Genomic DNA, 57,671 nt, shown 5'->3' with positions numbered 1-57,671 from the left:
CAATGGGTGCGCGTGGTCGGCGGCTTCACCGAGCATCAGTTCGCCGAGAAGCGCCTGCCGACGCTCGACGAGATCAACGCCGCGGCACCGGACACCCCGGTCTTCATCCTCCACCTCTATGATCGCGCTTTGCTCAACGCCGCGGCACTGCGGGCGGTGGGCTATGACAGGAACACGCCGAACCCGGCGGGCGGCGAGATCCTGCGCGACGCGCAGGGCAACCCCACCGGCCTTCTGCTTGCCCAGCCCAACGCGACGATCCTCTACGCCACGCTCGCCAAGGGGCCGAAGCTTCCGCCCGAATACCAACTCAACTCGACCAAGCACTTCATGCGCGAGCTCAATTCGCTCGGCGTCACCAGCGTGATCGACGCGGGCGGCGGGTCGCAGAATTATCCCGATGATTACGAAATCGTCGAGAAGCTCCACAAGGACGGCGAGCTGACGCTGCGCATCGCCTACAACCTGTTCACCCAGAAGCCGAAGGAAGAGCTGAAGGACTTTGCCACCTGGTCGACCCAGATCAAGCCCGGCGACGGCGACGACAGCTATCGCCACAATGGCGCGGGCGAGATGCTGGTCTATTCGGCGGCGGACTTCGAGGATTTCCGCGTCGCCCGGCCGGACATGCCGCCGCAGATGGAAGGCGATCTCGAACCCGTCATCCGCCTGCTCGCCGAGCGCCGCTGGCCATGGCGGATGCACGCCACCTATGACCAGACGATCAGCCGCGCCCTCGATGTGTTCGAGAAGGTCAATCGCGACATCCCATTGAAGGGCCTCAACTGGTTCTTCGACCATGCCGAGACGATCAGCGAGCGCAATATCGATCGGATCGCGGCACTGGGTGGCGGCATCGCCGTGCAGCACCGCATGGCCTTCCAGGGCGAGTATTTCGTCGAGCGCTACGGTGCCAAGGCGGCCGAGGCAACGCCGCCGATCCGCCGCATGCTCGATGCCGGCGTGCCGGTGGGGGCGGGGACCGACGCCACCCGTGTCGCCAGCTACAATCCCTGGGTGTCGCTGAGCTGGCTGGTAACCTCGAAGACCGTCGGTGGCATGACGCTCTATCCGGTGCGCAACCGGCTCGACCGCGAGACCGCGCTGCGCCTGTGGACCGAGCGGAACACCTGGTTCTCGAACGAGGTGGGCAAGAAGGGGCAGATCAAGGCCGGCCAGCTCGCCGACCTGGCGCTGCTCTCGGACGACTATTTCCACGTCGCCGAAGACGAGATCGCCCATCTCCGCTCGGTGCTCACCGTGCTCGGCGGCAAGGTGGTTTACGGCGAGGGCGACTTCGCGCCGCTCGGCCCCAAGGCACCCAAGGCGATGCCCGACTGGTCGCCGGTCGCGACCTTTGGCGGCCATTATCGCCGCGACGAGACCAGCAAGAAGCTCGCCGCCGCCTGTGCCTGCCATTCGGCCTGCACCGTCCACGGCCATGACCATGCCGCCGCGCTCGGCGCCAAGGTGCCCGCCGCCGACGTCCAGAGCTTCTGGGGCGCGCTCGGTTGCGGATGCTGGGCGGTCTGATCGTTCCAGAATGTCGAACGGTTCGAATGATTTTATTCGGATCGTTCGGCGTCCGGGGGCGACTTAAACCCCTCGGCAGAGGCAGTGCACCTTCCCATCGGAGTAGTTGAAATGAACCGCCACACCCTCCTGATCGCCACCGCGCTGGTCGCGCTTTCCCCGGCCGCTTCCTTCGCCCAGCAGGGGCCCAAGCCGAGCGCCGATCACGCGATCGGCCCCGAATATGACTCGACCCATGTCTATGTCGCGCCCGAGGATTTCGATCGCTTCGTCTCGAGCGTGACCGCCACCTTTGGCGGCACCGCCAGCAAGAAGGGCGTGTTCCAGGTCACCCCGACCACGAGCCAGACCAACTCGCAGCTCGTCCTCACGCCAGTCGGTATCCTCTCGGTGTTCGGCTTCGTCACCCCGGTGCCCTATCCGTTCGGGGCCGAGCGCACCGGCTATCTCGTCGACGATATCGACGCTGCGGTCACTTCCGCGGTGAGCCACGGCGCGAGCCGACTGCTCACCACCTTTCCCGATCCGATCGGCCGCGACGTCGTCGTGCAATGGCCGGGCGGCGTGAACATGCAGCTCTACTGGCACACCACCAAGCCGCATTACGCTCCGCTGGCGAGCGTGCCGGAGAACCGCGTCTACCTGACCGCGGATTCGGCCAATGCCTTCCTCAAGAGCTGGACCGGCTACGCCCATGCCAAGGTTGTCTCGGACGACAAGGCCGCGCCGGGCGTGGAGATCGGCCAGCCGGGCAAGACCTATCGCCGTGTCCGCCTGAGCTCGGGCTATGGCAAGATGACGGTGCTGGTCTCGGACGGGCAACTGCCCTGGCCCTATGGCCGCGAACTGACCGGCTATGAGGTGTCGAGCCTCACCGTGACACTCGACAAGGCCAAGGCGGCGGGCGTCGAGACTTTGGTGGCGGCGCACCGCGAAGGCGACCGCGACGCCGCGATCGTCCGCTTCCCCGGCGGCTATATCGCCGAGATCCACGCACCCGTGGCGAAGAACTGAGCGATGAACACGCCCGGCTTCGTCACCGCCATACTCGATTGGCGCCCGACCTGGTTCCTCGTCCGGCTCGCGCTGAGCGGCGCCTATCTGCTCGGCGGAGTGGTCAAGCTGACCGACTGGCACGGCGCGGTCGCCGAACAGGCGCATTTCGGCATGCAGCCGGCCGCGCTCTGGGCGGCGCTGACCATCGCGGTCGAGCTGGTCGGCCCCGCGCTGATCCTGAGCGGCCGGCTGGTCTGGCTGGGGGCCGGGATGCTGGGCGTGTTCACCTTCCTCGCCGCGATCACCGCCAATGCCTTCTGGGCGATGGCCCCGGGCAGCGCCGAGCGCTTCGGCGCGACCAATGCGTTCTTCGAGCATCTCGGCCTGATCGGCGGCTTCGTGCTGGTGGCGCTGGTGGCGGAGCGGGAGCGGCGGCGTGGGTAGGTATCTCCCAATCCTCTCCCGGAGGGAGAGGGGGACCGCCGCCGAAGGCGGTGGTGGAGAGGGAATGCCGCAGGCGATATTGCCCGTGGCAGACCCCCTCCACCAGCTTCGCTGGTCCCCCTCCCCCTACGGGGGAGGATTATTCAAATACGCCGTTGCCCTCTTCCTCCTCACCACCCCAGCCGCCGCCCAGCAGCGCGAAGCGTGGCAAGCCCCAACCCTAAGCATCACCCGCTACGACGAAGACTGGTCCGACCTCGCCGACGCCAAGAAGCGCGCGCATCACTGGACCGGCCCGCTCAAATATATCCCGCTCGGCGACGAGGCCTGGCTTTCCACCGGCATCGAGCTGCGCGCGCGCAGCGAGAATTACCGCGACAATCTCTGGGGCGGGGCGGATGCGCCCGACGATTCCTATCTCTGGCTGCGCGCTTTGCCCTATGCCGATCTCCATGTCGGCCGGGTGCGCGCCTTCGTCCAGCCGATCGCGGCCTGGGCGGTCGGCGTCGCGCCGGCGGCGGGGCCGGTCGATCAGACGCGGGTCGATCTGCTCCAGGGATTTGGCGAAGTCGATCTCGGCCCGGTGACCTTGCGCGCCGGGCGGCAGATGCTGTCGCTCGGCACCGAGCGGCTGGTCGGCACGCGCTATGGCCCCAATGTCCCGCTCGCCTTTGACGGGGCGCGGGCCGATGTGAAGCTCGGCAAGGCCAAGCTGAGCCTGCTCGCCGTCCGCCCGGTCCAGCCGCGGCCGGGGACGTTCGACGACCGGACTTCGGACAGCAAGTCGCTCTGGGGCGCCTATGGCGTGCTGCCGGGGATCGACCTCTATTATCTCGGCTATCGCAACGATCTGGCGCGCTTCGGCGGGGTGGGCGCGCGCGAGGAGCGCCACAGCTTCGGGCTGCGCGTCTTCGGCACGCGCGACAACTGGCACTGGAATGTCGAGGGCGTCGCCCAGTTCGGCCGCTTCGGGCGCGACCGGATCACTGCCTGGACGCTCGGCACCGAAGTCGGCCACAGCTTCCCCGATGCGCCGCTGGCGCCCGATGCGACGCTGCGCTTCAATATCGTCAGCGGCGACGGCAAGCCGGGCAATGGCACGCTCGGCACCTTCAACGCGCTCTTCCCCAAGGGGAAATATTTCGGCGAGCTCTCCCCGGTCGGGCCGACCAACATCGTCAGCCTCAATCCCCGGGTCAGCGCGACGCTGGCGAGGAGCGTGTCCGCCAGCCTCGCCGCCATGGCCTATTGGCGCTACAGCCGCGCCGACGGGGTCTATGACATTCCCGGCAATCTGATCCGCGCGCCGGGGGACAGCCGCGCGCGCTTCATCGGCAAGGAAGCCGAGGCGACGATCGCCTGGCAGGCGACCGCCGAGCTCGAACTCTCCGCCTCGCTTTCTGCCTTCGCCCCGGGCGCCTTCATCCGCGAGACCGGCCCGGCGAAGACGATCGGCATGGCGGGGCTGGAGGCCAATTTCCGCTTCTGACTTTCCAACTATCTCGAACGATAGGGCTGATTTTATTCGGATGTTTGCGAGATCGGACGGCGGTTAGGACCTAATTGCTCCCCGGCGAAAGCCGGGGCCCAGGGTCACAAGCGACCCGGCAGAGAAACCCTGGGCCCCGGCTTTCGCCGGGGAACAGCCAGATCAAAGAGCCAGATCAAAAAGGGAGACCCCACCATGTCCGCCGCCAAATCCTCCTCGCCGCTGCCCTGGCTGTTGCTGCTTCTCTCGGTCACTACCGGCCTTGTCGATGCGATCAGCGTGCTCGGGCTCGGCAAGGTGTTCACCGCCAACATGACCGGGAACATCGTGTTCCTCGGCTTTGCCGCCGCCGGCACTCCGGGCTTCCGCGTCGCGCCGTTCGTCGCGGCGATCGCCGCCTTCCTGTTCGGCGCGCTGATCGCCGGACGGATCGGCAAGCATCATGCGGGCCGGCCGCTCCACCATTGGCTGATCGTCGCGGCACTGGTCGAGGCGGCGTTGCTGTGGATCGCCGCGGGCGTCTCGATCGGCTTCGACATCCCCAGCCAGTCGCCCACCGCCAGCGTGTTCGCGATCATCGGGCTCACCGGCGTCGCGATGGGCTTCCGCAACGCGACGATCCGCCAGCTCAAGGTGCCCGACCTCACCACCACGGTGCTGACGCTGACGCTCACCGGCCTCGCCGCGGACTCGCACTTCGCCGGGGGCAGCAACCCCAACTGGGCGCGGCGCATCGGCGGCGTCGTCGCGATCTTCCTCGGCGCGGCGCTGGGCGCGCTGCTGGTCAACCGCTACGGGCTCACGCCGCCGCTGGTCCTTGCCGGTGCGCTGGTGCTGGTCGGCACCGCGGCCTGCGCGCTCCACCCGGCGGCACGGGAGCCGCTCGCGGGCTAGGCCCTTGCAATGTAGGATTTGGCCTGTTTCGCTGGAGCAGCCGGTCGCAGGGCCGGCTGCTCTTTCACTTTGTTGGAAAGATTGGATCCGGCGCGCGCAAGCATGTTGCGCGGTGGGCCGGACAGGCACCGCCGCTAGTGCGAACTTAGTGAACTTCCGCCGTCCCGAAGCCAGGTTTGGCGTGTACTTCCTGTCCTTTGCCGAGTCGGTTCGATGCGCGCTGTTGGAACGGTCGGCCTTAGACGTCACCCATCCCGTCCAGCTCGGCATCCCCGGCGCCGAGCTGGACGAACTGGTCGAGCAGCCACGACGCCGCCGGCCCCGGTGGCGTGTCGCGCCGCCAGATGCCCGAGAAGCGATAGGTGCCGCCGACATGGTCGGGCATCGCCAGCCGCACCAGCGTGCCCGCCACCAGGTCCGGCTCGATCATCGGCAGCGGCATGTTGCCCCAGCCGATCCCTTCGCGCAGCAGCGCGTGCTTCGCGCCCAGATCGGCGAGCCGCCAGGTCTTCGGACTCGAGACCGAGAAGTCCTGCCCCTCGGTGAAGCGCGAGCGGTCGGTCAGCACCAGCTGGGTGTATTCGCGCCCGGCGCCCGGATGGATCACCTCCATCCGGCCGAGCGGATGATCGGGCGCCGCCACCGGCACCATCGGCACCGATCCCGCGACCATGCTCTCGATCCCCTCGACACCCGAGGAGAGCGGCCCCGAGATGCCGATCACCGCTTCCTGATCGAGCACCATCGCGGTCACCGCGCCCAGCGCCTCGACATGCAGGCGCAGCTGCACCGTCGGATATTCGCGGGCAAAGGCGCGCAGCACCTTGCCCAGCCGCTCGGCCGGCAGCATCACGTCCACCGCCAGGCTGATCTCCGCCTCCAGCCCGTCGAGCAGCCCCTTCACCTTGGCGCGCAGCCCGTCCATCCCGTCCGAGATGCTCCGCGCCTCGGCAAGCAGCGCACGGCCGGCGACGGTGAGCTGCGGCTTGCGCGTGCCCTCGCGGTCGAACAGCGTGATGCCGAGCTGCGCCTCGAGATTGGCGATGCCGTAGCTGATCACCGAAACTGCCCGGTTGAGCTTGCGCCCGGCACCCGCGAAGCTGCCGGTGTCGACGATGGTCAGGAAGATGCGCAGCTGGTCGTAGGTCGGCGTGCCCGGCGTGTTCACTATTCAACTTCCTAGAACGTTTCGACGGATTTTATCCCTCTGATCTGGCAAGCGGGCAAGCCCTAAATCCAGTCTCACAAGGGGCGGCCGGCGCTGCCCCACAGGAGATACAAGATGATCGAACTTCGCCCTTATGACAGCCTCGGCGGCGCCAATCATGGCTGGCTGGACGCCAAGCATCACTTCTCGTTCGCCGGCTATCATGACCCCGCCCGCATGCACTGGGGCAATTTGCGCGTCTGGAACGACGACACGATCGCGCCGCAGACCGGCTTCCCGCCGCACCCGCACCGCGACATGGAGATCATCACCTATGTCCGCGAAGGCGCGATCACCCACCAGGACAATCTGGGCAACAAGGGCCGCACCGAAGCGGGCGACGTCCAGGTGATGAGCGCCGGCACCGGCATTCGCCACTCGGAGTACAACCTCGAGGACGTCACCACCCGAATCTTCCAGATCTGGATCGTGCCGACCCGCGACGGCGGGGCTCCCAGCTGGGGCGCCAAGCCCTTCCCCAAGGGCGATCGCTCGGGCCATTTCGTCACGTTGGCGTCGGGGTACGAGAACGACAATGACGCGCTGCCGATCCGCACCGATGCGCGGGTCATCGGCGCCACGCTCAAGGCCGGCGAGACCGCCGAATATGCGCTGGGCGCGGACCGCAAGGCCTATCTCGTCCCCGCCACCGGCGCGATCGAGATCGACGGCATCCGGGTCAATGCCCGGGACGGCGCGGCGATCAGCGACCTCGCCGTACTCAAGGTCACCGCGATCGAGGACAGCGAGATCGTGATGGTCGACGCGGCCTGAACCGGAAGCGCGGGGCGTCCCCCCCGCCGCGCGCTTTTGTCTGAAAGGGGGCTACCCGCTACCGCGACAGCGCTTCGAGCAACTCCGCCGTGCTCAGGATCGCATGGGCATAGGTTGGCCCGTTCAGCGCATGAGCGGCGTGCATCATCTCCTCGGAGAAGGCAGCCGTGGCATCGCGGACCAGGGTGACGTGATAGCCGATCTCCATGGCGTAGCGGCCGGTCGATTCGATGCAGGTATTGGCGAGCAGGCCGATCAGGATGACATGGCTGATGCCGTGCTGGCGCAGCTGCTGGTCGAGATCGGTGTTGGCGAAGCCGCTCTGCGCCCAATGCTCCTTGGCGATGACGTCGCCCGGCTGGGGAACGAAGTCCGGGTGCCAGTCGCCACCCCATTCGCCGCGGGCGAAGCTGTGGCGGTGCATGATCGCGCGCTGGGTGGGATTGGGGTGCGCCCAATCCTCGTAATCGCCCGGCTCCCAGCGGCGATGCGGGGCGTAGAAGACCCGCATGCCGGCGCCACGCACCGTGTCGGCGATCGCCTTGAGGTTGGCGATCAGGCCGTTCGCTTCGGCAATCGCCTGTACGCGCGGCCAGACCTTCCCGCCTTCGGACAGGAAGTCGTTATAGGGATCGACCAGCACCAGTCCGGTTGCGCCCCTGGGATAATCGGGAGTCATGCGATCGCTCCCTTCAGGCGGTGCGGCGCGCGAAGCGCTCGATGCTGGCGGCGAACAGAGGGGTCTCGCCCTGGTTGTGGGCGATCGACATGGGCTGGCGTTGCGCCCTGAACACCTCGAACGGGATGCCCTGCTTGTCGAGCAGCGTCAGCATCGCGTCGGTGGCGCGCGAGCGGACATGGTTGGTGAACTCGCAGCGGCCGCTGTCGATCGCCTTCACGCTGAGCTCCCAATGGACATGGATGGTCGTGCGGCCGTTCGGGGTGAACACGTCGGAGACGGATTCGAGAATCAGGTGATCCTTCTCGGCGAGCGTCTCGACATAATGCTGGACCATCAGGCTGCCGCCGATGATCTCGACATTGATCGACATGCGGGTGCCGTCGGGCGCGGTGGTGAAGCCGGCGGCGACATGGGCGGGCGAGCAGCCCTGATATTCGGCGTCGGGCAGGGTGAAGGCCCAGGTCGGCAGGTCGATCTTCTCAAACGGCGCGTTGACGATTGCGGAGAAGCTCGAGCTCACGATCTCATTGTCGGTCATGGAAGATGCTCCGGTTGGGGGTGGCCGGGGCAAGGTCGGCCCGGAGCGGCGCCGGAGCTATTGGACGATGGTCTCACGACACCATGGTGCAATGGCGACTGGCAGGCGGCTCTGGCTTGAAGGCGGCTCCCGCACCCTTGCGGGTGCTTCGAGGAGCCATGTCATGCCAAAGCAGATCCAGCTGCAGCGCCCGGCGCCCGGGCTCTGGCGCGCGACCTTCGACCATCCGCCGATCAACCTGATCGATCCCGACACGATCGGGGAACTGGCCGAGTTGATCGGCGCGCTCGAGACCGATCCCGAGGTGCGGGTGATCGTGTTCGACAGCGCGGACACCGACTTCTTCCTCGCCCATTACGACGTGCTGGCCGACAAGGCGCGGACCGCTGCGATGGCGCCAGGGCCGACGGGGATGCACCCCTGGCTCGACGTGCTGGTGCGCATCGCCCGGGCACCGGTTGCGTCCATCGCGATGATCCGGGGCCGGGCGCGAGGCGCAGGCAGCGAGTTCGCGCTGGCCTGCGACATGCGCTTCGCCAGTGCCGAGAAGGCGATCCTCGGCCAGTTCGAGATGGGCGTGGGCGTGGTGCCGGGCGGCAATCCGATGGCGCGGCTGGCCGGGTTGATGGGGCGGGGCCGCGCACTGGAAGTGGTGCTGGGCGCGGACGATTTCCCCGGGCTGCTCGCCGAACGCTATGGCTATGTGAACCGGGCACTGCCCGATGCCGAGCTGGATGCCTTCGTCGATCGCTTCGCCCGCCGGCTCGCGGGGTTCGACAAGCAGGCGATCGCTTCGGCCAAGAAGCTGGTGGACGCGGTGTCGCTGCCCGAGGACGCAGTGTTTCCGCAATCGCTCGCCGCCTATTTCGAGACGGTGCAGCGGCCGGCGGCGCGGGAGCGTTCGGCGGCGCTGGTGCGGGCGGGGCTGCAGACGCGCTCGCCGGTCGAGATGGAACTGGGGAAATATGTCGCGCTCGATCCGGGCGCATGACGGTTAGGGCCCGCTCTTCGCGAGCGGGCCCTAACCGGATCAGTCGATGCGCAGGCTCTGCTCCATCGCGTAGCATTGGTCCCAGATGAACGCGTCATAGCCGCCCAGCCGGTCGCGCCATTTCGGTTCGAGCGTGTTCATGCACTGGACGACGACACGGTCGATATAATTGTCGAATATCGCCCAGGGATTGGCCTTGTCGGCACTGTCCAGCTCTTCGCCGGGCCTGGTGGTCTTGAGCGCGGTGGCCGCGGCGGCCTTGAGGTCGTTCATGAACTCGAGCTGCTGGCGGACGTCCGCCTTGGTGCCCCAGCGCTCGACATGGCCGCCGACCAGCTTGCCGAAGTCCAGCCCATCGATCTCCTGCATGATCCGGAACAGGCCGGTGATGTCCTGCGCCAGCGCCAGGCGGCGCCAGGGCATCCAGCCGGGGAAGACGGTGTCGATCACCATCAGCACCCTGGCGCTCGGTACGTGGATCAGGATGTTGCCCGGCGAATGGCCATAGCCGGGATAGCTGAGCTGGATCGTCTTGCTGCCTGCCTTGAGCGTGTAACGGTCCTTGAAGGTGAGCGTGGGCAGCGGGCGGTTGGGATCGTGCGCCTCGACAAGCAGGCGTTTCGTCTCCTCCTGCGCGATGATCACGGGGACCTTGCCGAGCGCGAGGGTGCCGCCGATGTGATCGGCATGCGAATGGCTGTAGATCAGATGGGTGACCGGCTTGTCGGTCACCTCGCGGATCGCGGCGAGGAGGTGCGCGGCATAGGAGGGTGGCGCGTCGACCACGACTACGCCGGTTTCGTACACCACGAACATCGAGTTGTAGCCATTGTCGGTTACCATGTACGCACCGCCGCCGAGATCCTCGGTGCGGTAACCCCTGGCCGGATCGACCGGCGGGCCCTTGGCGGCGTCGAGCACGGGCAGATAGCGATCGGTGCGCACACCGATCGGGGCGAGATGGTTCATGTTCGCATAGGGCGTGCCGGGCTCGCCGGCCTGCTGGGCCCGGGCGGCGGCGAGAGGGGCGAGCGCGAGCAGCGCCGCGGTCAGGGGCAGGCGGGTCATCCGAGGATCTCCTTAGCTAGGGTACGACTGCGTTGACGGTCAGGAGCGAAGACATGCGAGCGCACGCCGGAGGACGCGCATCTCTCCGGCCGGCGATTGCGGATGTCCTGCCGATGTCCCGGATAGTGCGCGCCGCGGGCCGGGCCGGGCTATTGGACGATGGTGCCGATTGGACCTTGGTATCGGGTTTCGGGCCGGCCCGTTGATCTTCGGCGCGGCGCGATATTAGCTGCGGCTATTGGCGACCCTAAGGTGATTGTGAGACAATGCTCCGGAATGGGGAGAAAGCCGCAGGATCAGACCAGCCGCGAGACGCTGGCCCGGGAAGCCGGGCCGGTGCGCCGCTGGCTGACCGGCTATTTCCGGCGCCGCGTCCGCGACGATGACGAGGTAGAGGACCTGGTGCAGGACGTCTTCACCCGGATCGTGGCGCGCGACAGCGAGGAGTCGGTCGGCCATCTCGGCGGCTATGTCCTGCGCACCGCGGCGAGCGTGCTGGCCGACCGCGCGCGGCGCCGCGCGGTGCGGCGGAGCGACCTGCACGTGGTGCTCGATAGCGATCGCATGGGCGACGACGAACTCGATCCCGAACGCGTGCTGAGCGGCAGGGAAGACCTCCACGCCGTCACCGCGGCCTTGCTCTCGCTGCCCGAGAGGACCCGCACCGTGTTCGTGCTGCGCAGGCTCGAGGGACAGCGCCATGCCGAGATCGCCCGGCATCTCGGCATCTCGATCAGCGCAGTGGAGAAGCACATGGTCCGCGCGATGCGGCACCTGAGCGCGGAGATGGAGAAGCGCGATGGTGCATGAGGCGCTGACCCTGGCACGGCTCCAGGCCATGCCGCTGGACGAGGCCGCCGCACTGCTCGCGGTGCGCCGGGCCGAGGGGCTGACAGCGCAGGAGGAGGGGCTGCTGGCCGACTGGCTGGCGGCGGATCCGGCGCACGCCCGCGCCTTCGGACTGGCCGAGCGTGGCTGGGATGCGTTCGACGCGAGCGCCGACGACGAGATCCTCGCAGCGATGCGCGCGCATGCGCTGGCGCCCCGGCGGCGGAGCTGGCTCGGCTGGCCGCAGCTCGCGGCGGTGGCGGCTGCGATGTTCCTGCTGGTCACGGCGGGCCTGTGGTGGATGCCGTCCTTCCTGCCGGGCGGAAGCGGGCCGGCGGTGCAGGAGATAGCCTGGACGCGCTACGCGGCGCCGGACCGGCAGGTGCGCGACGTCACCCTGGCCGATGGCAGCGTGATGACGCTCGATGCGGGCAGCGTCGCCGAGGCGCGCTTCTCGGGCGATGGCCGCGCGATCCGGCTGGTGCGCGGGCGGGCGCTGTTCGAGGTCGCCCATGATCCCTCGCGCCCCTTCAGCGTGATGGCCGCCAGCCGCCGCGTGGTGGCGCTCGGCACGCGCTTCGTCGTCGATCTGGACGACGACATGCTCAAGGTGATGCTGATCCGCGGCAAGGTCGCGGTCGAGCCGATGGGCAAGGGCGATGCCGTGACGCTGATGCCAGGCCAGCGCTTCACCGAACGTGACGGCGCGGTTTCGGTCGCGATGGTGCCGGCGCCGGTGGAGACGCCAGCCTGGAGCCAGGGGCTCGTCGATCTCAACGACGTGCCCCTCGGCCAGGCGGTGGCGGAGATCAACCGCAATGCGGCCGTGCGCGTCGTCATCCGCGATCCCGCTGTCGCGGCGCTGCGGGTCTCGGGCCAGTTCCGCGCGGGTGAGCCGGAGCGCTTCGCCCGCACCGTCGCCGAGCTGCACGGGCTGCGGGTGATCCGCCGCGTCGGCGAAATCGAGCTCGCGCGAAAATAATTTTCGGATCGAGATGTGGGTTTCCGATTTCGCTGCGTCTTTGGCGGGAATTTCGGAGGGCACCCCAATGACCGCCACGCTCGCTTCGTACGACAGCTGCCGCTTCGAGCGGCCGCTCTTCCTGGGCAGCGCCGGCATCCCGCTGGCACGGGTGCGGCCGAACCCCGCCGCGCAGGACCCGCATGCGATCGCGCATATCGTGCACCACGACAGCGCTGCCGCCACGCGGCTGGCCGAGCTGTGCCGCTCCACGGGGATCGAGGCGTGCATCCATGCCAGCGTCCACGCCTTTGCCGAGGCGGCGCTGCCCGACGCGCCGGCCTGCCTGCTCATCCATGTCCGCCATTTGCCCTCGACCGAGCTCGAGTTGCTGGCCCGCCGCGTGCTGCCCGAGGCGCTGCCGCCGGTGATCGTCGCTGCCGAGCGCGCCGATGTGCGCACTGCGGTGCTGGCGATGAAGGCCGGCGCGATCGAGTTCTTCGACGTGCCGCCGCGCGACCAGGACCTGCTCGACGTGATCGCCATTGCGATCGCGATGGACCGGGCGCGGCGGCGGCTGGCGGTGGACTGCACCGCGCTGCGCGCCGCGCATGCCCGGCTCACCGAGCGCGAGCGCCAGGTGATGGCGCTCGTCACCCAGGGCCTGCTCAACAAGCAGGTCGCCGGCGAGCTGGGGATCAGCGAGATCACGGTGAAGGCGCATCGCGGCGCGGTGATGCGCAAGATGGGCGTCCGCACGCTCGCCGACCTGGTGCGGATGGCGGATGCGCTCGCCTATCTCTCCGGCGACGGCGAGGCGCTCTAGAAGTTCGCGTTGAGCCCGATCTCGACCCGGCGCCGGCGCGGATCGCCATAGGGGCTGTAATTCTGCACGTTGCCGTAGAAGGCGTTCACTGCGTCATAGGGCGGCCGGCGGTCGAAGAGGTTGACGATGCCCAGGTCGACGCTGAACGCATTTTCCTTGCCCAGCCCGGGCAGGCTGAAGCGCCGGCTGGCATAGATATCCACATACGTCTGCGCCGGTACATAGCGTGATCCCTGCAGGCGCACCGTGCCGGTGGCGCAGCATTCCAGTTTTTGCGATGGGGCGACCTGGTAGCGGCTGAAATACTGTAGGTTCGCGCCGATCAACGAGCGGCCGATCGTCCACTCCGCCCCGCCATTGGCGCGCCGGCGCAGCGGGCCGCCGCGATAGCCCACGAGATTCTCGGGCGTGTCGAACGGTTCGGTCCGCGTGTTGCGCATCTGCCAGGTGCCATTCGCATAGCCGCGCAGCGTTCCGCCCGCCAAAGGCAGGATCCAGTCGAATTTGACGTCGATCGATTCCACGTCGAGCGTGCCCGCGTTCATCACCCGGGAATCGACCATGGTGATCAGGCCGCCGGTATAGCCGAGCGCCCGGTCGGCATCGGTGAGGGGCAGCCGGGTGACGCGCTCGGGCCAGGCGTCTTCGTGTGCCAGGATGACCGATTCGTACAGCTCGACCAGGTCGCCGGTCCTGCGGATGCGCGAATAGTCGAACGACAGGCGCGGACCGCGCTCGGCGGCGGGATTGAGGACCATGCCGAGCGCCCATGTGTTGGCCCGGATCGCCTTCAGGTCGGGATTGCCCGACAACCGGGCCAGATAGTCGCCATTGTCGCTGAGGTCCCAGCGGTTGCCCCGCTTGGGATCGGCGAGGCTGTAGCGGCCTGAAGTATAGGAAAACTCGATGAGGTAATCGAGCGGCGGCGGTTGCTGTCCGTTCGCATAGCTGCCGCGCAGCATCAGCCAGGGGAAGGGAAGGACCTTCGCACCGGCAGTGAAGGCAAGCGCGCGGAACCGGGCACGCCGGCGCTCCGAATCCGGTTCGTCGGGTTCGATCGAGAAGCGGAAGCGCTGATCGTCATAGCGGGCGGCGAGTTGCAGCTCGAGGCCCTTGAGCAGCGGTATCGGCGCGTCCGCGGCGATCAGGGGGGCTTTGATTTCCCCGTGGAGCGAGCGCGTGACGCTCGTCCGGGAAGCATAGTCGGAATAGAGCGGTTCCGGGCCATAGAGGTCGGCCAAATACTCGATGCTGAATCCGGGGACGTCTTCGATCCGGTTCTGGAGGAGAAGCGTGAGAGTGGTGGGGCCGGCGGCGGTGCGCCAGACCGGGCCGGCGAGCCGCAGCGACTGTTCGCGATAGCGGCTGTGCGACCGCTGCTCCGCGGCCGAGCTGAGCGTAAGCTTGGCAAGATCGCGTTGCAGCGCGTCCCAGTCGCCAAAGGGATTGAAGCTGCTGTCGTCCACGATCCCGAGATAGGGGAAATAGCCCTTCGTCCCGCCCTTCGACCGGTAGCGGACAGCGCCGAACGTGGCTTCGGCAGTTGCACTCCAGCGGCGGGGCAGGGGCACGATCAGGCCGGCCGTGTAGCGATCGCTCGCCAGGTTGATTCGGTATCGCTGCGGCGCGGCCGGCCCCGGGAAGGTCAGCGCGATATAATTGTCGAAGGGGTTGTACGGTGAAGCCGGTGAGAACATCACCTGCCCATCGGAGGTCTGGCCGTCGAACCGCCCCTCATTGCGCAGCAGCAGCACGTCGAAATAGGCCTCTATCCCGCTGCCGAACCGATGGCGCAGGTTGAACATCGCCGAGCTGGTGGTGGGCGTGGATCCCTGATCGCTGGCGTTGCGCTCATCGGACAAGCTGAGATCGGTCTTGCCCGATGCCCGGGTGAGCGCTGCGACCATGTCCGCGCTGCTCCCCGAGAAGCCCCGGGGCAGATAGGTATGGTTGGCGATGGTGGCGCCGCCATATTCCGGCTTGAAGGTCAGGGGCTCTTCGCTGAACAGCCGGAACACGTTGATCGAATTGCTGAAAAGACGGGTGCCTGACCCTGAGAATTCCCCAGGCAGCATCGTATCGACGAACTTGCGGGCCGCCAGGGCATAGTTGCGCTGGCCCTCGAGTAGCGCCTCTTCCCAGCGATGCGCGACGTAGATGCTGACACTGGTGTCGCCATCGTCCGGCGAGAAGGCGAAACCGCCCTCCAGGTTGACTCGGCGGGCATCGCCCCGGGTGCTGATCCCGGTGGTGCCATGGAGCTCGAGGCCGTGCAGGTCCCGCCGCAGCACGACGTTGACCACACCGCCCAGCGCGCCAAAGCCGTAGATGCCGCCGGCCGTGCCGGTAAGCGTCTCGATGCGTTCGATCGCGTGGAAGGGAATGGAATTCAGGTCGGGCTGAGTGAAGCCCATCGAGCTTGCCGGAATGCCAGGCAGGCGGCGGCCATCTACCAGGATCAGCGTCTGATCGGTGCCCAGGCCGCGAAGGTCGATCTGGGAGTTGGTCCCGCCGGTCTGTCCGTAGCTGCTCGGGAACATCTGCGTGTTGGCGCTGACCCGGCTGCGAAAATATTGCTCGAGATCGTTGCGGTGCGCGTTGACGATCTGGGGACGCGTCGAGACCTGATAGGGCTGGACGTCGTTCTCGCGCCGGCGGATGTCGAGATTCTGGGTCTTGCGGCCGACCACCAGGATCTCGGGCTCGGCAAGCTCCTCGGGCGGCGCGGCTTCGGGCAGGGGGCGGCGCTCGACGACCCAGGCACCAGTGGAGGCACGGCGGTGGACGAGGTCGGTCTGGCCGAGCAGCGAGCGCAGCGCCGTGTCGATCGTCATCCGGCCCTTGAGCCGCGGTGCACGCATGCCGCGCAGCATGGCGCGATCGAACAGCAGCTCGATCCCGGTCTGGCGGGCGAGATCCTGCAGCGCGCCGTCGAGCGGGCCGCTGAGGATGTCGACCGGAAAGGCATAGCCTTCCCCGCGCGCCGGTGCGGACGCTTCGAGACCGGGCGATGTTAACGCAAACACGGATAACGTGACGGATGCCAGCATGCCCGATCCCCAAGAGCAGCGGTCTCATCCGGCACATAGTGTAGAGAAGGGGTTTTAGTCCATATCGGAGCAAATCAACATGGATCAGGCTGTCTCTGCCCGGGCGCGGGAGAGGGCGGTTGCCCACCAGTGCAGCTCGTCGAGCATCGTCGCGGCATTGGGCGCGAGATAGGGCAGCTCGGCGAGCGGCTTGCCTTGCTGCCAGGCCGCGAGGAAGTCGGCACCCTGCAGGTGCACGCCGTTGCGGGTAGGCGCCATCTGGAGCTCGACGCAGATCAGCCGCAACTGCTCCACCGCCCGCGCGCCGCCGACGCTGCCATAGCCGAGAAAGGCGGCCGGCTTCCGGTTCCATTCGGGATAGGCATAGTCGAGCGCGTTCTTGAGCACCGCGGGGATGCTCCGGTTATATTCGGCGGTGACGAAGATATAGCCGTCATACCCGGCGACCTTGCGCTGCCAGGCCTGGGCGATTTCGTCCTGCGAGGGCACCCAGGCGTTGGAGGCGGCCTCGTCGAAGAAGGGCATCGGATAGTCGCGCAGGTCGAGCAGCTCGACATTCATGTCGCCGCGCGCCGCAGCATGATCGAGGAGCCAGCGAGCCGGGATATCGGCGAAGCGGGTGGCGCGGGTGGTGCTCAGGATGATGGCGATGCGGGGCTGGGTCATCGGGCTGGCTCCTAGACGGTCAGGCGAGGGCGAAGTCGGACAGGTCGATCGAGACCATGACCGGGTCGAGAAGCGGCGCGCCGTTATCGCCGCGGCGATAGGCACGGCGGCGGGTGGGGAAGCGGAAGCCGGAAACCTCGACGAAATCCGAGACGAGGTGCGCCCCTGCGAAGCCGCCGGCGACATCGACATGATAGTCGTGGCGGGCGAGCAGGCCGTCGGGGCCGAAATAGAAGTCCTGCTGCGTACTGTGCGAGGCGATCCGCGTGGGGAAGGTGGCGCGCAGCCCGCGCCAAGTCTCGCCGCCGGCCTCGATCGGGGCGATGTCCTCGATCCCGACATCGGGTTCGGCGAGCAGGAAGGGCGTGGTGAGATAGGTCCACAGCGCATAGCCGTTGAAATAGGCGCGGTGGAGCGGGTCCCAGGGCGTGTCGATCGCATGGCCGGCAAAGGCGGCGCGGGGATCGGTGCGCTCGGCAACCACCCGGTCGCTGCTGTCGCAGATCGCGATCCGGTCGGGGCGGAACACGCTGCGCCAGTCCGGGGCGCCGAAGGGGGCGAGGGTCGCCCATTCATGGTCGAGCGTCACGGTGATCCGGCGCGGATCGCTGTCCTGGACCAGCCCCTTCATCCCCCAGAAGGCGCCACCGGTGACGATCGTGGCGGACAGGGTCTGATAGCGGCGCCAGCGCTCGAGGCCGCCATGCGCGGCAAGGGCTTCGGTGAGGAGACTATGCATCGATCGGGTTCCTGGGGGCGGCGGAAAGCGTTCCGGCGCACCCCCGATCTGCAGCTCGACCCCGCCGGATTCCATTGGACCATGGTATTGGCGACACCATCGGACAATGGCGGGTGAACCGACCCCGCCGATATCCGGAGGACCTTCCACAGATGAGGTCTTCCCATGGAGCATGAGCAGAAAGTCGCCATCGTCACCGGCGCGTCGCAGGGCATCGGGGCGGGGCTGGTCGCCGCCTTTCTGGCGCGCGGCTACCGGGTCGTCGCCACCTCGCGCACGATCCGGCCCTCCGACGATCCCGCGCTGCTGAGCGTGGCGGGCGACATCGGCGATCCGGAGACCGGGCCGCGCGTGGTCGCCGAGGCGCTGGCGCGGTTCGGGCGGGTGGACACGCTGGTCAACAATGCCGGCATCTTCGTCGCGAAGCCGTTCATCGACTATACGCCGGAAGACTATGCCCGGGTGGTCGCGACCAACCTGACCGGCTTCCACTTCACTACCCAGGCGGCGGTCGCGGCGATGGCGAAGCGGGGCGGCGGGCATGTCGTCAGCATCACCACCAGCCTGGTTCGCGCGCCGAGCTCCAGGGTGCCCTCGGTGCTCGCTTCGCTGAGCAAGGGCGGGATCGACGCGGCGACGCGCAGCCTGGCGATCGAATATGCCAAGCGCGGCATCCGGGTGAACGCGGTCTCGCCGGGCGTGATCCGCACCCCGATGCACGCGCCGGAGACGCACGACGCGCTCGCCGCGCTGCATCCGGTCGGGCGGATGGGCGACATCGCCGACATCATCGGCGCGGTGCTCTATCTGGAGGATGCCGGCTTCGTCACCGGCGAAACCCTCCATGTCGATGGCGGCCAGGCGGCCGGGGCCTGAGGGGGAGTAGCGCGATGCCGATCGTGACCGTGCAACTTACCCGCGAAGGCTCCACGCCGGACACGGACCGCCTGACGCCCAAGGAGAAGGCGGCCATCCACAAGGGGATGAGCCAGGTGCTGCTCGACGTGCTGGGCAAGCCGCTCGAATGGACCTGGGTGGTGATCGAGGAAGTCGATGTCGAGAATTGGGGCTGGGGCGGGCTGCCCGTGCTCGAATATCGCGCGAAACTGGCAGGGAAGGGCTAGGGCGCGGGCATGACTCCGCCCTTCCGCCCGGCCGGCACCGCCTATCGCTTCGCCACGGTGGCGGGGCTGCGGCTCTTCTACCGCGAGGCCGGGCCGCCGGACGCGCCGGTGATCCTGATGCTTCACGGCTATCCATCCTCCTCGCGGATGTGGGCGCGGCTGATCCCGCTGCTTGCCGACCGCTACCGGCTGATCGCGCCCGACTATCCAGGCTTCGGGCACAGCGACGCGCCGTCGCCCGACGCGTTCGCCTATACCTTCGACCGGCTCGCCGAGCTGGTCGAGGGGCTGGCCGATGCGCTGGGAATCAGGCGCTACGCGCTGCTCCAGCAGGATTATGGCGGGCCGATCGGCATGCGGCTGGCGCTGCGGCGGCCAGAACGGGTGCGCGCGATCCTCATCCAGAACGCCGTGGCGCATGACGAGGGGCTCGGGCCGCTCTGGGAATCCCGCCGGGCCTATTGGCGCGATCGGGTGGCGCATGAGGAAGTGGTGATCGGCGCCTTCACCTCGCTCGAGGGCGCGCGGCAGCGGCATCTCGGCACCAGCCCGTCGCCCGAGCGCTATGATCCCGACAGCTGGACCGATGAGGCGGCGTTCCTCGCCCGGCCGGGGCAGCGGCGGACCCAGGCGGGCCTGTTCTACGATTATCGCACCAATGTCGCGTCCTACCCGGCATGGCAGGCCTGGCTGCGTGCGCACCGGCCGCCGCTGCTCGTGCTGTGGGGACGCTATGACCCGTCCTTCGCGGTTGCAGGTGCCTATGCCTATCTGCGCGACGTGCCCGATGCGGAGGTGCATATCCTCGACGCGGGCCATTTCGCGCTCGACGAGAAGCTCGAAGACTGCGCGGTGCTGATCCGCGAATTCCTGGCACGGAGGCTGAGATGATCCGCACGCGACCCCTGTTCACGCTCGAGGTGGCGGTGGACGGACTCCATCTCGCCGGTGGCCCGCCGGGCGCCGAGCGGCGGATCGGCGATCTGCCCTCGGGGCGCTTCGCCGGCGATCGGCTATCCGGGGTGGTGCTGCCGGGCGGGACCGACTGGCAGACCCTGCGCGGCGATGGCGCGGTGCTGCTCGATGCGCGGGTGGTGCTGCAGACCGACGACGATGCGCTGATCGCGATGACCTATGCCGGCATCCGCCACGGCCCGGCCGAAGTGCTCGCTGCGATCGCGCGGGGCGAGGAAGTCGATCCGGACTCCTATTATTTCCGCATCACCGCCAGCTTCGCGACCTCGGCACCACGCTACGAATGGCTGAACCGCGTTATCGCCGTGGGAACCGGCCATCGCCGCGCGGCCGGGCCGGTCTATGAGGTGTTCGAAATCGTCTAGGCCTTCTCCCTCTCCCCATCCGGAGAGGGCGGGAGCGCCTCTGGGGATCGGCGCTCCCGCAGCTTCCGGTGCTGGGCTCAGCGGAGAGGCCGGAAGCTTTCGCGCAGTTCCTCGGTAAAGGCCTTGGGCTGTTCCCAGGCGGCGAAATGCCCGCCCTTGGGCATGCGCTTGTAGTGGATCAGCTTGGGATAGGCGCGCTCGGTCCAGCTCTTCGGGGCCGTGTAGATCTCGTCCGGGAAGGCGCTCACTGCGGTCGGCAGCGGCACGTGCTTGGGCGCGAAGAAGGCGAGCTTGCTCTCCCAATAGAGCCGCGCCGAGGAGACCGCGGTGTTGGTCAGCCAGTAGAGCGTGACGTTGTCGAGGATGTCGTCGCGGGTGAGGCCCTCGGTCGCGCCGTCGAACACACGGGCGATCAGGTCATAGCTGCGCGCGTCATGGTCGAGCATCCAGGCGGCGAGGCCGACGGGCGAGTCCTCGATAGCGTAGAGCGTCTGCGGGCGGTTGCCCATCTCCTGGGCATAGGCGAGGCCGTGCTTGTAGAAGAAGTCGAGCTGGTCCCAGGCGTAGGTCTCGTCGGCCGACAGGTTGGCGGGCTTGTTGCCGGAAGCGAGCGCGGCGGCGATCTCGTCGGGAATGGTCGCTGGCATGTTGGTGTGGATGCCGAGCAGACCCGGCGGGGTGAGCAGTGCCAGCTGCTCGGTCACCGCATTGCCCCAGTCGCCGCCCTGCGCGACGTAGCGGGTATAGCCGAGGCGCTGCATCAGCACTGCCCAGGCCTTGGCGATGCGGATCGGATCCCAGCCGAGCACGGTCGGCTTACCCGAGAAGCCATGGCCGGGGAGTGAGGGGATCACCACGTCGAACGCGTCCGCTGCGGTGCCGCCGAACGCGGTGGGATCGGTGAGTGGGCCGATGATCTTCATCTGCTCGATGATCGAGCCCGGCCAGCCATGGGTGACGATCACTGGCAGCGCGTTCGGGTGCTTCGACTTCACGTGGATGAAGTGGATGTCGACCCCGTCGATGCGCGTGACGAACTGGGGCAGCTTGTCGAGCCGCGCCTCGAGCTTGCGCCAGTCGTGGCTGGTCGCCCAGTAGCGCGCGAGCTTCTCGATCGTCGCGAGCTGCACGCCCTGCGTGGTATCGGTCACGACTTCCTTGCTCGGCCATCTGGTCGCCAGGACCCGGCGCCGGAGATCGGCCAATTCCTCGTCCTTCGCCCGGTAATGGAAGGGACGGATGCTGGCGTCGTCGTCCGAGCCGGCCGGGGCGACGGTGCCGATCAGCGCGGCGCCGGCGAGGGTCGCGGCAGAGACGCTGGATGCGGCCCTGGCAGTGGAAAGCGTCGCAGTCGCGACCGGGGCGGGGACCTGGGCGGCATGCGCGGCGAGCGGCATCACTGCGCCAGCGGCGCCTACCGCGGCGGAAGTGAGCAGAAACTGGCGGCGGCCGAGCGAGGAACGGGATTCAGGCATGATCATGCTCCACTGGTTGCTGGAGCCTGTCAGGGATCCCCGCACAGCCTCCCGAAATGTCAGGGTGCGGACAGGAAGAAGGAGAGTGCCCGCGGCCGGGACTATGGGTCCGCAGGCGTAGGCGCGGCTATTGCACCATGGTCTCCCATATACCTTGGTATCGCGCCGCCCGCGCGCCTAGCCGATTGCCCGCGTGCTGGACCGGATGACGAGTTCGTGGGGCAGGGTAATCTGGCTCACCAGACTTTCGCCGCCGCGCAAAATGTTCACGAGCAGCTCGACTGCCTGGTGTCCGATGCGCCCCTTGGGCTGGGCGATGGTGGTGAGGCCGGGCTGGAAGAAGCGGGCGAGCGGCAGGTCGTCGAAGCCGACCACCGAAATATCGTCCGGGCAGCTGAGGCCTGCCTGGCGGATTGCGCTGATCGCGCCCATCGCCATTTCGTCGCTGAAGCAGAACAGCCCGGTCACCCCCTGTGCGATCAGATCCGGGACATGGCCGGCAGCGGACTGGGCGGAATAATCGCCGACGCGGACCTGCAGCCGGTCGCGAAGGCCATGGCGCGCGGCCGCCTGCATCGCGCCGGCGAGACGGTCGCGGCTGATCGGGCTGACATGCGGGCCGGTGACGAGGCCGATGTCGCGGTGCCTGAGCCTGACGAGATGCTCGAGCGCGTCGCAGCCGGCGGCGGCATTGTCGATGTGCACGCTCGGCACGCCGATGTCGGGGCTGTACTCGCAGCCATTGACCACCGGGGCGCGGGCGCCCTGCTTCGAGATCATGGGACGCAGATTGTCCGGCAGGCGATGCCCGAGGAACACTAGCCCATCGACCTCGCGGCTGGAGAGCATGTCGGCATACTGGTCCTCGATCGAAGGATCGTGCCGCGTGTCGCCGACGACGACCGCATATCCGGCATCGCGCGCCGCTTCCTCGGCGCCGCGTATCACGCTGGCGAAGAAGGGATTGGAGATGTCCGGGACCGTCACGAGAATCTTGGCGGCGCGGAGCGTTCGGAGCGTCCTCGCCGCGACGTTCGGCTTGTAGCCCAGCGAATCGACCACCGCGAGCACGCGCAGGCGAGTCACCTCGGCAACGCGGTCGGGATGGGTCAGCACGCGCGAGACGGTGGCCGTGGAGACGCCCGCCATCGCGGCGACCTGGATGATGGTCGGCATTGACATCGATGTAACTCGTTACACCGTCATGTCGAGCGATGTAATCCTTTACATCGGCTTTTGACCTGCGTAGCCTGAGTCCCGGCAAGCAGGAAAACTGCAGCGGAAAAGGGAGAGGGGCTTCATGGCCACTTTGGGCAAGGATGCGCTCGCGGCATCGCAGCGTCCGGTATCGGGAATGCTCATGGGGCGCCTCAGCGCGCTCATGTTCATGCAGTTCTTCGTCTGGGGGGCGTGGAACGTCACGCTCGGCCTGGTCATGCAGACCGTCGGCATCGGCAGCCTGATCGCAAACGCATTCTCGGTCGGCCCGATCGCCTCGATCGCGGGATCCTTCCTGCTCGGTATGGCGGCGACCCGCTATCTGAGCCCCAAGGCGCTGATGGTGATCCTGCACCTGGTCGGCGGCGCGATCCTGCTGGTCATGCCTGCGCTGGTGACGCCGGAGAACGGCACCACCTTCGTCTGGGTGCTGCTCGGCTACATGATCCTCTACATGCCGACCGTAGGCCTGGCGAACACGATCGCGCTGAAGAGCTTCGGCGAGCGCACCGACCGATTCCCTTTCGTCCGCGCCTTCGGTACGCTTGGCTGGATCGTCGCGGGCCTGATCATTGGATGGGTCGGCCTGTCGGCGAGCCCGGAGATATTCCGCGTCGCGGCGGTCGTCTCGATCGCGCTCGGCCTCTACAGCCTGACTTTGCCCAATGTCGCGCCGGACGCGCCACGCGACGAGAGCCTGGTCCGCCAGGTGCTGTGCGTCGAGGCGTTCGGCCTGATGCGGCAGCGCTCCTATCTGATCTTCATCCTGGCCGCGACGCTGATCTCGGTCCCGCTGGCGATGTACTATGCCTATGCCTCGGCCTATCTCGGCGTGGCGGGCATCGAGAATGTCAGCGGCACCATGGCGATCGGGCAGATGTCCGAGCTGCTGTTCATGTTCTCCATGCCCTGGCTGTACCGCCGCTTCGGGGTGAAGCCGCTGCTGCTCGTCGGCATGATCGCCTGGGCGCTGCGCTATGCGCTGTTCGCGATCGGCGACGGCGGGAGTTCGCTCTGGGCGATCTATCTCGGCGTGGCGCTGCACGGCGTGTGCTACGACTTCTTCTTCGTCGCCGGCGCGATCTATACCGGCACCATCGCCTCGCCCAAGGGCGTCAACGCCCAGGCGCAGGGCATGCTGACCCTGTTCACCTATGGCGTCGGCATGCTGCTCGGCTCGCAGATCGGCGGGCTGCTCTACGCGCAGCTGCCCCAGGCCTCGACCATCGCCGACTGGCACCAGATGTGGTGGTACCCGGCGATCGCGGCCGCGGTCATCGCGATCCTGTTCCAGCTTCTCTTCCGCGACGACAGCCGGACGGAGGCCGCGGCATGAAGGCGATGAAGGGACCCGCGATCTTCCTCGCCCAGTTCCTGGGCGACACCGCGCCGTTCGACACGCTCGACGGGCTGGGGAAATGGGCGGGCGAGCTCGGCTATGTCGGCGTGCAGATCCCCTGCGATCCGCGGCTGATCGACCTGAAGCTCGCAGCCGAGAGCAAGGCCTATTGCGACGACCTGCGCGGCAGGCTCGCCAAGTTCGGCGTCGAGCCGACCGAGCTCTCGACCCATCTGCAAGGCCAGCTCGTCGCGGTGCATCCGGCCTATGACCAGCTGTTCGACGGCTTCGCCCCGGCCGAGCTGCACGGCAAGCCGGCCGAGCGCCAGGCCTGGGCGGTGGAGCAGGTCAAGCTCGCGGCCAAGGCGAGCGCCAATCTCGGGCTGAACGCCCATGCGACCTTCTCGGGCGCGCTCGCCTGGCCCTATGTCTATCCCTGGCCACAGCGGCCGGCGGGGCTGGTCGAGGAAGCCTTTGCCGAGCTGGCGCGCCGCTGGATCCCGATCCTCGACGTGTTCGAGGAGGCAGGCGTTGACTGCGCCTATGAGATCCATCCGGGCGAAGACATCCATGACGGCGCGACCTGGGAACGGTTCCTGGAAGCCGTCGGCAACCATCCGCGTGCGCGCATCCTGTTCGACCCGTCGCACTATGTGCTGCAGCAGCTCGACTATCTCGACTTCATCGACCGCTATCACGACCGGATTTCGTGCTTCCACGTCAAGGATGCCGAGTTCAACCCGACCGGGCGGACGGGCGTCTATGGCGGCTATGAGAGCTGGGTGAACCGTGCCGGCCGCTTCCGCTCGCTGGGCGACGGCCAGGTCGATTTCGTCGGCATCTTCAGCAAGATGGCGCAATATGGCTATGGCGGCTGGGCGGTGCTCGAATGGGAGTGCGCGCTCAAGCGGTCCGAGGACGGTGCCCGCGAAGGCGCCCCGTTCATCCACGATCACATCATCCGCGTGACAGAACGCCCCTTCGACGACTTCGCTGCGAGCGGCGTCGACCGGGCAGCGATCCGCACACTACTGGGGCTTTCGCCGCAGCAGGACTGAACTCGAACTCGTCGGTTTAGGGAATAGGCGTACCATGGTTCGACACGCGCTTCGGCTCGGCATGGTTGGCGGTGGGGAGGGTGCCTTTATCGGCGCCGTCCACCGCATGGCCGCGGCGCTGGACGGCGACTGGTGGCTGGCCGCCGGGGCGTTCAGCACCGATGCGGGCCGCAACCAGCGGACCGGCGAGGCGCTCGGGCTCGACACGCAGCGTGTCTATCCCTCGCTCGACGCGATGATCGCCGGCGAGCGGGACCTGCCCGAAAGCGAGCGCATCGATGCGCTGGCGATCGTGACGCCCAATCATCTCCACGCCCCGATGGCGATCGCGGCGCTGAATGCCGGTTTCCACGTCTTCTGCGAGAAGCCGATGGCGATGAGCGTCGCCGAGGCCGAGGCGATCGCCGAAGCGGCGCGGGTGAGCGGCAAGCATTTCGCGCTGGCCTTCACCTATAGCGGCTATCCGCTGGTCGAGGAGGCGCGGGCGCGGGTGGAGCGCGGGGACCTGGGCGCGATCCGGCTGGTTCAGGTCGAATATCTCCAGGGCTGGCTCAGCCTGCCTATCGACAAGGGCGGCAACAAGCAGGCCGAATGGCGCACCGATCCGGCGCGTGCCGGGATCGGCGGGTGCCTCGGCGATATCGGCACGCACGCCTTCCAGCTCGCCGAGCATGTCTCCGGGCTGCGGGTGGACTCGGTGTCCGCCGAACTGACCACCCATGTGCCGGGCCGCCGGCTCGACGACGATGTCAGCGCGTTGCTACGCTTCACCGGTGGTGCGCGCGGCGTGCTCAAGGCGAGCCAGGTCGCGGCCGGTGAGGAGAATGGGCTCAAGCTGCGCATCCATGGCGAGCGCGGTGGCCTCGAATGGGCGCAGATGGAGCCCAACACGCTCATCCTGCGCTGGCTCGACCGGCCGGCCGAGATCGTGCGCGCCGGCGGGCCGGGGCTTCAGGACAGCACGGCAAGGCTGCAGCGCACCCCATCGGGCCATCCCGAGGGCTATATCGAGGCCTTCGCCAACCTCTATCGTGCCTTTGCCGCGGCGATTCGCGGCGGTGGCGACCGCTGGTTCCCCGGCGTCGCGGATGGACTTCGAACCATGCGTTTCATCGAGGCCGTCGTCGCCAATGCGGCGTCGGATGCGAAATGGACAATGATTGATCCGGGAGAGAAAGAATGAAGCTTCTCGTGTGCCTGGGCGCGTTGAGTGTCGCCGCGGCGGCGCAGATACTCGCGAGCGTACCCACCGTCGCGCAAACCGCGGCCCCCGCGCCGCCGCCGGCGTTCAACGCCTGTCGCGCCTGCCATACCGTCGACAAGGGCGGCAAGAACGGCGTCGGGCCCAATCTCTACGGCGTGGTCGGGCGGACGGCGGGCACGACGCCGGGCTTCAACTATTCGCCGGCGATGAAGGCTTCGAAGCTGCGCTGGGACGAGGCGACGCTCAGCGAGTATCTCGCCGCGCCGGGGAAGAAGGTCCCCGGATCGCGGATGCCGATCGGCATGCCCGATCCGGCCAAGCGCGCCGCGATCATCGCCTATCTCAAGGCGGGAAGCGGCAAGTGACCGGCGCGGTCACGCGCAGGACGGTGCTGGCCGCGGGCGCGGCGGGTGCTGCCTCCTCGGCGATGGCGATGACCGGGAGCTCGAGCAAGCAAGGCTCGAACGCCGCGCGCTTCTCGCTTGGCTATGCGCCGCACGAGGGCAGCTTCGCCAGCCGCGGCGGCCTGTTCGAGCAGATCGCCTATGCCGCCGACCAGGGCTTCACCGCCTGGGAGGACAATGAGGCGCGCAGCCGCCCGGTGGCCGAGCAGGAGAAGATGGCCAAGGCCTTCGCCCAGCGTGGCATGAAGATGGGCGTGTTCGTCGCCAGCATGCCGAAATGGGCGCAGTCGCGGCCGCTCCTCGGTGCCAATGACGACGCCGATCGCGAGGCGTTCCTCGCCGATATCCGCACCTCGATCGACGTCGCCAAGCGGCTCAATGCCACGCGGATGACGGTGGTGACCGGCTTCCTCGACCAGAAGGTGCCGCTCGACATCCAGACCGCGCGGGTGATCGACGTGATGCGCAAGGCGGGCGACATCGTGGCGCCGCACGGGATCGCGATGGTGATGGAGCCGCTCAACACGCGGACCAACCATCCGGGCGTGTACATGCAGACGATCGCGCAGGGCTTCGCCGTGGCGCGCGGGGTGAACAGCCCGGCGGTGAAGATCCTGGCGGACCTCTATCACGAGCAGATCCAGTCCGGGAACCTGATACCGGCGCTGGAGATGTGCTGGAGCGAGGTCGGCTATATCCAGTTCGGCGACAATCCGGGCCGCAACGAGCCTGGCACCGGCGAGGTAAACTATGCCGCGATCGTCCGCTGGCTCCGCGCGCGGCGCTATGACGGCGTGATCGGCATGGAGCATGGCAATTCGGTGAAGGGCCGCGCCGGCGAGGATCGCCTGATCGCCGCCTATCGCAAGATCGATTCACAAGGAGAGGGACTATGACGCGCATGCGCATGGCGGGCTATGCTGCCGCCGGCCTGATCGCGATTACGGGGGCGCTGGCCTGCGCACAGGACGCGCAGGAGAAGCCGGGCTTCAAGGACACGCCGCAGCTGCCCGGCGGCAAATGGCTGGTCCATGACGCCGACCGGCCGGCGCCGACGGTTGCCACGCCGGCCGCTGCCCCCGGCGGCGCGCCTTCCGACGCGATGGTGCTAGCGCCCGACGCGTGGCAGGCCGAGACCGCGCCCTGGCAGGTCGCGGGCGGCGTGATGACGGTGCCGGCGCGCGCGCAGGGGGCCAAGGAGAGCAATCTCGTCTCGAAGCAGAGCTTCGGCGATGTCCAGCTCCATCTCGAGTTCCGCTCGCCCAATCCGCCCAAGGGCACCTCGCAGGATCGCGGCAACAGCGGCGTCTGGTTCATGCAGCGCTACGAGGTGCAGGTCCTCGACGGCTATCAGAACCCGACCTATGCCGACGGCACGGTCGGCGCGGTCTATGGCTGGAAGCCGCCGCTGGTGAACGCCGCGCGCAAGCCCGGCGAATGGCAGAGCTACGACATCGTGTTCGAGCGGCCGCGCTTCGCGGCGGACGGCAAGCTGCTGCGCCCCGCCTATGTCACGGCCTTCCTGAACGGCGTGCTGGTGCAGAACCACCAGGCGCTGCTCGGCACCACGATCTGGCGCAAGGTCGCCAGCTACCAGGCGCATGGCGATGCGGCGCCGCTGCAGCTGCAGGACCATGGCTCGCCGGTCTCGTTCCGCAACATCTGGGTGCGCCCGCTGCCCGAGGCGGCGATCGCGCAGGACCTTCCGGGAGGTGCGAAGTGATCGATCGCAGAACTGCGCTTGCCGGCGTCGTCGGCATGTTCGGCGCGGCGGCATTCGCGCCGCTCGCCCGTGCCGCCCAGGCGGGCAAGGCATCGGGCATCCCGGTGATCAGCGAGGGGCCGCCAAGCGTGGCGGTGTTCAACCCGGCCCAGCGCGCGCTGATGACCGCGCTCAGCGAGCGCGTCCTGCCGACCACCGACACGCCGGGCGCGATCGCCGCGGGCGTGCCGGCATTCATCGAGAAGATGCTGGCCGACTGGGCGCGGCCGACGGACCGGGTGCCGATCCTCGCCGGGCTCGACGCGATCGAGACGCGCAGCCAGCAGGATTACAAGGTGTCCGCCGCACAGGCGACCCCGGAGCAGCAGGATGCGCTGCTCACCCTCGCGATGAACGGCCAACTGCCCTCGGGCAGCGTGTTCTTCGAGGCATTCCGCCAGCTCGTCCTCGCCGGCTATTACACGTCCGAGATCGGCATCACGCAGGAGCGCGAATATCTGCCGGTGCCGGGCGAGTACAACGGCGAGTTCCTCTATTCCCAGGTCAACAAGGTGTATTCCGCATGATGATCAGCCGTAGAAACCTGCTCGCGGGCGCGGGCGGCGTCGCCGCGCTTTCCCTTGCCGACCTGACGATCACGCCGGTCTTCGCCGCGCAGCTCGGGGCGATCGGCATCCAGCTCTACACGGTCCGCGACATCTTCCAGAAGGACCCGGTCGGCACGCTCGAGCAGATCGCGCGGATCGGCTATCGCGAGGTCGAGTTCGGCGGGGGCGGCTATGACGCCATGGACCCTGCGCTGCTGCGCAAGACGATGGACCGGCTCGGTCTCAAATCGCCGTCGCTGCACATCGGCTATGACGCGCTGCTCGGCCAGTTCGACAAGTCGGTGACGATGGCGAAGACGCTGGGCGCCGATACGGTGGTGCTGCCCTACATGACCGACCAGCATCGCACCGAGCAGGGCTGGAGTGCGGCGCTGCCCAACTTCAACCGCTTCGCCAGGGACCTGAAAAAGGCCGGGCTGGGCTTCGCCTATCACAACCATGATTTCGAGTTCACGACGAAGCCGGGCGGCGTCAGCCTGTACGAGCGGTTCCTTAAGGAAACCGATCCCGCGCTCGTGAAGGTCGAGCTCGACCTCTACTGGGCGGCGCATGCCGGCGAGGATCCCGGCGCGCTGATCGATCGCCTGTCGAAGCGGCTCTATGCCTATCACGTCAAGGACATGCGCGCCGATCGCAGCATGACCGCGGTGGGGCAGGGGACGATCGATTTCGCGGGGCTCTTCAAGCGCAAGGGCAGTGCGGGCGTCCGCCATTTCTATGTCGAGAACGACCAGGCGCCTGCGCCTTATCTGCCCGACATCACCACCAGCTTCCAGACGCTGCGCGCGCTGCGTTTCTGATCAGGTTTCGGGAGGGAAGAATATGGCTTCGACCAACAGGTTCGATGCGATCGTCATCGGCTCCGGCGTAAGCGGCGGGTTCGCCGCCAAGGAGCTCACCGAGAAGGGCCTGCGCGTCCTCATGCTCGACCGCGGCGTGATGGTCGAGCATGGCGAGGGCTATACCTATGACGGCAAGCCCGCCTACGAGATCCCGGCGCGCAACATGATGCCGCCTGGCCTGCGCGACAGCGACTATTTCATCGCCAAGCACGGCTATGTGCAGCCGAGCAACCGGGCCTTCTACAATGACGACCGGCTCAACCCCTATGCCTTTGACGAAGGCAGCAAATTCTACTGGATCCGGCCCGGCGCGGTCGGCGGCAAGTCGCTGATCTGGGGGCGGTGGAGCTTCCGCTGGAGCCCGGCCGATTTCGAGGCGAACAAACGCGACGGGATCGATGGCGACTGGCCGATCCGCTATGACGACCTCGCGCCCTGGTACAGCTATGTCGAGAAATATATCGGCGTGTCGGGCTCGCGCGAGAACCTGCCCTATCTGCCGGACAGCGAATTCCAGCCGCCGATGCCGATGAACATCGCCGAGAAGTGGCTCAAGCAGCGGCTCGAGAGCGAGTTCCCCGGCCGGAAGCTGATCAACACGCGCCTGTCCAACATGACCGAGGACAAGCCCGATCAGAACCGCACCAAGTGCCAGTTCCGCAACCAGTGCGGCAATGGCTGCTCGTTCGGCGCCTATTTCTCGACCCAGGCGGTGACTCTGCCGGCCGCGCGGGCGACCGGACGGCTGACGCTGCGCGCCGACGCGGTGGTGACCAACCTCGAATATGACGCGGCGAAGAAGCGCGTCACCGGGGTGCGGTTCATCGATGCGAAGACCGGGCAGGCGGAAGTGGTCAATGCCGGGCTGGTGTTCCTCTGTGCCTCGGCGATGGCGTCGAACCAGATCCTGCTCAACTCGCGGCCGGCAGGCAGCGGTCGCAGCCATTTCGACAGCAGCGGGACGCTCGGCAAATATGTGATGGACCACATCTTCCGGGTGTCGATCGACGGCGACATCCCGGGGATGGACGAATATATCGAATATGGCCGTCGCCCTGGCGGCGTCTACATCCCGCGCTTCCGCAACAATGGCGGCGACGAGGGCGTCGGCTTCAAGCGCGGCTATGGCTATCAGGGCAGCGCCCGCCGCGAGCCGGCGCCGCCGGTGGGCTTCGGCGCGTCGATGAAGCATGGCATGCGCAAGTACAGCGGCTGGAAGTTCGGCATGGGCGCGTTCGGCGAATGCCTGCCCTATGAGGACAATCGGGTGTCGCTGCATGCCGACAAGGTCGATCGCTTCGGGGTGCCGCTGATGCGCTTCGACGTACGCTTCCGCGAGAACGAGCTGCGGATGATGGCGGACGCGCGGTCGCAGGGCGAGGCGATGCTCAAGGCGGCAGGCCTCACCAACGTCAAGAGCTATGAGGACGAGCATGTTCCCGGCGACGCCATCCACGAGATGGGCGGCGCGCGCATGGGCGCCGATCCGCGCTCCTCGGTGCTGAACAAGTGGAGCCAGGCGCACGACGCCACAAATCTCTACGTAACCGACGGCGCACAGATGGCATCCGTATCCTGCGTGAACCCGTCACTCACCTTCATGGCCCTGACAGCCCGAGCGGCCGATCACGCGGTCAAGCAGCTCGCGAGCGGATGACGCTGCTCCTTTAGGCGTGACAAGGCGGCAGAGAGAGAGAGACCTGCCGATCTGATGGCTTTCCGTGCCGGTTCGCTTTCATAGCGGGCCGGCACGTTTGTTTTGGTGCGCCAGATCGGCGGCTGCGAATCCGCGCGTCCGACGAACGCTCCAATGCCCTTCTGATTTGACGGGCAGCTGGTCAAAGCCAGAAGAATCCGCGAGTTGCAGCAAGATCCAGCATCAATCTGATTTATCAGGGGAATCGGTTCGGGTGGACGATTCTGCGCCTTTCAGACGCTCCCGAATGTGTGAGTTCATTTGACAAAATGATTTATTTAATCAACATCACGACTCATGACCGCCGGATAAGGCGGCACGGGAAAATGAGCGGCGCGGACCGCTTGCTTGGAGAGGGTGAATGGGGTTTTCCAACCTGCGGCCCAAGGATCGCGCGTGTCGCCGCGCGATCGGCATTGTTGCGTGCAGTCGCGTCGCGCGCTTCGTTGCGCTGGCCGGCGCTACGTCCTTGCTGGGCATCGCATCGGGCATCGCGCAGACTGCCGCTAGCGGGGACGAGGCGCGCGCGCCCGTCGATATCGCCAATCCGCTGGTCGGCACGGCACCGCTCGACAAGCCTGAGTTCATCGGCAACGCGCCGCCTGCGGGCGAGCCGCTCTATTCGGGCCTGACTTCGCCCGGCGCCCGCTTGCCGCACAGCGCTGTCGAGGCTGCGCCGGTCAATTCGAACGTCGAGCTCAGCTATCCCTGGGGCGTCGCCACCCCCTATTACTACACCAATCCCACGATGATCGGCTTCACGGGCGGTGGCGGTCCCACCTATGGCGCGCGCGCCACGCCGATGCTGATGCCGATCGTCGGCGACTGGACGGTGCCGCCGGTCTATACCGAGGCATATTACGACAAGGCACACGAGGTCGCGGCGCCGGGCTATTATTCGGTGTTCCTCGACAGCTTCAAGACCAGGGTGGAGCTGACCGCGACCCAGGCGACATCGATGATGCGCTTCACCTTCCCGGCGACCGAGCGCGCGCATGTCATCCTGAACCTGCAGGGACGGGGCGGCCAGGTCGAAGTGGTCGGCGACCGGACGGTGCGCGGCATCATCGGCGCGCACCGCGACAATGATGCGCGCGACGGAAGCTATTTCGTCGCGGAGTTCTCCAAGCCGTTCAAGCGCTTCGGCACCTTCCGCAAGGCGCCCGGCAACGCCCGCGGCTATGGCATCGGCGACAAGGACGTGCAGCCGGATACTCGGCAGATCGAAGGCGCGTTCGCCGGCAGCTATGCCGATTTCACGACGCGTGACGGCGAGCAGGTGCTGGTCCGCATCGCCTATGGTCCGAGCTACGAAGCGGCCACGAAGCGGCTGCGCGAGGAGAGCCCGGGCTGGAATTTCGACCGTATCCGCGGTGCCGCGCGTGCCGAATGGGCGAAGCTGCTCGACCGCGTCCAGGTGAGCGGCGGCACCGAGAAGCAGCGCATGCTGTTCTATTCGACATTGTTCCAGTCCTTTGCCAGCCCGCGGCTGGTGGCGCGCAAGGGCGAGCATTTCACCGATACCAACGGCAAGACCCAGGTCGCCAGCTATGACCGCTATGGCCCGGTGCCTTTCTGGGATACCGGCCGCAACCAGATCGTGCTGCTCGAACTGCTCGAGCCCGAGCTGACCCGCGACGTGATGCAGTCCGAGCTGGATATGGCCCGTGAGCGCGGGTTCATGAACACCTCGTTCCACGGCGACAATGCGGTGTTCCTCTATCTGGGCGCAATGCGGCGCGGCATCGAGTTCGACTATGCGTCGGCCTACGAATTCCTCCGCAAGAACGCGCTGGACCCCAAGGGGCCGCGCCATTTCCTCGACGAATATATGGCGCGCGGCTGGATCTCGGATGTAGTGCCGGATCGCAACCCGAGCCCGCCCCATGCCGGTGGCAAGGCGGGTGCAGCCAAGACGCTCGAATATGCCTGGGACGATGCCGCGCTCGCCGATATGGCCGATCGGCTGGGCAAGCCGCAGGACGCCGCGCTGTTCCGCAAGCGCGCGGGCAACTGGCGCAACGTGTTCGACCGCTCGATCGGCTTCGTCCGGGGGCGGACCGAAGACGGCAAGTGGTTCACCCCCTTCGATCCGGCCGAGCCCTACTACAACCACATGATGAAGGAAGCCTCGGGCTGGTCGACCTTGTGGCTGGTGCCGCAGGACGTGCAGGGGCTGATCACTGCGCTGGGCGGCCGGGCGGCGTTCAACGCCAAGCTCGATGAATTCTTCACCAAGCCCTACAATCCCACCGGCATCTGCCGCGACTGCACCGGCGTGATCGGCCAGTATGTGCAGGGCAACCAGCCCGACCAGCAGGCACCCTATCTCTACGCCTGGAGCGGCCAGCCCTGGAAGACGCAGGAACTGTCGCGCCGGATTCTGCGCGATCTCTATGGCAGCGATGCCGCCGGCTATGGCTATCCCGGCATGGACGATCAGGGTGCGACTTCGTCCTGGTACGTGCTGAGCGCGATGGGCTTCTACACGGTCGATCCGGCGAGCGACGTCTATGTGCTGGGCAGCCCGCTCTTCGATCGCGCCGCGCTCAAGATGGGCAATGGCAAGACGTTCGAGATCGTCGCGAAGAACAACTCGGCGGCGAACCTCTACATCCAGTCCGCCACGCTGAACGGCAAGAAATGGACCCGGCCGTGGTTCCGTCACGCCGACATCGCGAACGGCGCCGTGCTGGAACTGACCATGGGCGCGAAGCCCAATCCGGCCTGGGGCAGCAGCCCGGCCGATGCGCCGCCCTCGCTGAGCCGGCACTGAGGAACTTGACTATGCGAACCCTGATGCTCGCCCTGCTGCTCTCCGGTGCAGCGACCGAGGCGCTGGCCCAGCAGGCGCCGGCTACCCGCGCGGACGCCACCTATACCGGCGGCGACATGATCACCCGCTGGGGCCGCGAGGTGACGCCCGACAACGCCTGGCGCAGCTATCCGCGCCCGCAGCTCGAGCGCGCGAAATGGCTGAACCTCAACGGCCAATGGGACTATGCCATCACCAGGGCGGCGGCGCCGATGCCGCAGCCGACGCAGATGGACGGCAAGATCCTTGTGCCCTTCGCGGTCGAATCCCGCCTGTCGGGCGTGGCGCGCAAGGTGCAGCCGGAGGATCGGATCTGGTATCGCCGCAGCTTCACCGTGCCCGCCGACTGGGCCGGGCAGAATGTTATGCTGAACTTCGGCGCGGTCGATTTCGAGGCGCATGTCTGGGTGAACGGCGCGGTCGTCGGGGCGCACAAGGGCGGATCGAGCCGCTTCGGCTTCGACGTCACCCCCTACCTCAAGCCCGGCGCCAACGAGCTGGTGGTGCAGGTGGCGGATCCGACCAGCGCCGGTAGCCAGCCGCGCGGCAAGCAACTGCTGAACCCGGACGGCATCTGGTACACGCCGGTCAGCGGCATCTGGCAGACGGTGTGGCTCGAGCCGGTGCCGGCGCTCCACATCGCCGATGTGCGCGCGACGCCGGACATCGACCGGGGCACGGTGGAGGTCGATGTCGCGCTCTCCGCCTGGGCGAGCGACACCGATGCGGTGCGCCTGAGCGTGCGCTCGCAGGGCAGGACGATCGGCTCGACGATCATCCGCGCCAATCGCCATGTCAGCATCGCGATCCCCGACGCGCATCTCTGGTCGCCCGAGGACCCGTTCCTTTACGACCTCGTCGCTGAGCTGGTCACGGTGCGCGATCCCTGGGTCGACAAGAAGGAGCGCGACCGCGCCGCCTATGACTCACGTTTCACGGTCGGCGAGGGCGCGGCCTATGCCGCGGCGCAAGTGGAGGGCGCCGCGCGCGACACCGCCAAGGCCTATTTCGCGATGCGCAAGGTCTCGGTCGGGCCGGGCAAGGTGCATGGCCAGCCGGCGCTGCTGCTCAACAACAAGCCCTATTTCCACAATGGCGTGCTCGATCAGGGCTGGTGGCCGGACGGGCTGCTGACCCCGCCTTCCGAAACCGCGATGCGCTATGACCTGGAGTTCCTCAAGAAGGCGGGCTTCAACATGGTCCGCAAGCACATCAAGGTCGAGCCGGACCGCTATTATTACGACGCCGATCGCATGGGCATGCTGATCTGGCAGGACATGCCCTCGGGCGGTGGCGAAGACCAGTTCCTCGCCGGCACCAGCCAGAGCCAGGCGGTGCTGTCGTCGGAGGTGATGGCGCAGCAGCAATTCGAACTGTCGAGCATGATCGGCGATTTGCGGGCATTTCCGTCGATAGTTTTGTGGGTGGTGAACAACGAGGGGTGGGGGCAATATGACTCCGCCACGCTCACCAAATTCGTGCGCGGCATGGACCCGAGCCGGCTGGTCAATTCGGACAGCGGCTGGCTCGACGTCGCGGGCCGCGATTCCGACGTGTTCGACATCCACACCTATGAGGACGTGCCGCACACCCCGGCCCGCCACAGCGACCGCGCCATCGTGCTCGGCGAATATGGCGGGGTGGGCTGGCCGATCGAGGGGCATCTGTGGCGCAACGACAAGCGCTGGAGCTACCAGGTCACCACCGACTCCAGCGACTATCTCGCCCGCTATCGCCGCAAGTTCGAGGAAGTGGTGCGCCAGGCGAAGGAGAATGGCCTGAGCGCCTCGGTCTACACCCAGACCACCGATGTGGAAGGCGAGATCAACGGCCTGCTCACCTATGACCGCGACGTGGCCAAGGCCCCGGCCGAGGCTTTCGCCCGGATGGCGGCGCCACTCTGGGACAAGCCCGCCGTTCCGCCGAAGGACGTGCCGCCGCCCAGGAAGCGCAAGCGCGGCTCATAAGGGCGCAAACGTGCAACAGCTGGTCGGGATAACGGGGCCAGTGCAACCGGATACAATTGACAAATTGATTTAAGTATTATGATTTCGGAGCGCCTCAAGGGAATAGCCGGGGCGCATAACACCGGGCCAGCCCTGGCCCGACTTGGAGAGGGAAATAGGGGATGACTTTTCGCGCACGAACGCCACTGGCTGGCCGTAACCGGCTGATGTGCCAGCTGCTCGCATCGGCGAGCTTCGCGATGATGATGGGTGGTGTCGCCCAGGCGCAGGACGCGGCCCCGGCCGGGCAGGATGCCGGCCAGGCGCAGCAGGATGCGGGAGCCCAAGGTGGCGACATCATCGTCACCGGCTATCGCGGCTCGATCGAGAAGAGTCTCAACCAGAAGCGTGAGGCCAACGCCTTTGTCGACGTGATCACGGCCGAGGACATCGGCAAGTTCCCCGACAAGAACGTCGCGGACTCGCTGCAGCGCGTGCCGGGCATCATCATCGACCGCGACGGCGGCGAAGGCAGCCGGGTCAGCATCCGCGGCCTCTCGTCCGACCTGACGCTGACCGAGCTCAACGGCAACTTCATCGCCTCGGCCGACAGCGGCGATCCCTCGCGCTCGTTCAACTATCTGCTGCTGCCCTCGACGCTGATCGGCAGCGTGGAAGTGTTCAAGTCGCCGGAGGCGCGCCTCGACGAAGGCGGCGTGGGCGGCGTGATCATCAACCACACCCGCAAGCCGTTCGACCTCAAGCCCTGGTCGGGCACGGTGTCGGTCGAGGGTACCTATGCCGACGTCACCAAGAAGATCGAGCCGAACGTCTCCGGCCTGCTTTCCTGGCACAACGAGGACAAGACGCTCGGCTTCCTGGTCGGTGCGACCTATCAGGTGCGCACCAACCGCTCGCTGAGCGCGTCGGGCGACAGCTGGCAGTGGTGGACCGACAGCAAGGCCAGCCAGCCCGCGGTCGACGTCAACGGCAAGCCCTTCGCCAATGATTCCGCGATCTCCTACTGGAACAGCGGCAACAATGCCGGCCAGACGACGCAGGGCGGCACGCATTACAGCGGCTATTGGGCGCCCCAGTCGGTCGCCGAGACGATCACCGATCAGAAGCGCAAGCGGCTGGGCATCCAGGCGACGGCGCAGATGAAGCCGTTCGACAATTTCGAGGTCACCGCCAACTATTTCCGCTTCCAGCTGAACGGCGACTATACCCGCAGCACGATCAAGATCCCCGAATGGGGCTTCGGCAATTTCTTCACCGGCGCGACGTTCGACGAGAGCGGCACGATCCTCACCGGTGCGAAGTTCGAGGTTCCGCCCGAGGGCACCGGCTGCCGCGTTCCGGGCAACATGTGCACGATGGAAACCCCGGCGCCGCAGGACACCTATGTCCGCGAGAAGAGCGTCTCCAACACCTATGATGTGCGCGGCAACTGGGAAGTCGGCCACCTCAATGTCGACTTCGTGTTCGGCAAGACCAAGGCGACCGGCGGCCCGTCGTTCCAGTTCTTCGCCCAGGCCAAGCCGCGCAACGGCACGGTCAACGGCAATGCGCTGAGCGCCTGGAACTTCACCGATCAGTCGATCGCGATGCAGTTCTCGCCCAACGTGATCCAGAACATGCTGAACGGCGTGGCCCAGATCGATCTGGGCTCGACCGGCTCGGGCTTCACCAACAGCTCGATCTCGCAGCGTTATGCGCAGGTCGATGTCACCCGGAAGTTCGACTCGCCCTTCTTCGACTCGATCCAGGTCGGTGCGAAGTGGCGCGACGGCCGCGTCCACCGCGAGACCGGCCGCTTCGAATGGTATTCGGACGCGGCGAACACGCTGCGCTTCCAGGATACGCCGGGCGGCGCGCTGGCCAAGCCGGAGATCTTCTACCCGGGCTCGCTCAGCAACATCGCCGGCGGGTTCGAGACGACGGCCTTCCCGGCGATCAACATCCGCAAGTATATCGACTATCTGAACGCGACCTATAGCGGTCCGGTCCGCGTGCCCGAGCCGCAGAACATCTACAACATCAAGGAGCGGATCTGGGCCGGCTACGGCCAGCTCAACTTCAAGACGAGCAACATCCGCGGCAATATCGGCGTGCGCGTGGTCAACACCAAGCAGGACGGCACCTCGACCGATCGTATCACCTACGAGAACGAATATTGCGTCAATGGACCGGGCGGCCCGTTCGATCCGAACAAGCCGGTGGGCGCCGACGGCAATTGCACGGTGATCCCGGAGGCGCAGCGCCAGGTCCGCCTGTTCAGCCCGAACTCGGAGGGCAAGAGCTACACCGACGTGCTGCCGAGCTTCAACATCTCGTGGGACGTGACCCCGAACCTGCTGCTGCGTGCTGCAGCGTCGAAGGTCATCGCGCGGCCGGGCTATGGCGATCTGGCGGGCGCACGCTCGCTGACCTTCAACTCGGATCCGTTCGTGTTCGACCGTGCGCAGTTCGGTGCCCGCGCCGGCTGGTTCGGCAATGGCGGCAATTTCGACCTGAAGCCGTTCAACGCCTGGCAGTATGATTTCGGCGTGGAATGGTATTTCCAGCGCGGCTCGGTGCTGGGTGCGACCCTGTTCCGCAAGGACGTGAAGGACTTCATCGTTCCGGTGGTGATCGACCTTCCGCAGGAAGTCGCCGGCCAGACCGTGACGGTGCAGCAGTACGCCACCCAGGCCAATGGCACGAGCGCGGTGTCGCAGGGTGTCGAGGTCTATGCCCAGCACACGCTGGACTTCGGCCTCGGCGCGCAGGTGAACTTCACCTATAACGACACCTCGCAGGCCGATGTGTCGCTGAACGGCACCAAGCTCGGTGAATCGGCCCTGGTCGGCAGCGCCAAGACCCAGATCAATGCGTCGATCTTCTACGAGCATGGCCCGGTGCTGGTCCGCGCTTCGTACAATCGCCGCGGCGAAGTGGTGCGCGGCCTGTCGTCCGGCCTCAACGTCTATGACGATCCGTATGAGCAGGTCGATCTCAACGCTGCGGTCGATGTGTTCAAGAACTTCCAGATCACCGGCTCGGTCATCAACCTGACCAAGTCGGAACAGCGCCAGCACCTGGGCAACGACACGAAGGACCGCTTCATCTCGAACGTCTATTCGGGCCGCCGCTTCTACATGGGCCTGGCGTACAAGTTCTGATCATCGAATGAGTCAGCCCCCTGACTCAGGAGGTGGCCCATCCTCCCCCCGGGCCACCTCCACCCCTTGATCGGGAGCAGGGACGAGGACGACAATCATGCAGCCGCCGGATTCTTCGGAACCCGGCGGCACGTGAATTCGGGGTGGATGGAAAAGGGGATTGTCGCGTGAACAAGATCCGGGCCGGCATCATCGCCGCCACCGCCATGCTGGGGGCGGGCATCGCCTGGGCGCAGAACCCGATCGTGCCGGGCTGGTATGCCGATCCCGAGATCCGCGTATTCGGCGGGAAATATTGGATCTACCCGACCTATTCCGACGATTATGGCACCCCCGACGTGACCAAGCGCTTCACGCCGCACCAGACGGAATTGCGCAAGCAGAAGACGGTGCGCCCGTCCTATGTGCAGCAGACCTTCTTCAATGCCTTCTCGTCACCCGATCTGGTCCACTGGACCAAGCACCGCCATGTGCTCGACGTCGAGAATGTCGCCTGGGCGGGCTATGCGATCTGGGCCCCCTCCGTGCTCGAGCACAAGGGACGCTACTACATGTTCTTCAGCGCCAACGACATCCAGAGCGATGCGGAGGTGGGCGGCATCGGCCTGGCGGTTTCGGACAAGCCGGGCGGGCCGTTCAAGGATGCGCTGGGCAAGCCGCTGATCGGCAAGTTCCACAATGGCGCGCAGCCGATCGACCCGTTCGTCTACCGCGACGACGACGGCAAGGTGTACCTGTTCTACGGCGGCTGGAAGCATTGCAACGTCGTGCAGCTGAGCGACGACCTGCGCTCGGTCGTGCCCTTCGCGGACGGCAGCACCTACAAGGAAATCACGCCGCCCGGCTATGTCGAGGGATCGTTCCTGATCAAGCGCAAGGGCGTCTATTACCTGATGTGGTCGGAGGGCGGCTGGACCGGCCCGGACTATAGCGTCGCCTATGCGACGGGGCCGACCGCGCTCGGGCCGTTCACGCCCAAGGGCAAGATCCTCCAGCAGGACTTCAAGATCGCACGCGGCGCGGGCCATCATTCGGTGGTCAACGTGCCGGGTACCGACGACTGGTACATCGTCTATCATCGCCGCCCGCTGGGCAACGACAAGGGCGAGCATCGCGAGATGGCGATCGATCGGATGGAATTCGCCGCGGACGGCGCGATCAAGCCGGTGGTGATGACGAACGAAGGCGTGACACCGCGGCCGTTCAAGGCGGCGCGGTGAGATCGGACCGACCTTTCAAATCCTGTACAATGGCCTCTAGGGGGAGACCCGCGTTGAAGACCTTCATTCCCGCGCTGCGGCGCACCGTCGCGCTGCTCGTCAGCACCGCGCTGATCGCACCGGCGCCCCTGCTCGTGGCGCCGGCGATGGCGCAGAGCGCGGAGCCCGCGCTCGTCGACCTGATCAACCCGCTGATGGGCACCGACAGCAGCTATGAGCTGTCCTATGGCAACACCTATCCGGCGGTGGCGGTGCCCTGGGGCATGAACTTCTGGACGCCGGTCACCGGCAAGATGGGCGATGGCTGGGGCTACACCTACAGCGCGCACAAGATCAACGCGATCAAGCAGACCCACCAGCCCAGCCCGTGGATGAACGACTATGCCGCGTTCGGCCTCTTCGCCGAGACCGGGCCGCTCAAGGTCAAGGAGAATGAGCGCGCGTCCTGGTACAGCCACAAGGCCGAGGATGCCCGCGCCTATGGCTACAAGGTCTATCTCGCCGATTATGACGTGACCGCCGAGGTCACGCCGACCAACCGCGCCGCCAGCTTCCGCTTCACCTTCCCCAAGTCCGACGACGCGCACATCCTGATCGACGGCTATGCCGGCGGATCGATGGTGAAGATCGACGCCGCGAACCGCCGCATCATCGGCTATGTCCGCAACAACCACGGCGGCGTGCCGGACAATTTCCACAGCTATTTCGTCGCGCAGTTCGACAAGGACTTCGAAGTCACCCGCACCTGGGACGACAATGGCCAGGTCTCGGGCGCCAACGCCAGCGAAGGCGATCATGTCGGCGCGGTGGTCAGCTTCAAGACGCGCGCGGGCGAGCAGGTGAGCGTCAAGGTCGCCTCGTCCTTCATCAGCCCCGAACAGGCCGCGCTCAATCTCGATCGCGAGATCGGCAAGGACAGCTTCGACCAGACCCGCGCCAAGGCGCGCGACACCTGGGAGAAGGAGCTCGCCAAGGTCCAGGTGAGCGATCCGAACCTCGACAATCGCCGCACCTTCTATTCGGCGATGTACCGCATGCTGCAGTTCCCGCGCATGTTCCACGAGGTCAATGCGGCCGGAAAGACCGTCCACTACAGCCCCTATGACGGCAAGGTGCACGACGGCTTCCTCTACACCGACAACGGCTTCTGGGACACGTGGCGCGCGGTCTTCCCCTGGTTCGCGCTGATGAACCCGGAGCGCGACAGCGAGATCATGCAGGGGCTGGTCAACACCTACAAGGAATCCGGCTGGCTGCCCGAATGGGCGAGCCCGGGGCACCGCGACGTGATGATCGGCTCGAACTCGGCGAACCTGATCGCCGACGCCTATCTGAACGGTGTGCGCGGCTTCGACGTCGAGACCTTGTACGAGGCGATGGTCAAGAACGCGACCACCTCGGAGGGCCGTCCGAAGGACAAGCGCGGCCGTACGGTCGGCGCGGTGGGTCGCGAGGGCGTCGAATATTACAACAAGCTCGGCTATGTCCCCTATGACGTGGGCATCAACGAGAATGCCGCGCGCACCCTCGAATATGCCACCGCCGACTTCTCGCTCTCCCGCCTCGCCGCCGCGCTGGGCAAGGCCGAGGACGCAAAGAAATACGCCGCCCAGGCGCAGAACTACCGCAAGCTGTTCGACCAGGAGAGCGGCTGGATGCGCGGCCGCAACCAGGACGGCAGCTGGTCCAAGCCGTTCAATCCCTACAAATGGGGCGACGCCTTCACCGAGGGCAATTCGCTGCATTACAGCTGGTCGGTGATGCAGGACGTGCAGGGCCTGATCGACCTGATGGGCGGGGACAGGAAGTTCGTGGACCGGCTGGACTCGATCTTCTCGACCCGGCCGATCTTCGACGACAGCTATTACGGCCAGGTGATCCACGAGATCCGCGAGATGCAGATCGTCAACATGGGCCAGTATGCCCATGGCAACCAGCCGATCCAGCACATGATCTACCTCTACGACTGGGCCGGCCAGCCGTGGAAGGCGCAGGCGCATGTCCGCGACGTGATGAAGAAGCTCTATTCGGCAGCACCTGACGGCTATCCGGGCGACGAGGACAATGGCCAGACCTCGGCCTGGTACGTCTTCTCGGCGCTCGGCTTCTATCCGGTGACCCCGACGGTGGGGCAGTACGCGATCGGCAGCCCGCTGTTCCGCAATGTCCGACTGACCATGCCGGGCGGCAAGCTGCTCAACATCGAGTCCGCCAACAACAGCGACAGGAACGTCTACATCCAGTCGGTCACCCTCAACGGCAAGGCGCACGACAAGCCCTGGTTCTCGCGCGAGGAGCTGCAGGCCGGCGGCACGCTGCGCTTCGTGATGGGGCCGGTGCCGAACACCAAATGGGGCATCGCGAAAGCCAATGCGCCCTTCTCGATGAGCGCGCCCGCGACGCGCTGAAGAACAGGACAGGAGATAGACATGCAGCGTCGCGAGATGATGATGGGGGCAGGGGCGTTGGCGATGTCGGCGGCCCTGCCGGTGCGGGCCTTGGCAACGGTGGGGCAGGCGGAGGGCTTCGTCTCGAAGCGCCCGCCGGTCGCGCAGCGCGGTTTCGTCAGCAAGGCGGTGGAGGCCGAGATCAAGGCGGTGAAGGCGAAGATCGCCGACCCGGAGCTCGCCTGGCTGTTCGAGAATTGCTACCCGAACACGCTCGACACCACGGTCAAGCTCGGCATTGTGGACGGCAAGCCCGACACCTTCGTCATCACCGGCGACATCGACGCGATGTGGCTGCGCGACAGTTCGGCCCAGCTCCAGACCTATGTCCACCTCACGCCCAAGGATGCCGATCTGCGCCGCGTCTTCCAGGGCGCGATCCAGCGCCAGGCGCGCTGCATCCTGATCGATTCCTATGCGAACGCGTTCACGCCCGACCCGACCGCCAAGTCGAACCTCTCGGCGATCAACGACCGGACCGACATGAAGCCCGGTGTCGCCGAGCGGAAATGGGAGATCGACTCGCTCGCCTATACGATGCGCCTCGCCCACAGCTACTGGACCGCGACGCGCGACAAGACGCCGTTCGACGCGCTCTGGACGCAGGGTGCTGCGCGGGCGGTGGCGACCTTCCGCGAGCAGCAGCGCAAGGACGGCCCCGGGCCGTATCATTTCCAGCGCGTCGATCCCTCGCCGACCGAGACGTTGATGTTCGGCGGCTATGGCGCCCCCACGCGCAAGGTCGGGCTGATCCATTCCGGCTTCCGTCCCTCGGACGACGCCTGTGTCTTCCCCTTCCTGATCCCGTCGAACCTGTTCGCGGTCTCCGCGCTCAGGATGCTCGCCCAGGTCCATAACGAGGCCCGCGGCGACACCGCGGCCGCGCAGGATGCGCTGGCCCTCGCCACCGAAGTCCAGGCCGCGCTCGATGCGCATGGCAAGATGCCGGACGGCAAGGGCGGCCAGGTCTGGGCCTTCGAAGTCGACGGCTATGGCAATGCCATCTTCATGGACGACGCCAATGTCCCGAGCCTGTCGGGCCTGCCGCTGCTCGGCGCCGCCGACAAGCGCGATCCGCTCTATGTCCGAACCGCCGCGCTCGCCTGGTCCGAGCGCAACCCCTATTTCTTCAAGGGCAAGTTCGGCGAGGGGATCGGCGGCCCGCATATCGGCATGGACATGATCTGGCCGATGTCGCTGATCACCCGCGCCCTCATCCATGACGACGACGCGACGGTGATGCAGTGCCTCAAATGGCTAAAGGCCTCGCATGGCGGCACCGGCTTCATGCATGAGAGCTTCCACAAGGACGATCCCGCCAACTTCACGCGCAGCTGGTTCGCCTGGGCCAACGGCCTGTTCGGCGACCTGATCCTCGACATCGCCAGGCGCAAGCCCGCGCTGCTCGCCCAGAAGATCTAGGAAGAGTAAGAGACCCCATGATCACCGCAAATCGCCGCCAGCTGCTCGCCGGAGCCGGCACCCTCGCCCTCGGCACCGCGCTGCCGCATGTAGCCGGCGCCCAGGGCGCGGCAGGGCCGGGCAAGCCCAATCTGTTCATCGGCACCGGCGGGCATGGCCACACCTTCCCGGGCGCGTCGCTGCCCTTCGGCATGGCCCAGCTCAGCCCCGATACCGACAATGCCCGCTGGGATGCCTGCTCCGGCTATCACCGCAGCGACACGTCGATCATGGGCTTCTCGCACACCCACCTGTCGGGCACCGGCATCGGCGACATGCTCGACGTGCTGGTGGTGCCGACCCGCGGGCCGCTGCAGCTCGATCCGGGCACGCTCGAGAACCCGGACCTGGGCTATCGCCAGCGCTTCTCCGAGGAAGCGGCAGAGCCCGGCTATTACCGGGTGAAGCTCGAAAGCGGCGTGCTTGCCGAGCTGACCGTCACCGAGCGCACCGGCCTGCACCGCTATCATTTCCCTGCGGGCGCCGGGCACATCCTGATCGACTTCGCGCACATGATCCGCGACGTGTGGGACAAGGGCGTCACGCTCGACAATGCCTCGCTCGCGATCGACGCGAACGGCGTGCTCACCGGCAGCCGCCGGGTGCACCGCTGGGCCAAGGGGCGGATGATCCACTTCGCGATGCAGCTGTCGCGCAAGCCCGACCGCGTCGAGTTCTTCGGCGACGACAACAAGCCGGCGGCGAAGGGCGCCCGGTCGATCGCCGGCAACCGCCTGAAGGTCGTCCTGTTCTTCGACGAGGCCGGCGGCGCGCCGATCCAGATCAAGACCGGCATCTCCGCAGTGGACATCGCCGGTGCCAAGGCAGCGTTGGCCGAAGAGGCGCCGGGCTGGAATTTCGATGGTGCGGCAAGCAAGGCACGGCGCCTCTGGGCCAAGGAGCTCGACCGGGTCCGCGTCTCGGGCGGCACCGAAGACCAGCGCACGATCCTGACCAGCGCGCTCTATCACTGCTTCCTCGCGCCGACGCTCTTCACCGATCGCGACGGTCGCTATGTCGGCATGGACCAGCAGGTCCATAATGTGCCGGCGGGCGAGGCATCGTTCAGCACCTATTCGCTGTGGGACACCTATCGCGCGCTGCACCCGCTGCTCACTTTGGTGCAGCCCGATCGCGCCGCCACCTTCACCCGTGACCTGATCCGCCAGACCCAGCAGAGCCCCTATGGCCCGCCGGTCTGGCAGCTCCAGGGGATCGAGACCGGCTGCATGATCGGCTGGCACTCGGTCTCGGTGCTGGCCGAGGCGCATGCCAAGGGCATCAAGGCCGATTACGCCGCCGCCTGGCCGAACATCCGCCGCCGCGCCTTCGATCGCACCTTCAAGGACAGCGACGGCTCGCTCGGCCGCGGCTATTATTACGACCTCGGCTATATCCCGGCCGACAAGATCTGGGAGTCGGTCAGCCGCACCCAGGAATATGCCTATGACGACTGGGCGATGGCAGTGCTGGCCGATGCGGCGGGCGCGAAGGACGATGCCGCGGCGCTGCGCAAGCGCAGCCTCAACTATCGCAACGTGCTCGACGCCTCGACGCGCTTCGCCCGCCCGAAATTCTCGGACGGCAGCTGGTGGACCAATTACGACCCGATCCAGATCGGCCACGACGTGAAGAAGCACCGCGATTACACCGAGGCGAATGGCTGGCAGGCGACCTTCCTCAACCAGCATGACGTGCACGGCCTGATCGCGCATTTCGGTGGTGACACGGCGTTCGTGGAAAAGCTCGATGCGCTGTTCAACGCGCCCTCGACGCTGCCCGACAATGCGCCGCCGGACATCTCCGGTCTGGTCGGCCAGTACGCGCACGGCAACGAGCCGAACCACCACGTCGCCTATCTCTACGCCTATGCCGGCGCCCCGGCGAAGACCCAAGCGATGGTCCGCCGCCTGTGCCTGGAGATGTACAAGAACGATCCGGACGGCGAGATCGGTAATGACGATTGCGGCCAGATGAGCGCCTGGTTCGTCTTCTCGGCGCTGGGCTTCTATCCGGTCGATCCGGTCAGCGCGTTCTACGTGTTCGGCTCGCCGCTGTTCGACCGTGTCGAGGTCGCGCTGGGCGGCGGCAGGACGCTGCGCGTGACCGCGAACGGCAATGCCGCCGACCGTCCGTACATCCAGTCGGTGCGCTGGAACGGCAAGCCCTGGACGAAGAACTGGATCGCCCATGCCGACCTCGCAAAGGGCGGCGAGCTGGTCTTCGAGATGGGTGACAAGCCGTCGAGCTTCGGTACCGCCAAGGCCGATCGCCCGCCCTCGTTCGGACACGCTGGTTAGCTCACTCTTCCAGTTCCCCGGCAAAAGCCGGGGCCCAGGGTAACAAAGCGAGACAGCAGAGAAAACCTGGGCCCCGGCTTTCGCCGGGGCGCAGCTAAATCACCTGAGGGCGGCCTGCCGCCGAGGTGGCGGGGCGCGCGTGATAGCCAACGGCAATGAGGTGGATCACCCACCCTCGTTCGGGCGGCCGGTGGGCTAAGCAATGCTTTTCACCGTCATCCCCGCGAAGGCGGGGATCCAGGGTCAAAAGCTATGGTGGCGAGGCTCGCATTGGCTTCTCCGGCAAGCGACAGCAGGGATTCTGCGCTTGTCGCTAGCTACCCTGGATCCCCGCCTTCGCGGGGATGACGGAAGTAATTTGGCAGGCTGGTACGGGCTCGCCCCCTAACCGTCGATCCCGTCCATCTCCACATCGGCACTGCCCTGTGCCTTCCACAGCGCGCCCGGCTTGGGCAGCAGGAAGTGGCTGAACGGCAGGATTGCCGCGCCCACTGCCGGGGCGTCCTCCGAAAGCGCGGCGCGGGCTACCGGCGCCACCGCTGGCAGTTGCGGTGCGCGCTCGCGCATCAGCGCATCGGTGCGCGCCGCCAGCGCGTCGAGCTGCGCGGTGGGCAGGCGCCCGCCGAGCAGCACCACCGCCGGGTTGATCAGGCAGTTCACCGCGTCGAGCGGCACGGTGAGCTGGTGCGCGGCGCGCTCGGTCCAGTCGGCGATGCAATGCTGCACCGAAGCCTCCGGCGTGCGGCCCCGCGCATCGGCCAGGCTGTGCCCGGCCGCCTCGAGGCAGCGGGTCAGGCCGGAGAGCGAGACCAGCGACTGGATCTGTTCGCCCGTCTCCCCCTGCGCGCGCATGAAGCCCAGCTCGCCGCTGCGCCCGTCCGCGCCGCGGATATAGGTGCCGTCGATCACCAGGCCGCCGCCCAGGCCGGAGGAGAGCAGGATGTAGAAGAAGCTGTTGTTGCTCTGGCCGTGTCCGAGCTGCATCTCGCCCATCGCGGCGGCGGCGGCGTCGTTCTCGACGAACACCGGCAGGTCGAACGGCTCGTCGAACAGCGCGGCGATGTCCGTCTGTTCCCAATCGGCATAATTGGCCGGGCGGCCCGGCAGGTCGACCAGCCCGAGATCGTCGGGCATCGCCACGCCCAGGCCGACGACCTTGGCCACGTCGACATCGGCGCGGCGCAGCATGTTGCGGATCGACCGGCGATAGAGCGCACGCACCTGGTCGGGCAGGGCGAAATCGACTTCCTCGGTGGTGCGCGTCAGCGTCTCGCCCGAGAAGTCGACCAGCACGATGGTGATGTGGTCGCGGTCGATGTTGACGCCGATCGAGTAGCAGGCGTCGCGCTTCACCACCAGGGCGGTCGGCGGCTGGCCGCGGCCGCCGCGGCGCTGGCCGGCTTCCTCGATCAGCCCGTCCTGCAGCAGCCGCTTGGTGATGTTGGCGATCGCCGGGCCGGTGAGCCCGGTGATCCGCGCCAGCTCGACGCGGGTCAGCGGCCCGAGCACGCGGATGGCGTGCAGCGTCACGCGCTGGTTGTGATCGGCGGCACGTTCGAGATTGGTGCCGGAAAGGCGCGGCCGGGCGCGGCGGGCAATGCTCGTCATGCCAGGCTCATTTCCATCACGTGTTCTCATTTCCCCTCAAGCGTTCCTTCCAGCCGCTCGAGCGAAATGCCGCGCGTTTCAGGGAAGTATCGCCAGACTATGACAAACTGCACCAGCATTGCAGCGGCGAACAGCCAGAATGGCAAGGCCTGCGTATATTGCGCAACTATCGGGAAGCCGAAAGCAAGAATTGCGTTCATGCCCCAATGCGTTGCACTGCCGATCGCCTGGCCGCGCGCGCGCACCGCGGTCGGAAATATTTCGGAAAGATAGACCCAGATCACCGCGCCTTGTGAAACCGCGAAGAACAGGATGAACGCGATCAGCGCCGGCAGCAGGAACATCTGTCCCTGGCCCAGCGTGTAGATCGTCGCGACCGCGGCGAGCGCCAGCGCGGTGCCTATCGCGCCGATCAGAAGGAGGAGCTTCCGCCCGACCCGGTCGATCACCGCGAGGCCGAGCAAGGTGGCGAGCAGGTTGGCGACGCCGATCGCCACTGCCTGCAGGTCCGCCGACACTGCGCTGAACCCCGCGGCGGCGAAGATGTCGCCCAGATAATAGAGGATCGCGTTGATGCCCGAGAGCTGGTTGAACAGCGCTAGCGCGATCGCGAGCAGGATCGGGCGGCGGTGGAGCGCCCAGCTGAGCCGGGCAGGGCTGCCGGGCGTGGTCGCGGCGGCGGTGAACTGGGCGAGGAGCCGCTCGGGGTCGCCCATCCGCAGCGTCCGGATCGCGGCACTCGCCTCGGCGATGCGGCCCTGCTGCGCCAGCCAGCGCGGGCTGTGCGGGATGCGCAGGAGCAGCAGCAGGAAGAGCAGGGCGGGGGCGGCGGCCACGGCCAGCTTGATCCGCCAGGCCAGGTCGCCGTCGATCGCGCGGGCGATCAGGAAGTTGCTCACATAGGCGGCGAGGATGCCGATCACGATGCTGAGCTGGAACAGCCCGACCAGCTGCCCGCGCCGCTCGGCGGGGCTGACTTCGGCGATATAAACAGGCGCCAGCACCGAGGAGCCGCCGATCGCGAGGCCGCCGATGAAGCGGAAGGCGACGAGCATCGCTAGTCCGCCCGCCACTGCCGATCCGATCGCCGAGACGATATAGGCGCCGGCGATCCAGTAGAGCATGGTGCGGCTGCCGAAGCGGTCGCCCGGCGGCCCGGCGCCGAGCGCGCCGACCAGCGTGCCGACCAGTGCGGCGGAGACTGCCGCGCCGAGCTCGGCTGCGCTCAGGTGGAAAGTATGGCGCAGGGCATCGGTGACGCCGGCGATCACTGCCGTGTCGAACCCGAACAACAGGCCGCCAAGGCTGGCGGCGCCCACGGCCGATCGATTGAGCGTGCTGGTTCCAGCTTCCATCGCAGACCCCTCTCCGGATCATTGAATTATCTAATTTGAAATATTAATGCAGACATCGCGTGTGAAAAGCAATGCGTACTGAAACACGCCAAGTTATTGCCGGGAGAGGGGAATGCAGTCGCAATCTGGTCCGAACGCAGCGATTCGGATCTTGCCCGCGTGAGCGATGTTCACAATGTTACGCCGCTGCGGGCCGGCATCGAACTGGGCGGAACCAAGTGCGTCGCCACGCTGGCGAGCGGTCCGGAGGATATCCGCGACCAGCGCACCGTGCCGACCACCCGGCCCGACGAGACGCTGCCCGCGATCCTCGCGATCCTGCGCGAATGGGATGCGGCGGAAGGTTTCGCCGCGCTCGGCATCGCGTCCTTCGGCCCGATCGACCTCAACCCGCGTTCCGCCAGCCACGGCCAGATCCTGGCGACCACCAAGGCGGCATGGCCCGGCACCGATGTGCTCGGCATCCTGTCGGCGCCCTTCGACGTGCCCGTCGGCTTCGACACCGATGTGAACGGCGCTGCGCTGGCGGAGATGTCCTGGGGCTGCGCGCAGGGGATGGACGACTTCGCCTATGTCACCGTGGGCACCGGCGTCGGCGTCGGGCTCGTGGTGCACGGCCTGCCGACCCGCGGCTTCGCGCATAGCGAGCTCGGCCATATCCGCGTGCCGCGCCTCGCCGGCGACAACCAGCCGAGCTTCTGCAGCTTCCACGACGATTGCGTCGAAGGGCTCGCCTCGGGCTCGGCGCTGAAGCTGCGGCTGGGCGGTCGCCCGATCAGCGAGGTGGGCGCGGACGATCCCGTCTGGGCGCCGGTCGCCCATGCGCTGGCGATGATGTGCCACGCGATCGTCTCTTCCACCGCCCCGCATCGCATCGCGATCGGCGGCGGCGTGGTGACCGGCCAGTCGCACCTGCTCGGCCGGATCGAGGCCGAGCTCCGCGCCAGCCTCAACGGCTATATGACGCTGCCCGACGATGGCCCATACATCGTGGCGCCCGCGCTGGGCGACAAGGCGGGGCCGCTCGGCGCCATCGCTGTCGCCGACCTCGCGCTCTCCAAGGCAAGAACTTAAGCCCAGAAGGTCGGCGCCTGGCGCCGACCGTTCCTGCTAGACCACGAAGAAGTCGGTGTGCGCCAGGTGCAGCCCCGGCGTGAGCGTCGCGAACTGGACCGCGGCGCCGCTGCCATTGCCGTCGGCGTCATAATAGAGCGCGCCCGTCGCCGCGTCGTAGAGGATGCGGTCGTCGGCGTCGGTGGCGACGCGGCCGGTGACGAATGCCCCCTCCGACAGCGCGCCCTTGCCCAGCGCGGTGAAGATCGCGGAATCGAGCGCGATGTGATCCTCACCGCTCACGAAGTCGGGCAGCAGGTCGATATTGGTCGGCCCGAGCGCAGTGCTGAACACGAAGGTGTCCGCCCCGCCCATGCCGCGCAGCGTGTCGGAACCCGCGCCGCCGTCGAGCGCGTTCGCGCCGGCATTGCCGATCAGCTTGTTGTTGAGCTCGTTCCCGGTCAGATCGATCGCGGTCAGCGCGTTCGGATCGGCGGTGCCCAGCACTTCGATCGAAACGCCGGCTTCAAGCGCATAGCTTTCGGATGCATAGGCGGCGTCGAGGCCTTCGCCGGCCAATTCGACGATCTTGTCGCCCTTGTTGACATAATAGGTGTCGTCGCCGGTGCCGCCCTGCATCAAATCCTGCCCGGCACCGCCGTCCAGGATGTCGTTGCCGCCGAGCCCGAGCAGCGTGTCGTCGCCGGCGCCGCCATAGATCTGGTTGTCGCCGTTGTTGCCGACCACGCGGTTGTTGAACTCGTTGCCCGCCAGGCGCAGCGGGTCGGTCAGCCGCCAGTCGGTCGTCCCGATCACCTCGACGCTCGACCCTGCCTCGAGCGAGAAGCTGCTGCTCGCATAGACGGTGTCGAAGCCCTCGTCGGCCGCCTCGCGGACCACGTCGCGGGCATCGTCGACATAATAGCTGTCGTCGCCGGTGCCGCCCTGCATGAGGTCGTAGCCGGCGCCGCCGTCGAGGATGTCATTGCCGTCCATCCCGACCAGGCTGTCATTGCCGGCACCGCCATAGAGCTGGTTGTCACCGCTGTTGCCGACCAGCTTGTTGTTGAACGCGTTGCCGGTGAGGCGCAGCGGATCGGTCAGCCGCCAGTCGCTCGTGCCGAGGACTTCGATCTCCGCATCCGGATCGAGCGTGAAGTTCCCGCTCGTGTAGATCGTGTCGAAGCCGTCGCCCGCCGCCTCGACCACGACATCGCCCGCATCGACATAATAGGTGTCGTTGCCATGGCCGCCTTCCAGCAGGTCCTGCCCCGCACCGCCGATCAGCGTGTCGTTGCCGAAGAAGCCGGCGAGCCAGTCATTTCCGTCGGTGCCGACCAGCCGGTCGTCCACGCCGGTGCCGAGGATCATGTCGCCCGGCGCATCGCTGCCGAGAAACCCGTACAGGCCATTGGCGACCAGCTCGGTATCGGCGCCCAGCAGCGGCAACCCGGAAATCGGGAACATCAGCCCAAGCGCTCCCCAGGCCTCGATCTTGCCGCCTTCCCAGCTGATGCCGTCGCCGAAGACGTTGATCCCGTAGGAGCCGACCGGCGAGAGCGGATCGACGATGCCGAGCGCATCGGTGTTGGTGATGAGGAGGACGCAGGGCGTGCCGTCGGAAGAATAGCCGAACTCGGCCCCGATAACCGCGCCTTCGAAATAGGAGCCGTCGATCGTGCCGCTGACCCCGCCCAGCCGGGCGGCGGCGTTGGCTGTCGATACGAAGGACGATCCCTCGATCACGAGGCCGGTCACCGGATTGAACCCCGCCGAGGTGATCGCCGCGGAGGTGCCGGTCTGCACGGTGCAGTCGATGATCGAGATGTTCTCGAGGCCCGCGACACTGGTGATCAGGCCGAAGCCGCCGCTCACCGCGCTGATCGAGGTGCAATCGATATAGGTGATGTTCTTCGAGCCCGAGAGCGGATGGAAGCTGTATTCCGAGTTGATGTCGCCATCGCCGTCGCGGGCATTGCAGTTGGTGAGCGTGATCCCGTCGCAGAACATCTGCTCGAACGCGACGTTGGAATTGTAGCTCCAGCAATTGGTGTAGCTGCCGCTCGCATAGACGGCTTCGCCGCCTGCCTGATAGGCGCCCAGATCGCCCTGGGCGAACTGGCCATAGCCGGTGGCGTTGTAGGTGTTGACGTTCTCGACGGTGAAGCCGGTGGCCTGATCCATGTAGCAGGCGTTGAGCCGGGCGCCGTCGATGAGGAGCTTGGCCGCGTCGATGCTGAGATTGGAGACGGTGACATTCTCCGCGCCGGTCGCGGAGGCGACCACGCCGAACGAGCCTTCGTCCCGGGCGAATTCGGGGAGCGCCTGGATCAGCGTGGAATCGGTGCTCGTGCCGGTCAGCGTCTTGTCCGAGGGCACGATGATGGAGGAGGCGGCGTAGAAGGTGCCGGGGCCGAGGACAACGGTGGTGACGTCCGGATCGGCCAGCGCTGCCATGATCCGGGCGCTGTCATCCACGCCCGGTGTGCCGGCTTCGATATAGACTGTTGTCACCCAGATACCCTTTTACGCGCATGTTGCACTGCACAACCGCAACAGATGCCCTTCGGCCGGGGTCTTTGCTGTAATATTTCTGAAATTTTCCGAACGTTCTTTATGCGGAATTAATTTCAGATGCCGTGGGGATCGAAGCCAGCGGTCTCTGGATGCCAGGTCAGGCCTGCGCCGGCGGAGCGCTGGACAGGATCGGCGATTTGCTCCACGAGCTATCGACCATCGACTGGCCCCGGGCCATGGGCTGGAATGGAATCTGACCCGGAATCAGCGTAATTTGTGTAAACGCCGTGCGATCCAAAAGGGTTGCGCGGTTGCGCAATTTGGGGCGACGGGATGAAGGACGCTGCCACTCTCGGGACGATGCGCGCTGCGCTGCAGCTTTGCCGGCGCCATTTCGTGGCGGCCGCAGCGTTCAGCGCGCTGATCAACCTGCTCTATATCGTTCCCACCCTCTACATGCTGCAGGTCTATGACCGGGTAGTGCCGACCCAGGGGCTGCAAACCCTGTTGTTCCTGACGCTGGTGCTGCTTTTCGCGCTCGGCACGCTCTCGCTGCTCGACCGGATCCGCAGTCGGCTGCTGGTGCGCGCAGGCGTGCAGCTCGATGCGGCGCTCGCCCCGCTGATCCTCGATGCGACGCTCGGCCGGCCCGAGCTGCCCTTTGCCCGCCAGGCGCTGCGCGAGTTCGACACGCTGCGCGGCGCGCTGACCGGCGCGGGCATATTGGCGCTGTTCGACGCGCCCTGGATGCCGATCTACATCCTGGTCTGTTTCCTGGTGCATCCCTGGATCGGCGCGGTCGCGATCCTCGGCTGTATCGCGCTGCCTCTGCTCGCCTGGGGCAATGAGCGGATGACGCGCAAGCGGCTCGACCGCGCCCAGGCGATCGCAAGCGCATCCTATGCCAGCCAGGACGCCCTGCTCGCGGCGAGCGACAGCGTGCGCGCGCTCGGCATGCGCGAGGCGATGGTCAAGCGCCAGCTGCGCCAGCGCGAGGCGATGCTCAGCGCGCAGACCGAGGCGAGCCTCGCCGCGGGGGGCTTCCTCACCGCCAGCAAGTTCACCCGCCTCGCGCTCCAGTCGCTCGCGCTGGGGCTGGGCGCGCTGCTGGCGGTCGACAACCTGATCTCGGGCGGTGCGATCTTCGCCTCCTCCTTCCTGATCGCCCGGGCGCTCGCGCCGATCGAGCAGCTGATCGGCACCTGGAGGGCCATCGTCCAGGCGCGGCAGAGCTACCACAATCTCGGCGGGCTGCTCGACGGCGCGATGGCGGCAAGCGAGCCGACCCGGCTGCCGCCGCCGCGCGGGGCGATCACGCTCGAGGGCGTGACGGTGCTCAACGACAGGCAGGACGGCGCGATCCTGGCCGGTATCTCGCTCAAGGTCGCACCGGGGGAAGTGGTGGCGATCGTCGGGCCCAGCGGCGCGGGCAAGTCGACGCTGGTGCGCGCCATCGCCGGCGCGCTGATCCCCGATCGTGGCACGATCCGCTTCGACGAGGCCGATACGCGCGACTGGAATCCCGAGATGCTCGCCCGCCATCTCGGCTATCTGCCGCAGGATGCCGTGATGTTCGCCGGCACGGTCGCCGAGAACATCGCCCGTTTCGCCCGCGAGCGCGGCGAGGATCCCGCAGCCACCGATGCCGGGGTGGTCGCGGCGGCGGAGAAGGTCGGCGCCGATACGCTGATCCGCCGGCTTTCCAACGGCTATGACCACCAGCTCAAGCTCGGCGGGCGCGGCATCTCGGCGGGCCAGGCCCAGCGGATCGGGCTGGCCCGCGCGATCTTCGGCGATCCCGCGATCCTGATCCTCGACGAGCCCAACGCGCATCTCGACCAGGAGGGCGACCAGGCGCTGGTTGCCGCTATCGCGGCGACGAAGGCGGAGGGGCGCACCGTGCTGATCGTCTCGCACAAGCTCGGCATCCTGCCGGTGATCGACAAGATCCTCGTGCTGCGGGACGGCCGGGTGGAGATGTTCGGCACGCGCAACGAAGTCCTGCCCAGGATCGCGCCCCAGCCGGTCGGCAGGGTGCGCGCCGCCGCGGGGGATCAGGCATGAGCATGACCCTGTTGCCGTCGCGCGGCGCCGTGTCCGCGCCGCACGCGCGCGCCTTCGCCGATCCGCGCGGCGACATCCGCCTGGGCGTGGTGGTCGCCGCCCTGTTCTTCGTCCTGTTCCTCGGGGCGGCGGCGTTCGTCCGCCTCGATGCTGCAGCTTATGCGCCGGGCGCGCTGGTCGTCTCCGGGCAGCGCCAGTCGGTTCAGCATCGCGATGGCGGCGTGGTTGGCAAGATCCATGTGCGCGAGGGCCAGCGGGTCGAGCGCGGGCAGTTGCTGGTCGAGCTTGCCGCCGCCGAGGTGCGCGCGCAGGAGCGGGCGCTCGCTTCGCAGGCGATCCGGCTGCTCGCCCAGCGCGCACGGCTGGAGGCCGAGCAACTCGGCCGCGCCACGATCACCGCTCCGGCCCAGTTCGCCTCGCTGTCACCCGAAGATCGCGACGAGGCGGCGCTGGCGCTCAAGCTCCAGCAGACCGAGCTTTCGGCCCGCACCTCGGTGCTGGCCGCGCAGCGCGGCGCGCTCGGCCAGCGCGTCGTCCAGTCGTCCCAGCAGGGCAAGGGCTATGGCGAGCAGGCGGTGGCCGCGCGCGAGCAACTGCGCATCATCGACGACCAGATCGCCGCGCTGAAGCCGCTCGCCGACAAGGGGTTCGTCTCGCAGACGCGGATGCGCGATCTCGAGCGCGCCCGCGCCGAGTTGCAGGGGCAGGGCGGGCAGTACAGCGCCAGCGCCGCCCAGACGCGCGGGGCGGCGCGCGAGAGCGAGCTCCAGGCGCTCGAGGCCGAACGCACTTTCCGCGAGCGCACCGCATCGGACCTGCGCGAGGTCGAGACCAGCCTGGGCGAGGTCCTGCCCAAATGGACCGCCGCGCGTGACCAGCTCGAGCGGACCGCGATCCGGGCGCCCACCACCGGTGCGGTGGTGGGGCTATCGGTATTCACGCCGGGCGGTGTCATCGCGCCGGGGCAGAAGCTGATGGACATCGTCCCCGAGCGCGCCTCGCTGGTCATCCAGGCGCGCATCGCCCCCGACGATGCCGACGACCTGCACGTCGGCCAGCGCGCCCTGGTGAAGTTCTCCGGCCTGCACGAGCGGACCCTGCCCAATCTCGAAGGCAGGCTGACCCGGCTCTCCGCGGACAGCTTCACCGACGAGAAGTCCGGACAGAGCTATTTCACCGGCGAGGTGATCGTGCCCCATGACCAGCTCAAGCTGATCCAGGACGTGCGCGGCAAGGATTTCGCCCTGCGACCGGGCATGCCGGTCCAGATCCTCATCCCGCTGCGCAAGCGCACGGCGCTCGACTATGCCTTCGAGCCGCTGCTCGGCAGCTTCTGGGCATCGTTCCGCGAGCATTGAGCGTCTTGCGGTAACTCTGCCTGCGGGCAGGCTTAGGGGCAGCGCAGCAGAAGGCCTATCCTGATCGTCCGGGGGCGTAGCGGGGTGCCTTGCGCGCCGGTTGCCAGTGTGAACGGCGTGCCCAGCGCGAAGACATTGCCGCGCGCATCGAACAGGTTGAACACATCCAGCGACAGGGTCGCCCTGCCGATGTCGAGCCCCAGATTGCCCGAGGCATAGGCATAGTCGCCCTGTTCGAACGCCAGCTCCGGCCCGAAACCGAGGAGCGACCGGCCGACCGAATGCGCGCTCAGCCTGGCGCGAAGCGTGTTCCCCGAAGCGATCCGCCCCTCATAGGCCAGGGACAGCACGCCGCCGTGCCGCGCGACATTGGGGAGCGTCGAGCGCACCGTCTCTTCCAGATAGGGTACCCAGCCGATCAACTCGCTGTCGGCGACGAAACCGCCCGCCGCCAGGGTGACGCCGCGCACCGGCGAGATTCGGACCTGCAGGGTGGCGGTGCGCACCACGCCGTCGCCGACATTGGCGGTATGGGGCAGTCCGAGTCCATCGACGGTGTCTGCCTGCACGTTGCGCCAGTCGGTGCGAGCGAGCGTGCCCTCGATCTGAAGGCCGGCCAGCGCCCGGGCCTGCATCCGGAATCCCA

At 67.1% G+C, this 57,671-nt stretch carries 46 protein-coding genes (2 of these 46 only partly in view); 33 read left to right on the top strand and 13 right to left on the bottom strand.

Features of this window, described 5'->3' with window-relative positions:
- From ACEN8G_RS12775 to ACEN8G_RS12755, 5 genes are all read left to right on the top strand, one after another.
- On the top strand, positions 1-1,533 hold the 3' portion of the coding sequence (locus ACEN8G_RS12775; protein ID WP_413415217.1) for an amidohydrolase. It extends 402 nt beyond the left edge of the window; 1,533 of the gene's 1,935 nt are visible here — the last part of the coding sequence; its start codon lies off the left edge, out of view; it ends in the stop codon at positions 1,531-1,533.
- A gap of 111 nt (positions 1,534-1,644) precedes the next feature.
- Positions 1,645-2,547 carry a glyoxalase gene (locus ACEN8G_RS12770; RefSeq protein WP_413415216.1) on the top strand — a complete coding sequence of 301 codons (903 nt, stop codon included), beginning with the start codon at positions 1,645-1,647 and terminating at the stop codon, positions 2,545-2,547.
- 3 nt (positions 2,548-2,550) lie between these two features.
- Complete coding sequence (locus ACEN8G_RS12765; protein ID WP_413415215.1) at positions 2,551-2,973, top strand: DoxX family protein; 423 nt, start codon at positions 2,551-2,553, stop codon at positions 2,971-2,973.
- 85 nt (positions 2,974-3,058) lie between these two features.
- Positions 3,059-4,462 carry an alginate export family protein gene (locus ACEN8G_RS12760; protein WP_413415214.1) on the top strand — a complete coding sequence of 468 codons (1,404 nt, stop codon included), beginning with the start codon at positions 3,059-3,061 and terminating at the stop codon, positions 4,460-4,462.
- A 195-nt stretch (positions 4,463-4,657) separates the two neighbouring features.
- A complete protein-coding gene (locus ACEN8G_RS12755) occupies positions 4,658-5,356 on the top strand; it encodes a YoaK family protein (protein WP_413415213.1) in 699 nt (232 codons plus the stop codon).
- Between the two features lie 238 nt (positions 5,357-5,594).
- Here the strand turns inward: ACEN8G_RS12755 and ACEN8G_RS12750 are convergent, their stop codons facing one another.
- Positions 5,595-6,524 carry a LysR family transcriptional regulator gene (locus tag ACEN8G_RS12750; RefSeq protein ID WP_413740579.1) on the bottom strand — a complete coding sequence of 310 codons (930 nt, stop codon included), beginning with the start codon at positions 6,522-6,524 and terminating at the stop codon, positions 5,595-5,597.
- A 114-nt stretch (positions 6,525-6,638) separates the two neighbouring features.
- On the opposite strand from ACEN8G_RS12750, the gene ACEN8G_RS12745 reads away from it, so the two are divergent.
- On the top strand, positions 6,639-7,337 hold the full coding sequence (locus ACEN8G_RS12745) for a pirin family protein (RefSeq protein ID WP_413419358.1): 699 nt from the start codon (positions 6,639-6,641) through the stop codon (positions 7,335-7,337).
- A 58-nt stretch (positions 7,338-7,395) separates the two neighbouring features.
- Here ACEN8G_RS12745 and ACEN8G_RS12740 read toward each other — a convergent pair whose 3' ends face one another.
- Both ACEN8G_RS12740 and ACEN8G_RS12735 read right to left on the bottom strand, forming a co-directional pair.
- On the bottom strand, positions 7,396-8,016 hold the full coding sequence (locus ACEN8G_RS12740; RefSeq protein WP_413414445.1) for a cysteine hydrolase family protein: 621 nt from the start codon (positions 8,014-8,016) through the stop codon (positions 7,396-7,398).
- Between the two features lie 13 nt (positions 8,017-8,029).
- Complete coding sequence (locus ACEN8G_RS12735) at positions 8,030-8,557, bottom strand: hypothetical protein (protein ID WP_413414444.1); 528 nt, start codon at positions 8,555-8,557, stop codon at positions 8,030-8,032.
- A gap of 163 nt (positions 8,558-8,720) precedes the next feature.
- On the opposite strand from ACEN8G_RS12735, the gene ACEN8G_RS12730 reads away from it, so the two are divergent.
- Entirely contained in the window at positions 8,721-9,548 is an 828-nt protein-coding gene (locus tag ACEN8G_RS12730; RefSeq protein WP_413414443.1) for an enoyl-CoA hydratase/isomerase family protein, read from the top strand.
- Positions 9,549-9,587: 39 nt separating this feature from the next.
- Here the strand turns inward: ACEN8G_RS12730 and ACEN8G_RS12725 are convergent, their stop codons facing one another.
- Positions 9,588-10,616, bottom strand: coding sequence for an MBL fold metallo-hydrolase (locus tag ACEN8G_RS12725; protein ID WP_413414442.1), 1,029 nt, complete (start codon positions 10,614-10,616; stop codon positions 9,588-9,590).
- Positions 10,617-10,892: 276 nt separating this feature from the next.
- Between ACEN8G_RS12725 and ACEN8G_RS12720 the strand changes: the two genes are divergently transcribed.
- The 3 genes from ACEN8G_RS12720 (at position 10,893) to ACEN8G_RS12710 (ending at position 13,231) form a co-directional block, all read left to right on the top strand.
- Entirely contained in the window at positions 10,893-11,426 is a 534-nt protein-coding gene (locus tag ACEN8G_RS12720; RefSeq protein ID WP_413414441.1) for an RNA polymerase sigma factor, read from the top strand.
- Positions 11,416-12,426 carry a FecR family protein gene (locus ACEN8G_RS12715; protein WP_413414440.1) on the top strand — a complete coding sequence of 337 codons (1,011 nt, stop codon included), beginning with the start codon at positions 11,416-11,418 and terminating at the stop codon, positions 12,424-12,426. Before ACEN8G_RS12720 ends, ACEN8G_RS12715 begins: the two co-directional genes overlap by 11 nt.
- 67 nt (positions 12,427-12,493) lie before the next feature.
- Positions 12,494-13,231 carry a response regulator transcription factor gene (locus ACEN8G_RS12710; protein ID WP_413414439.1) on the top strand — a complete coding sequence of 246 codons (738 nt, stop codon included), beginning with the start codon at positions 12,494-12,496 and terminating at the stop codon, positions 13,229-13,231.
- Here the strand turns inward: ACEN8G_RS12710 and ACEN8G_RS12705 are convergent.
- From ACEN8G_RS12705 to ACEN8G_RS12695, 3 genes are all read right to left on the bottom strand, one after another.
- Positions 13,228-16,257 carry a TonB-dependent receptor domain-containing protein gene (locus ACEN8G_RS12705; RefSeq protein ID WP_413414438.1) on the bottom strand — a complete coding sequence of 1,010 codons (3,030 nt, stop codon included), beginning with the start codon at positions 16,255-16,257 and terminating at the stop codon, positions 13,228-13,230. The genes ACEN8G_RS12710 and ACEN8G_RS12705 overlap by 4 nt on opposite strands.
- 108 nt (positions 16,258-16,365) lie before the next feature.
- On the bottom strand, positions 16,366-16,947 hold the full coding sequence (locus ACEN8G_RS12700; protein WP_413414437.1) for an NADPH-dependent FMN reductase: 582 nt from the start codon (positions 16,945-16,947) through the stop codon (positions 16,366-16,368).
- Positions 16,948-16,966: 19 nt separating this feature from the next.
- Complete coding sequence (locus ACEN8G_RS12695; RefSeq protein WP_413414436.1) at positions 16,967-17,686, bottom strand: hypothetical protein; 720 nt, start codon at positions 17,684-17,686, stop codon at positions 16,967-16,969.
- Positions 17,687-17,851: 165 nt separating this feature from the next.
- Between ACEN8G_RS12695 and ACEN8G_RS12690 the strand changes: the two genes are divergently transcribed.
- The 4 genes from ACEN8G_RS12690 to ACEN8G_RS12675 are packed head-to-tail and all read left to right on the top strand — an operon-like array spanning position 17,852 to position 20,150.
- Positions 17,852-18,562, top strand: coding sequence for an SDR family NAD(P)-dependent oxidoreductase (locus ACEN8G_RS12690; RefSeq protein ID WP_413414435.1), 711 nt, complete (start codon positions 17,852-17,854; stop codon positions 18,560-18,562).
- A gap of 14 nt (positions 18,563-18,576) precedes the next feature.
- A complete protein-coding gene (locus tag ACEN8G_RS12685) occupies positions 18,577-18,810 on the top strand; it encodes a tautomerase family protein (RefSeq protein ID WP_413414434.1) in 234 nt (77 codons plus the stop codon).
- A gap of 9 nt (positions 18,811-18,819) precedes the next feature.
- Positions 18,820-19,701, top strand: coding sequence for an alpha/beta fold hydrolase (locus ACEN8G_RS12680; RefSeq protein ID WP_413414433.1), 882 nt, complete (start codon positions 18,820-18,822; stop codon positions 19,699-19,701).
- The gene (locus tag ACEN8G_RS12675) at positions 19,698-20,150 is read left to right on the top strand and encodes a DUF3237 domain-containing protein (protein WP_413414432.1); all 453 of its coding nucleotides are present in this window, start codon (positions 19,698-19,700) and stop codon (positions 20,148-20,150) included. The genes ACEN8G_RS12680 and ACEN8G_RS12675 overlap by 4 nt, the downstream gene beginning before the upstream one ends.
- Before the next feature lie 77 nt (positions 20,151-20,227).
- Here the strand turns inward: ACEN8G_RS12675 and ACEN8G_RS12670 are convergent, their stop codons facing one another.
- Positions 20,228-21,625 carry an epoxide hydrolase family protein gene (locus ACEN8G_RS12670; RefSeq protein WP_413414431.1) on the bottom strand — a complete coding sequence of 466 codons (1,398 nt, stop codon included), beginning with the start codon at positions 21,623-21,625 and terminating at the stop codon, positions 20,228-20,230.
- Positions 21,626-21,802: 177 nt separating this feature from the next.
- On the bottom strand, positions 21,803-22,801 hold the full coding sequence (locus ACEN8G_RS12665; RefSeq protein WP_413414430.1) for a LacI family DNA-binding transcriptional regulator: 999 nt from the start codon (positions 22,799-22,801) through the stop codon (positions 21,803-21,805).
- A 124-nt stretch (positions 22,802-22,925) separates the two neighbouring features.
- On the opposite strand from ACEN8G_RS12665, the gene ACEN8G_RS12660 reads away from it, so the two are divergent.
- From ACEN8G_RS12660 to ACEN8G_RS12585, 16 genes are all read left to right on the top strand, one after another.
- A complete protein-coding gene (locus ACEN8G_RS12660) occupies positions 22,926-24,179 on the top strand; it encodes an MFS transporter (RefSeq protein WP_413414429.1) in 1,254 nt (417 codons plus the stop codon).
- The gene (locus ACEN8G_RS12655; RefSeq protein ID WP_413414428.1) at positions 24,176-25,240 is read left to right on the top strand and encodes a sugar phosphate isomerase/epimerase family protein; all 1,065 of its coding nucleotides are present in this window, start codon (positions 24,176-24,178) and stop codon (positions 25,238-25,240) included. Before ACEN8G_RS12660 ends, ACEN8G_RS12655 begins: the two co-directional genes overlap by 4 nt.
- A 34-nt stretch (positions 25,241-25,274) precedes the next feature.
- A complete protein-coding gene (locus ACEN8G_RS12650) occupies positions 25,275-26,423 on the top strand; it encodes a Gfo/Idh/MocA family protein (protein WP_413414427.1) in 1,149 nt (382 codons plus the stop codon).
- Positions 26,420-26,809: a c-type cytochrome gene (locus tag ACEN8G_RS12645; RefSeq protein WP_413414426.1), complete on the top strand. Its 390-nt coding sequence runs from the start codon at positions 26,420-26,422 to the stop codon at positions 26,807-26,809. Before ACEN8G_RS12650 ends, ACEN8G_RS12645 begins: the two co-directional genes overlap by 4 nt.
- Complete coding sequence (locus ACEN8G_RS12640) at positions 26,806-27,744, top strand: hydroxypyruvate isomerase family protein (RefSeq protein ID WP_413414425.1); 939 nt, start codon at positions 26,806-26,808, stop codon at positions 27,742-27,744. Before ACEN8G_RS12645 ends, ACEN8G_RS12640 begins: the two co-directional genes overlap by 4 nt.
- Positions 27,741-28,571 carry a DUF1080 domain-containing protein gene (locus ACEN8G_RS12635; protein ID WP_413414424.1) on the top strand — a complete coding sequence of 277 codons (831 nt, stop codon included), beginning with the start codon at positions 27,741-27,743 and terminating at the stop codon, positions 28,569-28,571. The genes ACEN8G_RS12640 and ACEN8G_RS12635 overlap by 4 nt, the downstream gene beginning before the upstream one ends.
- Positions 28,568-29,137, top strand: coding sequence for a gluconate 2-dehydrogenase subunit 3 family protein (locus ACEN8G_RS12630; protein WP_413414423.1), 570 nt, complete (start codon positions 28,568-28,570; stop codon positions 29,135-29,137). The genes ACEN8G_RS12635 and ACEN8G_RS12630 overlap by 4 nt, the downstream gene beginning before the upstream one ends.
- Positions 29,134-29,979, top strand: a complete 846-nt coding sequence (locus ACEN8G_RS12625) for a sugar phosphate isomerase/epimerase family protein (protein ID WP_413740578.1) — start codon at positions 29,134-29,136, stop codon at positions 29,977-29,979. The genes ACEN8G_RS12630 and ACEN8G_RS12625 overlap by 4 nt, the downstream gene beginning before the upstream one ends.
- Positions 29,980-30,001: 22 nt before the next feature.
- Entirely contained in the window at positions 30,002-31,678 is a 1,677-nt protein-coding gene (locus tag ACEN8G_RS12620) for a GMC family oxidoreductase (RefSeq protein ID WP_413414421.1), read from the top strand.
- 400 nt (positions 31,679-32,078) lie between these two features.
- Positions 32,079-34,493: a GH92 family glycosyl hydrolase gene (locus ACEN8G_RS12615; protein WP_413414420.1), complete on the top strand. Its 2,415-nt coding sequence runs from the start codon at positions 32,079-32,081 to the stop codon at positions 34,491-34,493.
- Positions 34,494-34,504: 11 nt separating this feature from the next.
- The gene (locus ACEN8G_RS12610; protein ID WP_413414419.1) at positions 34,505-36,499 is read left to right on the top strand and encodes a glycoside hydrolase family 2 protein; all 1,995 of its coding nucleotides are present in this window, start codon (positions 34,505-34,507) and stop codon (positions 36,497-36,499) included.
- Between the two features lie 161 nt (positions 36,500-36,660).
- Entirely contained in the window at positions 36,661-39,642 is a 2,982-nt protein-coding gene (locus ACEN8G_RS12605) for a TonB-dependent receptor (protein ID WP_413414418.1), read from the top strand.
- A gap of 167 nt (positions 39,643-39,809) precedes the next feature.
- Entirely contained in the window at positions 39,810-40,862 is a 1,053-nt protein-coding gene (locus ACEN8G_RS12600; protein WP_413414417.1) for a glycoside hydrolase family 43 protein, read from the top strand.
- Positions 40,863-41,008: 146 nt separating this feature from the next.
- Complete coding sequence (locus ACEN8G_RS12595) at positions 41,009-43,270, top strand: GH92 family glycosyl hydrolase (RefSeq protein ID WP_413414448.1); 2,262 nt, start codon at positions 41,009-41,011, stop codon at positions 43,268-43,270.
- Between the two features lie 21 nt (positions 43,271-43,291).
- Positions 43,292-44,731: a glycoside hydrolase family 125 protein gene (locus tag ACEN8G_RS12590; protein ID WP_413414416.1), complete on the top strand. Its 1,440-nt coding sequence runs from the start codon at positions 43,292-43,294 to the stop codon at positions 44,729-44,731.
- Between the two features lie 17 nt (positions 44,732-44,748).
- Positions 44,749-47,070, top strand: a complete 2,322-nt coding sequence (locus tag ACEN8G_RS12585; protein ID WP_413414415.1) for a GH92 family glycosyl hydrolase — start codon at positions 44,749-44,751, stop codon at positions 47,068-47,070.
- Between the two features lie 384 nt (positions 47,071-47,454).
- Here the strand turns inward: ACEN8G_RS12585 and ACEN8G_RS12580 are convergent, their stop codons facing one another.
- Both ACEN8G_RS12580 and ACEN8G_RS12575 read right to left on the bottom strand, forming a co-directional pair.
- Entirely contained in the window at positions 47,455-48,678 is a 1,224-nt protein-coding gene (locus ACEN8G_RS12580) for an ROK family transcriptional regulator (RefSeq protein WP_413414414.1), read from the bottom strand.
- 26 nt (positions 48,679-48,704) lie between these two features.
- Positions 48,705-50,033, bottom strand: coding sequence for a sugar porter family MFS transporter (locus ACEN8G_RS12575; RefSeq protein ID WP_413414413.1), 1,329 nt, complete (start codon positions 50,031-50,033; stop codon positions 48,705-48,707).
- Positions 50,034-50,192: 159 nt separating this feature from the next.
- Between ACEN8G_RS12575 and ACEN8G_RS12570 the strand changes: the two genes are divergently transcribed.
- The gene (locus ACEN8G_RS12570; protein ID WP_413414412.1) at positions 50,193-51,107 is read left to right on the top strand and encodes an ROK family protein; all 915 of its coding nucleotides are present in this window, start codon (positions 50,193-50,195) and stop codon (positions 51,105-51,107) included.
- A gap of 36 nt (positions 51,108-51,143) precedes the next feature.
- Here ACEN8G_RS12570 and ACEN8G_RS12565 read toward each other — a convergent pair whose 3' ends face one another.
- The gene (locus tag ACEN8G_RS12565; RefSeq protein WP_413414411.1) at positions 51,144-53,600 is read right to left on the bottom strand and encodes a calcium-binding protein; all 2,457 of its coding nucleotides are present in this window, start codon (positions 53,598-53,600) and stop codon (positions 51,144-51,146) included.
- A 336-nt stretch (positions 53,601-53,936) separates the two neighbouring features.
- On the opposite strand from ACEN8G_RS12565, the gene ACEN8G_RS12560 reads away from it, so the two are divergent.
- Together ACEN8G_RS12560 and ACEN8G_RS12555 are read left to right on the top strand one after the other, a co-directional pair.
- Complete coding sequence (locus ACEN8G_RS12560; RefSeq protein WP_413414410.1) at positions 53,937-55,667, top strand: type I secretion system permease/ATPase; 1,731 nt, start codon at positions 53,937-53,939, stop codon at positions 55,665-55,667.
- A gap of 2 nt (positions 55,668-55,669) precedes the next feature.
- Positions 55,670-57,025 carry an HlyD family type I secretion periplasmic adaptor subunit gene (locus tag ACEN8G_RS12555; RefSeq protein ID WP_413414447.1) on the top strand — a complete coding sequence of 452 codons (1,356 nt, stop codon included), beginning with the start codon at positions 55,670-55,672 and terminating at the stop codon, positions 57,023-57,025.
- A gap of 32 nt (positions 57,026-57,057) precedes the next feature.
- On the opposite strand, the gene ACEN8G_RS12550 is transcribed toward ACEN8G_RS12555, so the two are convergent.
- On the bottom strand, positions 57,058-57,671 hold the final stretch of the coding sequence (locus ACEN8G_RS12550; RefSeq protein ID WP_413414409.1) for a TonB-dependent receptor. The gene runs 1,762 nt beyond the window's last position; only the last 614 of its 2,376 coding nucleotides appear in the window; the start codon falls outside the window, past its right edge — the gene reads right to left on this strand; its stop codon occupies positions 57,058-57,060.

This window comes from Sphingomonas sp. Sphisp66 (assembly GCF_047324325.1).
Classification (GTDB): Bacteria; Pseudomonadota; Alphaproteobacteria; order Sphingomonadales; family Sphingomonadaceae; genus Sphingomonas.
Note: the sequence above shows the minus strand (reverse complement) of the source record. Positions and strands in the feature narration are given on the sequence as shown.

What these genes read in the sequence shown, in the direction of transcription:
- ACEN8G_RS12655 (WP_413414428.1), top strand. Translation starts at nt 24,176, where the DNA reads ATGAAGGCGATGAAGGGACCCGCGATCTTCCTCGCCCAGTTCCTGGGC.
- ACEN8G_RS12615 (WP_413414420.1), top strand. Translation starts at nt 32,079, where the DNA reads ATGGGGTTTTCCAACCTGCGGCCCAAGGATCGCGCGTGTCGCCGCGCG.
- ACEN8G_RS12575 (WP_413414413.1), bottom strand. Translation starts at nt 50,033, where the DNA reads ATGGAAGCTGGAACCAGCACGCTCAATCGATCGGCCGTGGGCGCCGCC.
- ACEN8G_RS12685 (WP_413414434.1), top strand. Translation starts at nt 18,577, where the DNA reads ATGCCGATCGTGACCGTGCAACTTACCCGCGAAGGCTCCACGCCGGAC.
- ACEN8G_RS12670 (WP_413414431.1), bottom strand. Translation starts at nt 21,625, where the DNA reads ATGCCTGAATCCCGTTCCTCGCTCGGCCGCCGCCAGTTTCTGCTCACT.
- ACEN8G_RS12740 (WP_413414445.1), bottom strand. Translation starts at nt 8,016, where the DNA reads ATGACTCCCGATTATCCCAGGGGCGCAACCGGACTGGTGCTGGTCGAT.
- ACEN8G_RS12700 (WP_413414437.1), bottom strand. Translation starts at nt 16,947, where the DNA reads ATGACCCAGCCCCGCATCGCCATCATCCTGAGCACCACCCGCGCCACC.
- ACEN8G_RS12675 (WP_413414432.1), top strand. Translation starts at nt 19,698, where the DNA reads ATGATCCGCACGCGACCCCTGTTCACGCTCGAGGTGGCGGTGGACGGA.
- ACEN8G_RS12765 (WP_413415215.1), top strand. Translation starts at nt 2,551, where the DNA reads ATGAACACGCCCGGCTTCGTCACCGCCATACTCGATTGGCGCCCGACC.
- ACEN8G_RS12650 (WP_413414427.1), top strand. Translation starts at nt 25,275, where the DNA reads ATGGTTCGACACGCGCTTCGGCTCGGCATGGTTGGCGGTGGGGAGGGT.
- ACEN8G_RS12590 (WP_413414416.1), top strand. Translation starts at nt 43,292, where the DNA reads ATGCAGCGTCGCGAGATGATGATGGGGGCAGGGGCGTTGGCGATGTCG.
- ACEN8G_RS12645 (WP_413414426.1), top strand. Translation starts at nt 26,420, where the DNA reads ATGAAGCTTCTCGTGTGCCTGGGCGCGTTGAGTGTCGCCGCGGCGGCG.
- ACEN8G_RS12635 (WP_413414424.1), top strand. Translation starts at nt 27,741, where the DNA reads ATGACGCGCATGCGCATGGCGGGCTATGCTGCCGCCGGCCTGATCGCG.
- ACEN8G_RS12720 (WP_413414441.1), top strand. Translation starts at nt 10,893, where the DNA reads ATGGGGAGAAAGCCGCAGGATCAGACCAGCCGCGAGACGCTGGCCCGG.
- ACEN8G_RS12710 (WP_413414439.1), top strand. Translation starts at nt 12,494, where the DNA reads ATGACCGCCACGCTCGCTTCGTACGACAGCTGCCGCTTCGAGCGGCCG.
- ACEN8G_RS12730 (WP_413414443.1), top strand. Translation starts at nt 8,721, where the DNA reads ATGCCAAAGCAGATCCAGCTGCAGCGCCCGGCGCCCGGGCTCTGGCGC.
- ACEN8G_RS12665 (WP_413414430.1), bottom strand. Translation starts at nt 22,801, where the DNA reads ATGCCGACCATCATCCAGGTCGCCGCGATGGCGGGCGTCTCCACGGCC.
- ACEN8G_RS12580 (WP_413414414.1), bottom strand. Translation starts at nt 48,678, where the DNA reads ATGACGAGCATTGCCCGCCGCGCCCGGCCGCGCCTTTCCGGCACCAAT.
- ACEN8G_RS12735 (WP_413414444.1), bottom strand. Translation starts at nt 8,557, where the DNA reads ATGACCGACAATGAGATCGTGAGCTCGAGCTTCTCCGCAATCGTCAAC.
- ACEN8G_RS12695 (WP_413414436.1), bottom strand. Translation starts at nt 17,686, where the DNA reads ATGCATAGTCTCCTCACCGAAGCCCTTGCCGCGCATGGCGGCCTCGAG.
- ACEN8G_RS12560 (WP_413414410.1), top strand. Translation starts at nt 53,937, where the DNA reads ATGAAGGACGCTGCCACTCTCGGGACGATGCGCGCTGCGCTGCAGCTT.
- ACEN8G_RS12680 (WP_413414433.1), top strand. Translation starts at nt 18,820, where the DNA reads ATGACTCCGCCCTTCCGCCCGGCCGGCACCGCCTATCGCTTCGCCACG.
- ACEN8G_RS12755 (WP_413415213.1), top strand. Translation starts at nt 4,658, where the DNA reads ATGTCCGCCGCCAAATCCTCCTCGCCGCTGCCCTGGCTGTTGCTGCTT.
- ACEN8G_RS12620 (WP_413414421.1), top strand. Translation starts at nt 30,002, where the DNA reads ATGGCTTCGACCAACAGGTTCGATGCGATCGTCATCGGCTCCGGCGTA.
- ACEN8G_RS12585 (WP_413414415.1), top strand. Translation starts at nt 44,749, where the DNA reads ATGATCACCGCAAATCGCCGCCAGCTGCTCGCCGGAGCCGGCACCCTC.
- ACEN8G_RS12555 (WP_413414447.1), top strand. Translation starts at nt 55,670, where the DNA reads ATGACCCTGTTGCCGTCGCGCGGCGCCGTGTCCGCGCCGCACGCGCGC.
- ACEN8G_RS12595 (WP_413414448.1), top strand. Translation starts at nt 41,009, where the DNA reads ATGGCGCAGAGCGCGGAGCCCGCGCTCGTCGACCTGATCAACCCGCTG.
- ACEN8G_RS12605 (WP_413414418.1), top strand. Translation starts at nt 36,661, where the DNA reads ATGACTTTTCGCGCACGAACGCCACTGGCTGGCCGTAACCGGCTGATG.
- ACEN8G_RS12660 (WP_413414429.1), top strand. Translation starts at nt 22,926, where the DNA reads ATGGCCACTTTGGGCAAGGATGCGCTCGCGGCATCGCAGCGTCCGGTA.
- ACEN8G_RS12745 (WP_413419358.1), top strand. Translation starts at nt 6,639, where the DNA reads ATGATCGAACTTCGCCCTTATGACAGCCTCGGCGGCGCCAATCATGGC.
- ACEN8G_RS12770 (WP_413415216.1), top strand. Translation starts at nt 1,645, where the DNA reads ATGAACCGCCACACCCTCCTGATCGCCACCGCGCTGGTCGCGCTTTCC.
- ACEN8G_RS12610 (WP_413414419.1), top strand. Translation starts at nt 34,505, where the DNA reads ATGCGAACCCTGATGCTCGCCCTGCTGCTCTCCGGTGCAGCGACCGAG.
- ACEN8G_RS12625 (WP_413740578.1), top strand. Translation starts at nt 29,134, where the DNA reads ATGATGATCAGCCGTAGAAACCTGCTCGCGGGCGCGGGCGGCGTCGCC.
- ACEN8G_RS12690 (WP_413414435.1), top strand. Translation starts at nt 17,852, where the DNA reads ATGGAGCATGAGCAGAAAGTCGCCATCGTCACCGGCGCGTCGCAGGGC.
- ACEN8G_RS12725 (WP_413414442.1), bottom strand. Translation starts at nt 10,616, where the DNA reads ATGACCCGCCTGCCCCTGACCGCGGCGCTGCTCGCGCTCGCCCCTCTC.
- ACEN8G_RS12715 (WP_413414440.1), top strand. Translation starts at nt 11,416, where the DNA reads ATGGTGCATGAGGCGCTGACCCTGGCACGGCTCCAGGCCATGCCGCTG.